Annotated in this window: 47 protein-coding genes and 1 pseudogene; 29 read left to right on the top strand and 19 right to left on the bottom strand. The window is 75.0% G+C overall.

The genetic code is table 11. The features are described from left to right. Nucleotides 1–371: 371 nt before the first annotated feature. From ACFVGO_RS10260 to ACFVGO_RS10250, 3 genes are all read left to right on the top strand, one after another. On the top strand, nucleotides 372–1,715 hold the full coding sequence (locus tag ACFVGO_RS10260) for a geranylgeranyl reductase family protein (RefSeq protein ID WP_359899342.1): 1,344 nt from the start codon (nucleotides 372–374) through the stop codon (nucleotides 1,713–1,715). A gap of 212 nt (nucleotides 1,716–1,927) precedes the next feature. Next, a complete protein-coding gene (locus ACFVGO_RS10255) occupies nucleotides 1,928–2,584 on the top strand; it encodes a TNT domain-containing protein (RefSeq protein WP_359899340.1) in 657 nt (218 codons plus the stop codon). Between the two features lie 61 nt (nucleotides 2,585–2,645). After that, on the top strand, nucleotides 2,646–3,245 hold the full coding sequence (locus ACFVGO_RS10250; RefSeq protein ID WP_380631336.1) for a GNAT family N-acetyltransferase: 600 nt from the start codon (nucleotides 2,646–2,648) through the stop codon (nucleotides 3,243–3,245). 36 nt (nucleotides 3,246–3,281) lie between these two features. Here ACFVGO_RS10250 and ACFVGO_RS10245 read toward each other — a convergent pair whose 3' ends face one another. Next, the gene (locus ACFVGO_RS10245; RefSeq protein ID WP_359899337.1) at nucleotides 3,282–3,986 is read right to left on the bottom strand and encodes a DUF4328 domain-containing protein; all 705 of its coding nucleotides are present in this window, start codon (nucleotides 3,984–3,986) and stop codon (nucleotides 3,282–3,284) included. Nucleotides 3,987–4,151: 165 nt separating this feature from the next. On the opposite strand from ACFVGO_RS10245, the gene ACFVGO_RS10240 reads away from it, so the two are divergent. From ACFVGO_RS10240 to ACFVGO_RS10225, 4 genes are all read left to right on the top strand, one after another. Then, nucleotides 4,152–4,628 (top strand): hypothetical protein, encoded by a 477-nt coding sequence (locus ACFVGO_RS10240; protein ID WP_359899335.1) that lies wholly within the window; start codon nucleotides 4,152–4,154, stop codon nucleotides 4,626–4,628. 65 nt (nucleotides 4,629–4,693) lie between these two features. Further along, nucleotides 4,694–5,107 carry a hypothetical protein gene (locus tag ACFVGO_RS10235; protein WP_359899334.1) on the top strand — a complete coding sequence of 138 codons (414 nt, stop codon included), beginning with the start codon at nucleotides 4,694–4,696 and terminating at the stop codon, nucleotides 5,105–5,107. 4 nt (nucleotides 5,108–5,111) lie between these two features. Beyond that, nucleotides 5,112–5,408: a PRC-barrel domain containing protein gene (locus ACFVGO_RS10230; RefSeq protein WP_359899332.1), complete on the top strand. Its 297-nt coding sequence runs from the start codon at nucleotides 5,112–5,114 to the stop codon at nucleotides 5,406–5,408. 11 nt (nucleotides 5,409–5,419) lie between these two features. Beyond that, a complete protein-coding gene (locus ACFVGO_RS10225) occupies nucleotides 5,420–6,004 on the top strand; it encodes a type 1 glutamine amidotransferase domain-containing protein (protein WP_359899330.1) in 585 nt (194 codons plus the stop codon). A gap of 13 nt (nucleotides 6,005–6,017) precedes the next feature. Here the strand turns inward: ACFVGO_RS10225 and ACFVGO_RS10220 are convergent, their stop codons facing one another. From ACFVGO_RS10220 to ACFVGO_RS10205, 4 genes and pseudogenes are all read right to left on the bottom strand, one after another. After that, nucleotides 6,018–6,872 carry a DNA ligase gene (locus ACFVGO_RS10220; protein WP_380631375.1) on the bottom strand — a complete coding sequence of 285 codons (855 nt, stop codon included), beginning with the start codon at nucleotides 6,870–6,872 and terminating at the stop codon, nucleotides 6,018–6,020. 66 nt (nucleotides 6,873–6,938) lie between these two features. Beyond that, nucleotides 6,939–7,808, bottom strand: a pseudogene (ligD, locus tag ACFVGO_RS10215) (non-homologous end-joining DNA ligase); the annotation flags it as partial. A gap of 163 nt (nucleotides 7,809–7,971) precedes the next feature. Beyond that, nucleotides 7,972–8,412, bottom strand: a complete 441-nt coding sequence (locus ACFVGO_RS10210) for a VOC family protein (protein WP_359899328.1) — start codon at nucleotides 8,410–8,412, stop codon at nucleotides 7,972–7,974. A gap of 7 nt (nucleotides 8,413–8,419) precedes the next feature. After that, nucleotides 8,420–9,340: a helix-turn-helix transcriptional regulator gene (locus ACFVGO_RS10205; RefSeq protein ID WP_380631335.1), complete on the bottom strand. Its 921-nt coding sequence runs from the start codon at nucleotides 9,338–9,340 to the stop codon at nucleotides 8,420–8,422. Nucleotides 9,341–9,541: 201 nt separating this feature from the next. Between ACFVGO_RS10205 and ACFVGO_RS10200 the strand changes: the two genes are divergently transcribed. Beyond that, the gene (locus ACFVGO_RS10200) at nucleotides 9,542–9,955 is read left to right on the top strand and encodes a CBS domain-containing protein (protein ID WP_359899446.1); all 414 of its coding nucleotides are present in this window, start codon (nucleotides 9,542–9,544) and stop codon (nucleotides 9,953–9,955) included. 172 nt (nucleotides 9,956–10,127) lie between these two features. Here ACFVGO_RS10200 and ACFVGO_RS10195 read toward each other — a convergent pair whose 3' ends face one another. Beyond that, nucleotides 10,128–11,093, bottom strand: a complete 966-nt coding sequence (locus ACFVGO_RS10195; RefSeq protein WP_380631333.1) for an AraC family transcriptional regulator — start codon at nucleotides 11,091–11,093, stop codon at nucleotides 10,128–10,130. Nucleotides 11,094–11,276: 183 nt separating this feature from the next. Between ACFVGO_RS10195 and ACFVGO_RS10190 the strand changes: the two genes are divergently transcribed. Next, nucleotides 11,277–11,861: a pyridoxamine 5'-phosphate oxidase family protein gene (locus ACFVGO_RS10190; protein WP_380549213.1), complete on the top strand. Its 585-nt coding sequence runs from the start codon at nucleotides 11,277–11,279 to the stop codon at nucleotides 11,859–11,861. A 116-nt stretch (nucleotides 11,862–11,977) separates the two neighbouring features. On the opposite strand, the gene ACFVGO_RS10185 is transcribed toward ACFVGO_RS10190, so the two are convergent. Continuing rightward, a complete protein-coding gene (locus ACFVGO_RS10185; RefSeq protein ID WP_380351380.1) occupies nucleotides 11,978–12,373 on the bottom strand; it encodes a transglycosylase family protein in 396 nt (131 codons plus the stop codon). A 482-nt stretch (nucleotides 12,374–12,855) separates the two neighbouring features. Between ACFVGO_RS10185 and ACFVGO_RS10180 the strand changes: the two genes are divergently transcribed. The 4 genes from ACFVGO_RS10180 to ACFVGO_RS10165 all read left to right on the top strand — a co-directional run bounded on the left by ACFVGO_RS10180 (nucleotide 12,856) and on the right by ACFVGO_RS10165 (nucleotide 17,624). Then, complete coding sequence (locus ACFVGO_RS10180) at nucleotides 12,856–13,425, top strand: universal stress protein (RefSeq protein WP_380631331.1); 570 nt, start codon at nucleotides 12,856–12,858, stop codon at nucleotides 13,423–13,425. Between the two features lie 74 nt (nucleotides 13,426–13,499). Further along, nucleotides 13,500–14,954 (top strand): PLP-dependent aminotransferase family protein, encoded by a 1,455-nt coding sequence (locus ACFVGO_RS10175; protein ID WP_359902701.1) that lies wholly within the window; start codon nucleotides 13,500–13,502, stop codon nucleotides 14,952–14,954. Between the two features lie 160 nt (nucleotides 14,955–15,114). Next, entirely contained in the window at nucleotides 15,115–15,630 is a 516-nt protein-coding gene (locus ACFVGO_RS10170) for a hypothetical protein (protein ID WP_359902698.1), read from the top strand. A gap of 587 nt (nucleotides 15,631–16,217) precedes the next feature. After that, on the top strand, nucleotides 16,218–17,624 hold the full coding sequence (locus ACFVGO_RS10165) for a family 2B encapsulin nanocompartment shell protein (RefSeq protein WP_359902695.1): 1,407 nt from the start codon (nucleotides 16,218–16,220) through the stop codon (nucleotides 17,622–17,624). Nucleotides 17,625–18,522: 898 nt separating this feature from the next. On the opposite strand, the gene ACFVGO_RS10160 is transcribed toward ACFVGO_RS10165, so the two are convergent. Next, complete coding sequence (locus tag ACFVGO_RS10160) at nucleotides 18,523–19,323, bottom strand: hypothetical protein (protein ID WP_380631329.1); 801 nt, start codon at nucleotides 19,321–19,323, stop codon at nucleotides 18,523–18,525. A 224-nt stretch (nucleotides 19,324–19,547) separates the two neighbouring features. Here ACFVGO_RS10160 and ACFVGO_RS10155 point away from each other — a divergent pair, with 224 nt between their 5' ends. Then, nucleotides 19,548–20,315 (top strand): hypothetical protein, encoded by a 768-nt coding sequence (locus tag ACFVGO_RS10155; RefSeq protein WP_359902690.1) that lies wholly within the window; start codon nucleotides 19,548–19,550, stop codon nucleotides 20,313–20,315. A 133-nt stretch (nucleotides 20,316–20,448) separates the two neighbouring features. Further along, nucleotides 20,449–21,006 (top strand): membrane protein insertion efficiency factor YidD, encoded by a 558-nt coding sequence (gene yidD, locus ACFVGO_RS10150; protein WP_380631328.1) that lies wholly within the window; start codon nucleotides 20,449–20,451, stop codon nucleotides 21,004–21,006. Between the two features lie 107 nt (nucleotides 21,007–21,113). Here yidD and ACFVGO_RS10145 read toward each other — a convergent pair whose 3' ends face one another. Beyond that, nucleotides 21,114–23,468: a glycosyl hydrolase family 18 protein gene (locus tag ACFVGO_RS10145; protein WP_380631326.1), complete on the bottom strand. Its 2,355-nt coding sequence runs from the start codon at nucleotides 23,466–23,468 to the stop codon at nucleotides 21,114–21,116. 316 nt (nucleotides 23,469–23,784) lie between these two features. Between ACFVGO_RS10145 and ACFVGO_RS10140 the strand changes: the two genes are divergently transcribed. After that, entirely contained in the window at nucleotides 23,785–24,432 is a 648-nt protein-coding gene (locus ACFVGO_RS10140) for a class I SAM-dependent methyltransferase (RefSeq protein ID WP_359902682.1), read from the top strand. Nucleotides 24,433–24,540: 108 nt separating this feature from the next. Then, complete coding sequence (locus ACFVGO_RS10135) at nucleotides 24,541–25,719, top strand: hypothetical protein (RefSeq protein WP_380631324.1); 1,179 nt, start codon at nucleotides 24,541–24,543, stop codon at nucleotides 25,717–25,719. On the opposite strand, the gene ACFVGO_RS10130 is transcribed toward ACFVGO_RS10135, so the two are convergent. Then, nucleotides 25,716–27,971: a hypothetical protein gene (locus ACFVGO_RS10130; protein WP_380631323.1), complete on the bottom strand. Its 2,256-nt coding sequence runs from the start codon at nucleotides 27,969–27,971 to the stop codon at nucleotides 25,716–25,718. The genes ACFVGO_RS10135 and ACFVGO_RS10130 overlap by 4 nt on opposite strands. Nucleotides 27,972–28,350: 379 nt before the next feature. On the opposite strand from ACFVGO_RS10130, the gene ACFVGO_RS10125 reads away from it, so the two are divergent. Continuing rightward, a complete protein-coding gene (locus ACFVGO_RS10125; RefSeq protein ID WP_359902675.1) occupies nucleotides 28,351–28,938 on the top strand; it encodes a TerD family protein in 588 nt (195 codons plus the stop codon). Between the two features lie 101 nt (nucleotides 28,939–29,039). On the opposite strand, the gene ACFVGO_RS10120 is transcribed toward ACFVGO_RS10125, so the two are convergent. Next, complete coding sequence (locus ACFVGO_RS10120) at nucleotides 29,040–30,698, bottom strand: ABC transporter permease (protein ID WP_359902672.1); 1,659 nt, start codon at nucleotides 30,696–30,698, stop codon at nucleotides 29,040–29,042. Next, complete coding sequence (locus ACFVGO_RS10115) at nucleotides 30,695–31,621, bottom strand: ABC transporter ATP-binding protein (RefSeq protein ID WP_380351368.1); 927 nt, start codon at nucleotides 31,619–31,621, stop codon at nucleotides 30,695–30,697. The genes ACFVGO_RS10120 and ACFVGO_RS10115 overlap by 4 nt, the downstream gene beginning before the upstream one ends. A 92-nt stretch (nucleotides 31,622–31,713) precedes the next feature. On the opposite strand from ACFVGO_RS10115, the gene ACFVGO_RS10110 reads away from it, so the two are divergent. Further along, on the top strand, nucleotides 31,714–32,223 hold the full coding sequence (locus tag ACFVGO_RS10110; RefSeq protein ID WP_380631321.1) for a GbsR/MarR family transcriptional regulator: 510 nt from the start codon (nucleotides 31,714–31,716) through the stop codon (nucleotides 32,221–32,223). A 261-nt stretch (nucleotides 32,224–32,484) separates the two neighbouring features. Here ACFVGO_RS10110 and ACFVGO_RS10105 read toward each other — a convergent pair whose 3' ends face one another. Next, the gene (locus ACFVGO_RS10105) at nucleotides 32,485–33,867 is read right to left on the bottom strand and encodes a lytic transglycosylase domain-containing protein (protein ID WP_380631319.1); all 1,383 of its coding nucleotides are present in this window, start codon (nucleotides 33,865–33,867) and stop codon (nucleotides 32,485–32,487) included. A 572-nt stretch (nucleotides 33,868–34,439) separates the two neighbouring features. On the opposite strand from ACFVGO_RS10105, the gene ACFVGO_RS10100 reads away from it, so the two are divergent. Beyond that, on the top strand, nucleotides 34,440–34,823 hold the full coding sequence (locus ACFVGO_RS10100) for a hypothetical protein (protein ID WP_359902661.1): 384 nt from the start codon (nucleotides 34,440–34,442) through the stop codon (nucleotides 34,821–34,823). A gap of 16 nt (nucleotides 34,824–34,839) precedes the next feature. Next, nucleotides 34,840–35,148, top strand: coding sequence for a hypothetical protein (locus ACFVGO_RS10095; RefSeq protein ID WP_380631317.1), 309 nt, complete (start codon nucleotides 34,840–34,842; stop codon nucleotides 35,146–35,148). Nucleotides 35,149–35,160: 12 nt separating this feature from the next. On the opposite strand, the gene ACFVGO_RS10090 is transcribed toward ACFVGO_RS10095, so the two are convergent. From ACFVGO_RS10090 to ACFVGO_RS10080, 3 genes are all read right to left on the bottom strand, one after another. Then, a complete protein-coding gene (locus ACFVGO_RS10090) occupies nucleotides 35,161–36,762 on the bottom strand; it encodes an alpha/beta hydrolase (protein ID WP_380631315.1) in 1,602 nt (533 codons plus the stop codon). A 110-nt stretch (nucleotides 36,763–36,872) separates the two neighbouring features. Further along, nucleotides 36,873–37,514, bottom strand: a complete 642-nt coding sequence (locus ACFVGO_RS10085) for an NAD(P)H-binding protein (RefSeq protein ID WP_359902652.1) — start codon at nucleotides 37,512–37,514, stop codon at nucleotides 36,873–36,875. A gap of 86 nt (nucleotides 37,515–37,600) precedes the next feature. Further along, nucleotides 37,601–38,524: an EamA family transporter gene (locus tag ACFVGO_RS10080; RefSeq protein WP_359902649.1), complete on the bottom strand. Its 924-nt coding sequence runs from the start codon at nucleotides 38,522–38,524 to the stop codon at nucleotides 37,601–37,603. Nucleotides 38,525–38,635: 111 nt separating this feature from the next. Between ACFVGO_RS10080 and ACFVGO_RS10075 the strand changes: the two genes are divergently transcribed. Continuing rightward, nucleotides 38,636–39,133 carry a MarR family winged helix-turn-helix transcriptional regulator gene (locus ACFVGO_RS10075; protein WP_380631313.1) on the top strand — a complete coding sequence of 166 codons (498 nt, stop codon included), beginning with the start codon at nucleotides 38,636–38,638 and terminating at the stop codon, nucleotides 39,131–39,133. Nucleotides 39,134–39,401: 268 nt separating this feature from the next. Here the strand turns inward: ACFVGO_RS10075 and ACFVGO_RS10070 are convergent, their stop codons facing one another. Beyond that, nucleotides 39,402–40,295, bottom strand: a complete 894-nt coding sequence (locus ACFVGO_RS10070) for a methyltransferase domain-containing protein (RefSeq protein ID WP_359902643.1) — start codon at nucleotides 40,293–40,295, stop codon at nucleotides 39,402–39,404. Nucleotides 40,296–40,342: 47 nt separating this feature from the next. On the opposite strand from ACFVGO_RS10070, the gene ACFVGO_RS10065 reads away from it, so the two are divergent. After that, nucleotides 40,343–41,854, top strand: coding sequence for a PLP-dependent aminotransferase family protein (locus tag ACFVGO_RS10065; protein ID WP_380631312.1), 1,512 nt, complete (start codon nucleotides 40,343–40,345; stop codon nucleotides 41,852–41,854). Between the two features lie 286 nt (nucleotides 41,855–42,140). Beyond that, the gene (locus tag ACFVGO_RS10060) at nucleotides 42,141–43,163 is read left to right on the top strand and encodes a glycoside hydrolase family 3 N-terminal domain-containing protein (protein WP_380631310.1); all 1,023 of its coding nucleotides are present in this window, start codon (nucleotides 42,141–42,143) and stop codon (nucleotides 43,161–43,163) included. 155 nt (nucleotides 43,164–43,318) lie between these two features. Here the strand turns inward: ACFVGO_RS10060 and ACFVGO_RS10055 are convergent, their stop codons facing one another. After that, nucleotides 43,319–44,047: a polysaccharide deacetylase family protein gene (locus ACFVGO_RS10055; RefSeq protein ID WP_380631309.1), complete on the bottom strand. Its 729-nt coding sequence runs from the start codon at nucleotides 44,045–44,047 to the stop codon at nucleotides 43,319–43,321. 221 nt (nucleotides 44,048–44,268) lie between these two features. On the opposite strand from ACFVGO_RS10055, the gene ACFVGO_RS10050 reads away from it, so the two are divergent. The 3 genes from ACFVGO_RS10050 to ACFVGO_RS10040 all read left to right on the top strand — a co-directional run bounded on the left by ACFVGO_RS10050 (nucleotide 44,269) and on the right by ACFVGO_RS10040 (nucleotide 45,531). Continuing rightward, a complete protein-coding gene (locus ACFVGO_RS10050; RefSeq protein ID WP_359902635.1) occupies nucleotides 44,269–44,730 on the top strand; it encodes a hypothetical protein in 462 nt (153 codons plus the stop codon). 284 nt (nucleotides 44,731–45,014) lie between these two features. Beyond that, a complete protein-coding gene (locus tag ACFVGO_RS10045; RefSeq protein WP_359902632.1) occupies nucleotides 45,015–45,356 on the top strand; it encodes a metalloregulator ArsR/SmtB family transcription factor in 342 nt (113 codons plus the stop codon). A gap of 43 nt (nucleotides 45,357–45,399) precedes the next feature. Beyond that, on the top strand, nucleotides 45,400–45,531 hold the full coding sequence (locus ACFVGO_RS10040; RefSeq protein WP_359902629.1) for a DUF6126 family protein: 132 nt from the start codon (nucleotides 45,400–45,402) through the stop codon (nucleotides 45,529–45,531). A gap of 19 nt (nucleotides 45,532–45,550) precedes the next feature. Here ACFVGO_RS10040 and ACFVGO_RS10035 read toward each other — a convergent pair whose 3' ends face one another. After that, a complete protein-coding gene (locus tag ACFVGO_RS10035; protein ID WP_380631308.1) occupies nucleotides 45,551–48,142 on the bottom strand; it encodes a cytochrome P450 in 2,592 nt (863 codons plus the stop codon). Between the two features lie 342 nt (nucleotides 48,143–48,484). On the opposite strand from ACFVGO_RS10035, the gene ACFVGO_RS10030 reads away from it, so the two are divergent. Together ACFVGO_RS10030 and ACFVGO_RS10025 are read left to right on the top strand one after the other, a co-directional pair. Continuing rightward, nucleotides 48,485–49,249: a sigma 54 modulation/S30EA ribosomal C-terminal domain-containing protein gene (locus tag ACFVGO_RS10030; protein ID WP_380548811.1), complete on the top strand. Its 765-nt coding sequence runs from the start codon at nucleotides 48,485–48,487 to the stop codon at nucleotides 49,247–49,249. Between the two features lie 52 nt (nucleotides 49,250–49,301). After that, nucleotides 49,302–49,811: a hypothetical protein gene (locus ACFVGO_RS10025; RefSeq protein WP_380351351.1), complete on the top strand. Its 510-nt coding sequence runs from the start codon at nucleotides 49,302–49,304 to the stop codon at nucleotides 49,809–49,811. Nucleotides 49,812–50,290: the final 479 nt, after the last annotated feature.

The following is a 50,290-nucleotide window of genomic DNA, read 5'->3' as shown; positions in this document are numbered from 1 at the left end:
CCGACTTTGGGGGTGGGATGAGGAGTGGAGAGGAGAGCTCGTCCCCTGCCCACTCATTTCCTTGGGGTCGGGCTGCACGCCCCCCACCCCTCCACCCCCCGCCCCCCCGCAGGTACTCGATCACCCGCTTGTCATGGTGCCGGGTGTCGCCGAGCGGCCCGAGTGGCCCGAGCGGCCCGAGCCGTCGACTCCGCTCCCCGGTCCGGTGGGTGAACCCGGACGGCCGTGGTGGCCGGTATTGACCGGTTCGCGGCGGCGGCCTGCGTGTCGGGGCGGCGGGCGGGTGCCGGGGTTCTCTATCGTCCGTCCGGAACCGCCCAGTCCGAGGAATCCGTCGCGAGTACAGCCGATCCGACCCGTGGGAGAGTGCGATGCCCGGCCCAGAGCAGACCGTCCGACCCGAGCGGACCGTCCGGCCCGAGGAGACCGACAGGGACGAGGAGGCCGTCCGGGCCGCGGAGAGCGCCGACGTCATCGTGGTCGGCGCCGGACCGGCGGGCTCCACCGCCGCCGCCCACCTCGCCCGGACCGGGCTGGACGTCCTGCTGCTGGAGAAGTCCGCCTTCCCGCGCGAGAAGGTCTGCGGCGACGGCCTCACCCCGCGCGCCGTCAAGCAGCTGACCGACCTCGGCATCGACGTCTCCGAGGGCGCCGGCTGGCTGCACAACCGGGGCCTGCGGCTGATCTCCGGGCGCCGCTCGCTGGAGTTCGACTGGCCCGAGCTCTCCGCCTACCCCGGGTACGGACTGGTCCGGCGCCGTGCCGACTTCGACGAACTGCTCGCCCGCAAGGCCGCCTCGGCCGGTGCCCGGCTGGTCGAACGCGTCACTGTGACGGGCCCGCTGCTGGACGAGCGGACCGGCCGGATCACCGGCGTCACCGCCAGGTCGGGGGAGGAGCGCCGGCCGGTCGCCTACCGGGCCCCGGTCGTGGTCGCCGCCGACGGCAACTCCACCCGGCTGTCGGTGGCGATGAAGCGCTACCGCCGTACCGACCGCGCGATGGGCGTCGCGTACCGGACGTACTTCACCACCCCGCGCCACGACGACCGCTACCTGGAGGCCTGGCTCGACCTGCGCGACCCCGACGACCCGGCCCGGGGCCTGCTGCCCGGCTACGCCTGGGTGTTCGGCATGGGCGACGGCACCGCCAACGTCGGCCTCGGGGTCCTCGACACCACCGGGACCGAGGTGGACTGGCGGGAACTGCTGCGCCGCTGGTGCGACGGCCTGCCCCCGGAGTACGGCTACACGCCCGACGGGGTCACCGAGCCGATCCGCGGCGCCGCCCTGCCGATGGGCCTCAACCGCCGGCCCCACTACGCCGACGGCCTGCTGCTGGTCGGCGACGCGGGCGGCACGGTCAGCCCGGGGACCGGCGAGGGCATCGCCTACGCGATGGAGTCCGGCCGGTTCGCCGCCGAGACCATCGTCCAGGCCCTCGCCCGCCGCACCGACCGCGGCCGCGAACTCGCCCTGCGCGCCTACCCGCAGGCGCTGCGCTCCGCGTACGCCGGCTACTTCGCGCTCGGTCGCCTGGCCGCGGACCTGCTGGGCCGCCCGAAGCTGCTCGGCGCGGCCGGGGCCGCCGGGCTGGGCCACCCGGCGCTGCTGAAGGTGGCGTTCCGGCTGATGGTCAACCTGACCGAGCCGAACTCCAAGGACGCTCTCGACCGGCTGCTCCACCTGCTCGGTCGGGTCGCCCCGGGCAGGTGACCCGGTGGCGCCGGACCGCCCATCCTCCTGGACGGGCGGCCCCGCTGTCCCGGGTTCGGTGGAATCCGCGCAGTCGAACGAGCAGTCGTACGGATTATATTGACGAATGATCAGAAGATCCGATTGCCTGGTGTCGAACCAGCCACGGAGGGTGAGCACAACGCCCCTCCGTGGCTCCCTTTTCGACCGCTGACCCGTTCGACGGAGACACCGTGCGCCTTCGCCTTCGCCTGCTCGTCGCGCCGCTCGCCGCGGCCGCCGCCCTCACCGCCGTGAGCACCCCCGCCGCCCTCGCGGCCCCGGCGGCCACCCCCTCCGACCAGTGCTCCGCCGCCTTCCACCACGACGACGCCCGCCTCGGCCCCGCCGACCTCCCGACCACCGGTCCGGTCGGCCGCCAGCTCGCCGGCTACCAGCGCACCGGCGGCGCGAGCGACCAGACCTTCCTGGCCCAGTACTACGACCCGGCCGGCAACGGCGGCAAGGGCGGCTGGATCTACCCGCCGGCCGACGGCTACGTCACCCTGCCCGACGGCAGCCCGATCGAGTTCGACCTCACGCTGTACCCGAACCAGAACATCGACCGCTACGGCAGCGAGTACGGCGCCTACCTCGCCCCCGAGGGCCTGCCCTACGCCAACCGCGCGCTCCCGCCGCAGAGCCTGGACAGCAACCCGCCGGCCGCCTGCAACTACCACGACTACAAGGTGGTCAAGGCCTTCACGGTGCACGCCGGCCCGATCGCGCCGTGGTTCAACCAGCCCGGCTGGGGCCTCCAGTACCAGCTCGACGGCGCCCTGCTGCCCGGCGGCCCGGCCAGGCCGAACGTGCTCTGGCTGGTCGAGAACGGCTACCTGGCCCGGATCTGACCCGCTCCGGGCCCGGGAAATTCGCTGGCGGGCCCGGGGGCGCCGGGGATAGGAAGACGGGATGACCATCAGCGATCCCGCCACCGACCGGCGGGTCTTCCGCCCCACCGTCCTCGACCTCGGCGACGCGCTGCTGCGCCCGTTCGGGCACGGCCTCGACGTGCCCGGCGGCATCGTGCCCGCCCTGGCCGCCGCCGCGGCCGACCCGGCCGTCGCCCGCTGGACCCCGCTCGGCGGCTCCGGCCCGGTCGACGTCGAGGCCTACCTCGACCGCTGCGAGGCCCGCTGGGCCGACGGCACCGCGGCCCCCTTCGCCGTCGTCGACGCCGCCGACGGCCGCCTGTGCGGCAACGCCTACCTGGTGTGGACCAACCGGGACGACGGCGTCATCATGGTCGGCTACTGGCTGCTCGCCGCCGCCCGCGGCCGGGGCCTGGCCACCCGGGCCGCCACCGCCGCCACCCGCTGGGCGGTGGAGCAGGTCGACGCCCGCCGGATCGAGCTCTACCACGCCGTCGGCAACGAGGACTCCTGCCGGGTCGCGGCGCGGGCCGGCTTCCCGTACGAGGGCACCCTGCGCGCCTCCTACACCTACGGCGGGGGCGTCTACACGGACGAGCACCTGCACGCCCGGCTGGCCTCCGACCCGTTCACGGACTGAGCGCCCCGCCCGCGGGCCCCGGCCGACCGACCGGGCTCAGCCCCGGACGGTGCCGCCGTGGAGCCCGAACGCGGGCGCGGCGGACTCGGTGAAGCGCTCCTCCTGCATGGCGGTCAGCCCGCGGACCACCAGGACGGCGAGCACGGCGGCCACCACCAGCAGTAGGTCGGAGGCGATCAGCCAGCCGACGGCCTGCTGGTAGCCGTCCGCGTACTGCGCCGAGGCCGAGTCGAGGTACTGGGAGCCGACCCGGCCGGTCGCGTTGGAGATCCAGAAGGTGGCCCACCAGAGGTTGAGCAGCGTCTGCGGGAGCTGCGGGCGCACGCCCGAGGCGTCCGGCCGGGCGCCGGCCTGCCAGATGTCGCCCGCGATCTGGCGGGGGAACCAGAGCGCGACCACGGGGGTGAACCAGGCGCCGATCGCCCAGCCGCGCTTGAACCGGTGCCCGCGCGGGTCGAAGACCTCGGCGTTCACCCGGACCCGGTGGAACCAGGTGACGAACGCGACCGCGGACGCGGCCAGGGCCACCACCTGGAGGTAGCCGACGTTGTCGTAGAGCTGCGCCGTGTCCATCAGCGCGGAGCCGTCGGACTCGGCGCCGGTGGCGAGATCGCCGGCCTCCCCGTACAGGCGCAGGCCCACGCCGAGCGGGGCGAGGGTCGTGGCGGCGCTCACGGCGAGCAGAACGGTGGCGGCGGTGGCGCTGGCTCTCGGCGAGCGGTACACGGCGGGCGAAGGCATAGGGGATCGGGCTCCTGGACTGGACCAATGTGACGGAGCGACACCCTAGGGCCAAACGATCACCCCTGACCAGCCACTTTTCCGGGCCGTCGAGAGGATTCCGGAGGCCCGGTCGCAGGCTGCGCGCGCGGCGGAGGAGCGACCTAACCTGGAAGGGAGCATTCGGTGCGTCGCCCGCGAACGGAAGCGGTGGTCATGACGGTGGTCTCGGCGGCTCTCTTCGGTACCGACTGGTGGCAGCCCGCGCTGCCCGGCGGTGCCGAGTTGCTGCGCGAGTGCGCCGCCCGGGGGTGGACGGTGGTGCTGACCGGCCCCGGGCCCGCCGGGGCTCCGGCGCTCACCGTGGCCGATCCCGGGGGCGATCCGGTGAGAGCCGCGCTGGACCTGGTGGACGGCAGGCCCTGGCACGCCGTGGCCGTCGCCGGGAGCGTGCGCGAGGTACGGGCCGTGCGGCGGGCCGGGGTGCCGTGCGTCGCCCTGACGGCCGGCCGGGACACCGGCCCGGAGCTGCGGGCGGCGGGCGCGGCCGAGGTCCACCGCGACGCCGCCGCCCTGTTGGGGGTCCTGGACGACAGCCTGCTCGCCCGCCCCCGGGCCTTCGGGCCCGTCGGCGCCGGAACAGGCGGTGCCCGCAACGGTTAGTGCCGGCCCGTACCGGGCAACCGCCGGGTGCGAGCACGTCACCGGAAGTGTCGGAGGTGACCGAGATGGACGGTCCCGCTTTGAGCGGATGGGAGCGGCGGCTCCTCGAGGAGATCGAGTCCGATCTGCGCCAGGACACACGGCTCGACCGGAAGCTGAGCACGATGGGCGCCAAAGCGCCGAGCCGGGTCCGGCGCGTGCTCCGCGGGGTCGGGCGCAGGGTCACGGCGGGGGTGACGCTGACCGCCCTGGTGATGACGGCGATCTGTTTCGGCGTGGGCGCCCGGACACCGGCCACCGCCGTACTGGTCGCGCTCGGGGTGGTCTGGGCGGCGACGGTGGGGGCCGCGGTCGCCGCCTCCGAACTGCTGCGCCGCCGGCGCGAGGCCCGCAGCGGTGTCGCACCGGCGGACCCGACGGAGTTCCGGGAACGCCGGGAGCGCCGCGATCGGCGCCCCTGGGACCGGCCGGAGGCGTGACGCCATGACCACCGACCTGTGGGAGTACCGCCCGGGCTCCCATCCCGCCGCCGACCTCGCGCTGGTCGGGTACGAGGTGCACGCCACCGACGGCCCGGTCGGCCGGGTCGAACAGGACGCCGGGGACCACCTGCTGGTCGACGCCGAGCCCTGGGTGCCGGGCGCCCGGGTGCTCGTCCCGGCCGGACTGGTCGCCCGGCTCGACCACCTCGACCGCGCCGTCCACCTCGACTGCCCGCGCGCCCGGCTCAGCACCGCTCCGCCCGTGGCCGTCGACCTGACCGCCCCGCACCCGGGCTGAGCGACCGCGCCATGGGCTGGCCGTCCACCACGCTCACCGGCCGGACGATCGCGTTCCTGGTCGCGCCGTACGGGGCCGAGCAGGTCGAACTGACCGACCCGTGGCAGGCGGTCGCCGAGTCCGGCGGCACCCCGCGGCTGCTGTCCACCGCCGAGGGGCGGGTCCGGACCGTCCGGCACCACGCCGAGGGCGACACCTTCGCCGTCGACGCGCTGGTCGCCGAGGCCGACCCGGCCGACTACGACGGGCTGGTCCTCCCCGGCGGCGTCGCCAACCCCGACCGGCTGCGCCTGGACCGGTCGGCGGTCGGCTTCGTGCACGCCTTCGGCGCCGCCGGCCGGCCGGTCGCGGCGATCTGCCACGCGGCCTGGACACTCATCGAGGCCGACGCCGTACGCGGCCGCACCCTCACCTCCTGGCCCAGTCTGCGCACCGACCTGGTCAACGCCGGTGCGCACTGGGTGGACGAGCCGGTGCATGTCTGCCACGACGGCCCCGGCCCGCTCGTCACCAGCCGCAGGCCCGCCGACCTGCCGCTGTTCGACGACGCCTTCGTCACGGAGTTCGCCCACGCGTCGGCGAAGCGCGGGAAGTGAGCGCGGACCGACGTCAGTCGCCCCGGAGGCGGACGAAGGTCGCGGTGGGCGGGCGGCCGGTGAGGGTGAACTCGGCGCGCAGGGGCGAGGTCAGCGGGTGGACCGGGCCGTGCTCGGGGTCGGTGCCGGGCGGGCCGAGCAGCGGGCGGACGACCTCGGCGACCTCGCCGGACTGGACCGGGGTGAGCCGCGGGGAGGTCAGGAACACCCGGCCGTCGTCGAGCCGCAGGACCAGCGCGTGCGGGTGGTCGGCCGGGCCGGTGACGGCGCCGACGGTGGCGTCCAGGGTGTCGCCGCGGCGGAACTTGACCCAGACCCGGCCCGCGCCGCGCGGCCGGTACGCGGCGGCGGCGGCCTTGCAGACCAGGCCCTCCACCCCGGTGTCGGCGAGCCGCTCCATCCACTCCAGCGCCTCCGCCCGGTCCGTGGTGGCCATGACCGGCCGGATCGGCGGCGGGACGTCGGCGAGGGCGGCGAGCAGCAGCCGACGGCGGTCGGTGAGCGGCAGCCCGCGGACGTCGCGGCCGGGCAGCGCCAGCAGGTCGAAGGCGATCAGGCCGAGCGCCACCTCGGGGGCGGCGGCGCGGGCCCGGCGGGTGCGCAGCAGCTCGCCGAAGGCGAACCGGCCGCCGCGCCAGGCGACCAGCTCGGCGTCCAGCACCAGCCCCTCCGGCAGCCGGGCCACGGCGGCGGCGACCGGCGGGAACTCGAGGGCGAGGTCGCGGCCGCCGCGGGACTGGAGGTACGCGGGCCGCCCGCCCCGGGCGAAGGCGACGCAGCGGAAGCCGTCCAGCTTCAGCTCGTACTGCACGCCCCCGCCGCCCAGGCCGTCGGCGGGCGGGACGGCGGTCACGGCGGCCGGGCGCATCACCTCGACGGGCGGGTGCAGCACCTGGCGCGCCGGCGGCCGCGCTCCGGACGCCGAGGGCGCACCGGGCAGCGGCCGGGCCCGCTCCGGGTCCAGCAGCGGGGCGAGCAGGTCGCCGTGCGCGGCCAGCCGGTCGGGCACCTCGGCGAGCGTGAAGACCAGGTCCCGCTCCTCGGTGGCCCGTTCCAGTTCCGCCCAGGCCAGCGGGGTGGAGACGGTCGGCAGCGGCCGGGCCCGCAGGGTGTACGGCGCGGCGGTGGTCTTCTTGGCGTTGTTCTGCGACCAGTCGACCAGCACCCGGCCCCGGCGCCGGGCCTTGGCCATGGTGTGCACCACCAGCTCCGGGCGCTCGGCCTCCAGGGCGGCGGCCAGCGCCTTCGCGTAACCGGAGACCCGGGTGCTCGGCGTGGGCTCGATCGGGACCAGCAGGTGCAGGCCCTTGGAGCCGGAGGTCTTCACCCAGGCCGCCAGACCGTCCGCCGCGAGCCGCTCCCGCAGCAGCAGGGCGACCGTGCGGCAGGTGAGCACGTCGGCGCCCTCGCCGGGGTCGAGGTCCAGCACCAGCCGGTCGGCGAGGGCGGGCGCGGCCGCGTGCCACTGCGGGACGTGCAGCTCCAGGCAGCCCAGGTTGGCGACCGCCAGCAGCGCCGCGCCGTCCTCCAGCACCACCTGCCGCAGCTCGCCGGTGTTGCTCGGCACGTCGACCGTGCGCACCCAGGCCGGGGTGCCGGGCGGCGGGTTCTTGGCGACGAACACCTCCGCCTCGACGCCGTCCGGGCAGCGCAGGAAGGAGACCGGGCGGTCGCGCAGGTGCGGGAGCAGGGCGGTGTGCACGGCGGCGTAGTAGCGCAGCACCTCGCCCTTGGGCGTGCCGGTGCGGGGGTAGTACACCTTGTCGAGGTGGGAGAGGGCGAGGGTGCGCCCGTCCACCGTCATCTGCGGCACGCTCCGCCTCCGATGCCTCCGATGCCTCCGCTGTCGCCGCTGTCTCCGATGCCTCAGGTGCCTCCGCTGTCTCCGGCGCCTCCGGTGGGGTGCCCCCGCAGCCAGTCTGCCCCGGTTCGGCGGCGGCCGCCCCGAGGGCTCCCGGGGTCCGTACTCAGATGCCCGTCGTCCGCCCGGCGGGCGGCCGGGGCGCGCCCGGGTAGGTGCCGAAGTACCAGCGGTTGCCCTCCGGGTCGGCGGCGGCGAAGTCCCGCGAGCCGTAGTCGGTTTCGTACAGCCCGGTGGTGATCCGGGCCCCGGCGGCCACCGCGCGGGCGTGCACGGCGTCCGGGTCGGCGGTGACCACGTACGCGGTGAAGCCGCCCGGCCGGCCCGGCCAGGGCTCGGCGCCCTCGGGCGTCCCGCGCTCGGAGCCGAGCATCACGCCGCCGCCCTCGGGCCAGGCGAGTTCGGCGTGCGCGACGACGTCGCCCTCGCCGTAGGTGACGACCTCCTGGAAGCCGAAGGCCTCGACCAGGAAGCGGATCAGGGCCCGGGCGTCGGTGGCGCGCAGGCTGGGCCAGACCTGCGGGGCGGGGGTCTCGGTGGCGTCCATGGCTCACTCACTCCTCGGGAAGCGTGGGTCGTCGTGCGGGTCGTTCCGCCTCCCACTCTGCGGCCGCACCCGGCGCCCCGCCTTGGACGTTTCGGAACTTCGCCTGCTCCGGGCCCTCCGCCGCCAGCCAGGCGCTCGGCGCGGCCCCGGCCAGCGCCCGGAACTCGCGGGCCAGGTGCGCCTGGTCGAAGTACCCGCAGCGCACGGCCAGTTCCGCGAGCCGGGGAGGCGGCTCGGTGGCGGCGAGCAGGCGCCGGGCGCGGTCGAAGCGCATCACCCGGGCGGCCGCTTTCGGGGTCAGCCCGGTCTCCCGGCGGAACCGCTCCTGGAGGTGCCGGGCGCTCCAGCCGGTCTCCCGGGCCAGCTCCGCCACCGGCAGCGCGCCGTGGCTGCGCCACAGTGCCTGCCAGGCCCGGCCGACCTCGGGCGGCACCCGGCCGGAGGGACGGGCGGCCCGCAGCAGCGCCCCGTCCAGCACGGCGAACCGTTCCGTCCAGTCGGGGGCGGCCAGCAGCTGCTCCCGGAGCCGCGGGGCGAACCGGCCGAGCACCTCCTCGGCGGGTACGTCGATCCCGGCCAACTCCCCGGCGGGCAGCCCGAACAGCGCCCGGGCGGCGAGCGGGTGCACGGCGATCTGCACGCCGGACTGCGCGCCCTCGTGGGTGATCAGCGCGGGGGTGGTGTGCAGTCCGCCGAGCAAGGTCGGGTAGCTGCCGGGCGGCTGTGCGGGATCGGGGTGCCCGGCGATCACCAGCGGCTCGTCGAGGGTGAGGATGAAGGTCAGGTACGGGGACGGCAGGCCGCGGTGCGCGGAGGGGGCGAGGCCGCGCTGCCGGTAGCCGGAGTACCGGGCCAGGTAGCGGCGCAGCGCCGTGGTGGGCCGGGCCCGGACGGCCTCGTCGACCGTCCGCTCGGCGTCCGTGGTCATGCTCCCAGTATCGGCGGTCGGGGCCGCCGGGCGCCGGGCCGGGGTCGCGGGCGGGGGCGGGGTTGCTTATGGTGAGGGCGCGGTCACACCCCTTCCGCCCCGACGGCGGGAGCCCGGGAGCGCCGCCGGGGGGATGCGGGGGGACCAGCGGGGGGAACCACCGACGAAGGAGTCCCCGTGACCACCACTGCCCGAGACATCATGCACACCGGCGCCCAGTGCGTCGGCGCCCACCAGACGCTGGCCGAGGCCGCGCGGATGATGCGCGACAAGAACGTGGGCGCGCTGCCGATCTGCGGCGACGACCAGAAGCTGAAGGGCATCATCACCGACCGCGACATCGTGCTGCGATGTATCGCGGAGGGCAAGGACCCGGCCACCATGACGGCCATGGAGCTCTCCGGCCACCTGCACTGCGTGCGCGCCGAGGACAGCATGGAGGCGGTGCTGCGCAAGATGGAGCAGCACCAGATCCGGCGCATCCCGGTGATCGACGGGGACCGGCTGGTCGGCATGATCAGCGAGGCCGACCTGGCGATGGGGCACCGCGACGGCCAGCGGCTGACCGATCAGCAGATCATCGAGTTCATGGACAGCGTCTACATGAAGCATTGACCGGCTGACGCCCCGCGTGCCCCGTGCCTGCCCGCCCCCGTGACCGGCCGGTCCCCCGTACCGGCCGGGCCCTTCGAGCGTGCCGGGCGGGGCACCGGTTCGTCTTGTACAAATGCGCACCGCCGGCGGCCGCGCACTTTCGGGGGCCGCATGTCGTGCGCGGGCGTGCGCCTCAGCCTCCGGCGTCCAGGAGGGTGCTGGTCACCCGCCCGGTGACCCGGTCGGTGACCTGGCCGGCGGGCTCGGGCAGGGCGGCGGCGGTGCGCCGGGACGCCAGGAACGCGCTCGGCGAGCGGCCGACCATGGCGCGGAAGGTCCGGTCGAGGTGCGACTGGTCGTAGTAGCCGCAGCGCGTGGCCAGGTCGGCGCCGGTGGTTCGCGCCCCGGCGGTTCGCGCCCCGGCGGGGCGGTGCCCGAAGGGGTGGTCCCCGGCGGTCCGCTCCTCGTGGGCGGTCAGGACGTGGAGGGTGCGCTGGAGCCGGAGGATGCCGGCCGCCTGCTTGGGGGCCAGCCCGAGGTGCTCGCGGAAGCGCAGCTCCAGCCTGCGGCGGCTCCAGCCGGTGCCCTCGACCAGGGCGCCGATCGGCACCAGCCCGTGGGTGTGCCGCAATTGCCGCCAGACCCAGTGCACGGACGGGTCCCAGTCCGGCCCGTACGCGAACAGCGCACCGAAGTAGCCGTCCAGCATGGCGAACCGGGCCGGCCAGCTCGGGGCGTGGGCGAGCCGGTCGGTCAGCGCCCGCAGCCGCGGGCCCAGCACGTCCCCGGCCTCGGCCCAGTGCCCGCCGAGCTCGCCGGCCAGCGGACCGAACGCCCGGAAGGCGCCCTGCGGAGTGAGCGAGACGGCCAAACCGTGCAGCACGCCCGCGTGTTCGGCGATCGTCGCGGTGCGGCGCAGCCCGGCCGCGACCGAGCCGAAGGCGGTGGCGGGCGCGGGGGAGACGGCGTCGGTGAGGCTCATCGTGCCTTCGAAGGCGAGGGCCACGGTGACCACGTCCGTCGGCACCTCCAGCCGTCGGAGCGGCCGGTGCAGGGCCAGCCGGTAGCCGCGGTAGCCGAGGACGTACGGGCGCAGCGGCGCGGTGGGGGTGCCGAGGACCGTCCCGGGCGCGGTGGTGGGGAGGGTGCTCCGGGTCATCGCAACTCCCGTGCTCGGCCTGGCGGGTGGCAGGTACCCGAACCATCGTAGGCGCCGCCGGGCGGCCTTTGGAGGGCGCGGACGGCGGTCGGTCGGCTTCGGGCGGCCCGGGCCGCCCGAGCGGCCGTCTCAGGGGCCGGAACCTCCTTTCCCACCAGTCGGGATGCGGGCACACTTGCGCCCATGGGAAAGCAGTACGAACGCATCGACGGCCGGCTGCGCGGTTTCATCGAGCGCCAGCCGGTCTACTTCGTCGCCACCGCCCCGCTGGCCGCCGACGGGCACGTCAACCTCTCGCCCAAGGGCCGCGCCGGGACGCTCGTGGTGATCGACGAACTCACCCTCGCCTATCTGGACTTCGGCGGCTCACAGGCCGAGACCGTCGCCCACCTGCGGGAGAACGGCCGGATCACCCTGATGTGGTGCGCCTTCGAGGGCCCGCCGACCGTGGTGCGGGTGCACGGGCGCGGCGAGCCGGTTTTCCGGGACGACCCGCGGTTCGCCGGACTGCTGCGCCACTTCGACCCGGCCGCGGACGGCTCCGGTCTGCGGGCGATCGTGCTGGTCGAGGCCGAGCGGGTCAGCGACTCCTGCGGTTACGCGGTGCCGTTCATGGACTACCGCGCCGACCGGGACCTGCACGCCCAGTACTTCGACCGCAAGGACGAGGAGGAGTTCGGCGCCTACTGCGAGCGCAAGCCGCTGGTCGGCACCAGCATCGACGGCCTGCCGGCCGTCCCGCTGCCGCTCCCGCCCCGGCCGTCCTGACCGCCCCGGCCGTCCTGACCGGCGCGTTCGTCCCGGCCGCCCCGATCCCGCGGGCCCCGGGCACGACGAGGCCGCCGCACCCCGGGTGGGGTGCGGCGGCCTCGTGGCGTGCGGTCCTACTTGGTCAGACCGGCCTTGGCGGAGCAGACCGGCCAGGCGCCCGGACCCTGGGCGGCGAGCACCTTCTCGCCGACGGAGATCTGCTGCGCCTTGGTGGCCTGGTGGGCCTGCGGGGCGTAGGCGGTGCCACCGAAGGCGGCCCAGGTGCTGGAGGTGAACTGCAGGCCGCCGTAGAAGCCGTTGCCGGAGTTGACGGCCCAGTTGCCGGTCGCCTCGCAGGCGGCGACCTTGTCCCAGACCGTGGCCGGCGCGGCGGAGGCGCTGGTGGCCGCGACGAGGCCGGCCGCGGGCAGGGCGGTGAGCGCCCCGGCCATCAGAGCCATCCGGACGCGGTTGCGGCGCTTCGGGGTGGCGGTGGTGGCGGCAGCGGCGGTCTCGTTGCGGAAGGTCATGGAGTTCCTTTCGGAGGGTTCGCGAGCGCGCGGAACCAGACCCTCGGAAGGCCGTCGGTTTCGGGGACACGTCACTCGCGTGGTTCTGCACCGTCCTGCCCGGGGGCGGTTGGCCCGGCCGGAGCGGATCGCTCGGTGCAACGGGTTCGAAGTTACGGGGGTGGTCGTGGCGGTTTCAAGGATTCGAAGGTTTAGCCATGTCAGAGGGCTGTTACCGGGCGTAAGGATCAAGGAATTGTGGCGATTTCGCCCGATTTACCACTATTTCCAAGATCAAATAGCCCCGGGAAGTGGCCCGCGCCACTCCGAACCCCCCGCAGAACCGCTGTGAGGCCGCCCACACGGTCGACAGCGTGTGACGGTCGGCCAGCCGCCGGTGCCGGATTCGGCGTCCGGGCCACCGCCCCGGGTGGCCCGGGCCACAGCCCTCACCCGGAGAGCCCGCCGCCGTCACTCCCGGTGGCGGGCATAGCCTCATTTCCATGAGCAACGAGAGCGATGCAGCGGACACGGCGGACGCGGGAGAGGCGGCCGCCGGCGCGCGAGGGGCCGCCGCGGCCGGGGCGCCGACCGGCCCCCCGGGGCACGAGGCCGCGGCCGCACCCGCCGGCTTCGAGCTGGGCACCGACGGCCCCGGCGTGATCCTGGCCGGCCTGGACGGCTCCGACTCCTCCTGGCGCGCCACCGCCTACGCCGCCGGACTGGCCCGCCGGCAGGGCGCCGTCCTCGCGGTGGCGTACATCCAGCCGATCCTCGGCGCCGCGACCGCCCTGGCCGGGGCCGCGGTGGAGGAGACCACCCAGGAGATCGCCGAGGAACTGCTGGCCGCGCTGCGCGAGGCCGAGCACCGGGTGCGCGAGGTGTGGAAGGTGGAGTGGCGCTTCCTGACCATGCGCGGCGACCCGTACGGCGGCCTCGCCAAGCTCGCGGACGAACTGCGCGCCGACGCCGTGGTGGTCGGCGTCTCCGAGCAGGCGGGGCACAAGGTGATCGGCTCGGTGGCCGTCCGGCTGGTCAAGGCCGGCCGCTGGCCGGTCACCGTCGTGCCGTAGGAGGGACAGTCCCGGCCCGCGGCCGGGCAACCGCCCGAGGAGGGCCGGGGCGGCGGCCGGTAGGGTGCGTGACCATGACGGACACGCGGGGCACGCACCCCTCCGAGCCCGCCCACTCGACCGGCAACGACCTGCACCTCGACCTCCCCGCCACCGGGGGTCGGCGCGCCGCGCTGATGGCGGCGCTGCGTGAGGCGATCCGCAGCGGCAGACTGGCCCCCGGCACCCGGCTGCCGCCCTACCGCGCCCTCGCCACCGACCTCGGCCTGGCCCGCAACACCGCCGCCGAGGCCTACGCCGAACTCGTGGCCGAGGGCTGGCTGACCGCCCGCCAGGGCTCCGGGACCACCGTGGCCGAACGCGCCGAACCCGTCCCGCGCACCCGGGCCCGCCGGCCCGTCCGCCGCCCCGGCCCCACCCACGACCTGCGGCAGGGGCAGCCCGACGCCGCCTCCTTTCCGCGCACCGCCTGGCTCGCCGCCGCCCGCCGGGCCCTCACCGGCGCCCCCAACGAGGCCTTCGGGCCCGGCGATCCCCAGGGCCGGCGCGAGCTGCGCACCGTCCTCGCCGACTACCTCGCCCGCGCGCGGGGGGTGCGCACCGACCCCGACCGGATCGTGGTCTGCTCCGGCTTCGCCCACGCGCTGCGGCTGCTCTTCGACGGCGCCGCACCCGTCCTGCCGCCCGCCGAGCACGGCCCGCTGGCCGTCGAGGCGTACGGGCTGGGCTTCCACCGCGGGCTGCTGGCCGCCGCGGGCGTTGCCACCGTTCCGCTGTCGATCGACGAACTGGGCGCCCGGACCGGTGAGTTGGCCCGGTATCCGGAGGTCCGGACGGCCCTGCTCACCCCCGCCCACCAGTTCCCGACCGGCGGCCCGCTGCACCCGGGCCGCCGCGCGGCCGTGGTCGACTGGGCGCGCGGGCGCGGCGGGCTGCTCCTGGAGGACGACTACGACGGGGAGTTCCGGTACGACCGCCAGCCGGTCGGCGCCCTCCAGGGGCTCGACCCCGAACGGGTGGTCTACCTCGGCAGCGCCAGCAAGAGCCTGACCCCCGCGCTGCGGCTCGGCTGGATGGTGCTGCCCGACCACCTGGTGGACCGGGTGCTCGCCGCCAAGGGCGAACGCGAGGGCTGGGCCAGCGCCCTGGACCAGCTCACCCTCGCCGATTTCATCGACTCCGGCGGCTACGACCGGCACGTGCGCCGGATGCGCCGCCGCTACCGGGACCGCCGCGACCAGCTGGTGGCCGCACTGGCCGCCCGCGCTCCGCACATCGAGGTCTCCGGCATCGCGGCCGGCCTGCACGCGGTGCTCCGGCTGGAGCCGGGCACCGAGCGCTCGGTGCTCAAGGCCGCCGCCTACCGGGGCCTGGCCGTCGAGGGGCTCGCCGACTACCGCCACCCGGCGATCGGCGAGGAGGCGATGCCCGCCGTCGACGGACTGGTGGTCGGCTACGCCACGCCGCCGGACCACGCCTACCCGGCGGCGCTCGGCGCGCTCTGCGACATCCTGCCGCCCTGCGGGTGACGGGGCGGGGGAGGAGCGGCGAAGCATAGGGCCCCGGGCACGCCCGTGGGGGCGGAACGCGGGCGGCGGGTGCGCGGTGTCCGTTCGCCGCTCCTGCGTCGGTACGGACCGGGGCCGAGGAACGCAACCCGGGCGGAGGCGAGGCCTACGCTCCTTGGTCATGCGCAGAACACATCCGAGTCGCGCCGCGCTCGCCGCGTGTCCGGCCCTCGTCGTCGGTCTGCTCCTCGCCGCCGCCCCCGCCGCCCGGGCCGACACCCAGCTGCCCCTCACGGCCGTCTCCGACAAGCAGACGACCGTCCGGGGCGGCGAGTTCACGCTCTCCCTGACGCTCACCAACCCGTACGACACCCCGATCCAGTTCGTCTACCAGAGTGTCCAGGAGACCTACGCCACCAGTCTGGAGAACGGGCTCAAGTTCACCGCGACCGCCTGCGGCACCCAGACCAACGGGTGCAGTGACAACGTCCACGGCGGCATCGCCCGCTACAGCGTTCCACTCGCCCCGGGCGCCAGCAGCGCCTTCACGGTGACGTACGCCGTCGCCCCGGATTCGGCCTGCGGTCCGGACACCCGGATCGACTTCTACTCCTACCTGTACTACGAGTACAACGGCGGTGAGACCAACAACTCGGGGATCATCGGCATCCCGGGTACCCAGGTCGCCTGCGCCTGACCCGACGGGACCGTCGGCGCCGTCGGCGTCATCGGCAGCCCGTCGCGGGCGCCGGGCCTCCCCGGTGCGGACCCCGACCTGCGCGCCCCCCGTTCACCCGTCAGGTGCCGGCTTCCCCCGTGCCGGCACCTGACGGGCCCTTCGCGTTCCCGGAGACCTCCGCGCCCCCGGGACCGTCGCGTCGCCGGGGTGGTTCGCGCGCTCCTCGCCGACGCCGGGACGGTGCGCCGGGTTGACGTCCGGCGATGGCCTCCGGGCCGTTCGGCAGGGCCCGGGCCGGGACTGGAAAGCCTTTGGCAGCACGGGGATCGCAGGGGCGAACGGATGTTCCCGGAGTTTATGTGACTGTGGGGGCGGACCGGGCGAGATTCACCCTATCGGGGGGTAGTGGGCCTCCGTGCGGGCCCGGTCGGGTCCTGGTGATCTAGGGTTCCGGATGGGCCGCCCGGAGACGGCGGCCGCCTTTCGCGTGAAACACCAACGCCCCTACCAGTAAGCGGATCTGATGATCCGTCATGGCATGCGCCAGGACGGGCCGGTATGCCCCTGGACGCGTGACCCGATCACAGGAATGGAGATCCCTGCCGATGACCGTGGACACGAGCCCGGAGGCAGTGCAGGCCAAGCAGCAGAGCCTCGCGACAGCCGCTGCCCGGAACCTTGCCACCACGACCAAGTCCGCACCGCAGATGCAGGAGATCACCTCCCGCTGGCTGCTCAAGGTGCTTCCCTGGGTCCAGGCGGCCGGTGGCGCCTACCGCGTCAACCGCCGGCTCACCTACGCCGTCGGCAACGGGGTGGTGGAGTTCATCAAGACCGGCTCCCAGGTCCGGGTGATCCCGGCGGAGCTGGGCGAGCTGGCGCTGCTGCGCGGCTACGAGGAGGAGGACGTCCTCACCGCCCTGGCCGACCGCTGCCAGCAGCGGGACTTCGGCCCCGGCGAGGTGCTCGCCACCCAGGGGGACGCCGCCGACAAGATCTTCCTGATCGCGCACGGCAAGGTCAACAAGATCGGCACCGGCAAGTACGGCGACGACACCGTGGTCGGCGTGGCCGGCGACGGCGACCGCTTCGGCGAGGACGCGCTGCTGAACCCGGACGCCACCTGGGAGTTCACCGCCAAGACCGCCACCGCCGGTGTCGCCCTGACGCTGACCCGGGCGGACTTCGCCGCCATCCGGGACAACGCGCCCAGCCTCCAGGAGCACCTCCAGTCCTTCCTGGCCCTGCCGCTCCAGGCGCAGAACGAGCGCGGCGAGGCCGAGATCGCCATGTCGGCCGGCCACCGCGGCGAGTTCGAGCTGCCCGGCGCCTTCGTGGACTACGAGCTCAAGCCCCGCGAGTACGAGCTGAGCGTCGCGCAGACCGTCCTGAAGGTCCACACCCGCGTCGCGGACCTGTACAACCAGCCGATGAACCAGACCGAGCACCAGCTGCGGCTGACGATCGAGGCCCTGCGCGAGCGCCAGGAGCACGAGATCGTCAACAACCCGGAGTTCGGCCTGCTCAACAACGCCGACTTCGACCAGCGCATCCAGACCCACTCCGGCCCGCCCACCCCGGACGACCTGGACGAGCTGCTCAACCGTCGCCGTGACCCCGACTACCTGCTCGCCCACCCGCGGACCATCGCCGCGATCGGCCGGGAGTTCAACGCCCGCGGGCTGTACCCCACCCACGTCGACCTCGGCGGGCAGCAGGTGCCGGCCTGGCGCGGGGTGCCGATCCTGCCGTGCAACAAGATCCCGGTCACCAAGGAGAACACCAGCTCGATCCTGGTGATCCGTACCGGTGAGGACAACCAGGGCGTCATCGGCCTGCACCAGACCGGCATCCCGGACGAGTACCAGCCGTCGCTGTCGGTCCGCTTCATGGGCATCGACGAGAAGGCGATCATCTCGTACCTGGTCAGCGCCTACTATTCGACCGCCATCCTGGTGCCGGACGCGGTCGGCGTGCTGGAGAACGTGGAGATCGCGCACCGACGCAGCTGAGCGCACGGAACAGCGGGCGCGGGCCGTAACCGGCCGGCTCGAAGATCGTTTGACCTGATGACGGACGGCCCGCCCCCCGAAGGCGGGCCGTCCGCCTGACCATGTCTGATCACTTCTGGTCGTACCCGATGGAATGTCCGTCAGGAATGCGACCGTATCTGATCTTTCTGCCCGTCCTGACCGTTCCGCCCATTCCCCTGAGGCCGGTCGGCCCGAGCCGTTCCGTCCTCCCCGGACGACCCGAGAGGTGTGTGGAGCCCATGCCCCAGCGTCGGCAGATCCGCCGGATACCGCCCGGCGGCGGTGGGGGCGCGGCGCCCGGGCGACGGGTGCGGCTGATCGGCGCGGCGGCCTGCGTGGTCGCGGTCTGCGCACTGGTCGGCGGAGCGACCGCCTCCGGCGCGGGGCAGTCCGGCCGGCCCCCGCGCGGTCCGGCGGTGGACGTCTGCGTGTGCGACGAGACCGACGTGTCGCTGTCGGTACGGCCGGGCGGGCAGGTGACCGTCGGTGTGGACGTGGACGTCCAGGTCGGAGTCGGCGTCACGCCGGGCGCCGGCGGTCCGGGGCACCACGGGCCCAAGCCGCCGCACTGGCACCACCCCTGCCACCCGCCCAAACCCGGCCCGAAGCCGACTTCGAAGCCCACCGCGCCGCCCTTCTCCCTGCCGCCCACGACCGTGCTTCCCACCCCCTCGATGCCCTTCCCGTCGACGCCCTTCTCCTCGCGCCCGCGCCCGACGGGGTTGCGCGGCGAGCCCGGGCGGCCGGTCGAGGGGCAGGCCGGGCCCGGGCAGGCAGGGCCGGGGCACGGCGGTGACGACCACGACGACGACTGGTGGGGGGACGACTGGTCCGACGACGACTGGTGGGGGGACCACGGCTGGCACCACCACCACCATCACCACCCGCATCCCTGCCCCAGCCCGACGCCCACCCCCACGCCGACGCGTACGCCGACCCCGACAGCCACGCCGACGCGTACGCCGACGCCGACCCCCACCGTCACGCCGACGCCGACCCCCACCGTCACGCCGACGCCGACCCCCACCGTCACGCCCACCCCAACCCCCACGCCGACTGGTACGCCGACCCCGACTCCCACGCCGACGCCGACACCCACGCCGACGCCGACACCCACGCCGACGCCGACACCCACCCCGACGCCGTCGCCCACTCCCACGCCGTCGCCGAGCCCGAGCCCGACTCCCAGCCCGAGTGCGACTCCGAGCCCGAGTCCATCGCCGAGCCCGAGCCCGAGCCCGAGCGCGACTCCGAGCCCGAGTTCGACGCCCAGCCCGAGTCCGGCCCCCACGCCGTCACCGACCGTGCCCACGCCGACCCCGTCGTCGCCCGGTCCGACTCCGGCCCCCACCCCGGCGCCCGCGTCACCCGCGCCCCCGGCGTCGCCGGCCCCCGCACCGCCGTCGGTCCCCGCGCCGCCGCCCGCCCCTGCGCCCGCCCCGCCCGCCCCCGCGCCCGCTGTGCCCGTTCCGGCCCCCGTGGCGCCCGCGGCCTCCGTGCCGGCGGCCCCGAGCCCGGCCGCGCCCAGCCCCGCGGCCTCGCCGAGCGCGGTGCGTCCGAGCCCGCTGTGGCCGACCCCGTCGGCGCGACCGGTGTTCCGCGCCCCGGCGACGAAGCCCGCGCCCATGGCCCGGCACCACCAGGGCATCTCGATGACCACCACGATGCTGATGATCATGGTTCCCGCCGTGATCGCGGCGGCTGCCCTGCGGCCGGGTCGCGGTGGCCGCGGACGCGGTGGCCGCTCGGGTCCGTCCTGACCGTCTCCCGGCGGTCCGCCGCCCGGCTCCCGGCCGGTGGCGGCCCCGCCCGTGCTGCCCCGCCCCGGGCCCGGTCGGCCCGGGGCCGCCCCCCTGAACCTTTTCCTTTCCGTCACAAGCCAAGTCAGAGAAGGGAGTTCCCATGTCCGAGTGGGTGGCGTTGATCATCGCCATGGCGTCGGCCTGCGCCGTCGTCGTGGCGGTGGTGGTGCTCAGGCAGCGCCGACCGATCGAGGAGAGCACCGACGAGACCCCGGACGTCATCGAGTACATCACGATGATGATCGGGGTGGTCTACGCGATCGTCCTCGGTCTCGCCATCGCGGGTGTCTGGGAGGCGCGCGGCGCCGCACAGGACGACCTGTTCCGCGAGGCGCAGTCGCTGCGCGAGGTGAGCGACCGCGCGGTGATCTACCCGGTGGAGTTCCGGGACCAGGTCCGGGCCGACGTGGACGCCTACGTCTCGTACGTCGTGAACACCGAGTGGGACTACATGAAGGAGAACGGGGCGATCACCGAGAAGGGCGACCAGCTGCTCCAGAAGCTCCAGAACGACGTCGCCACCCGGGCGCCCGCCTCCGACCTGGAGTCGCAGTCCTACCAGCCGATCATGGACCGGGTCAGCGAGGCCTCGGAGGCCCGCAATTCGCGCGGGCAGAACGCCGGGCCGACGATGCCCGGGGTGGTCTGGCTCGGTCTGATCGGTGGTGCGGTGGTGACCGTCGGCATGCTGTTCGCGCTGCAGATCCGGCGCACGCCGCGGGAGTTGACCCTGGCGCTCTGTTTCAGCGTGCTGATCGCCTTCCTGCTGTTCATGATCTGGGACTTCGACAATCCGTTCTCCCGGAGCGTGTCGGTGACCACCCAGCCGTTCGAGGACCTCTTCCCCTCGCTCAACCTCGGCGGCTGAGCGGGCGGAATCCGCTCGGTGCCGGCTCGGTGTCGGCTCGGCCTCCGCCGGGATCCGGCCAGGTGATCTTCGGATAATCTGGCCCGGATCGTCGGGGTCGGCCCCGGCGGAAGGAACAAGGGGATTCTCAGCAGTGTCCGACCCGACGCCGGATCTCGGTGCCCACTACCCGCCGGCCCGCCCGGAGCGCGCCTGGTTGTGGCTGCCCACCTCGGAAAGGCTCCGGCGGAAGAAGCAGCGCCGGATGTGGGAGGAGTACCGGAAGCGCTACCGCCCGGAGGACGAGGCCAAGGCCCGGCGGCGCAAGCACCTCCGGGACGAGGGTACCGACTGCTGCCTCGACGGCTGCTGCGAGATCGCCGACCCCTGCCTGATCGCCCTGATCCCGGTGATGATGGTCTCCGGCGTCCGGTTCGCCCTCACCGGCGCGCGCGGACGCCGGACGGCCGACCCGTCGGCCCCCGCCCCGCGCGGGTTCGCGGCCGGAGTGCTGTACGGCGCGGTGCGCCACTACCGCACCGAGGTCAGCCCCCGGCGTCCGGCCTGCTGCCCGTACACGCCGTCCTGCTCGACCTACGCGGTGCAGGCACTGCACCGGCACGGCGCGCTGCGCGGGGCCCGGCTGACGGCCGGACGGCTGCTGCGCTGCCGCCCGGGCGCGGGCGGGACGGACCCGGTTCCGCCGCGCTGAGCCGCCCCGGCTCTCGGGCGGTCGAGGCACCGAGGCGCGGACGGGCCGCGCGGAGTTTCCCCGCGGGACGCCGCTCCTGCACTCCCTCGCTCCTGGCCGAAAGAACCTCAGCGCAGGCTGCTGTCCATCGAGTTGAGCATCGTGCCGGAGGCGTCGTCGTTCTCCAGGGAGAAGGCGAACAGCCCGCCCAGGCCCTTGCTCTTGGCGTAGGCCCCGCGCGCCTGGACGGCCTGCGGAGTGTCGCCGGTCCAGAAGTTGGTGCCGTCGTAGACCCAGCTGCTCTGGGTGACCGGGTCCCAGTGGGTCTGCGCCGCCGTCGGGTTGAGCTCCTTCCAGGCGGCCAGGCCGGCCTCCTGGCTCAGCGGCTTCTTCGCCGTCGGGCCGGTCGCACTCTGGTACAGGCCGTAGTTGGAGCCGGCCGGGACACCGGTCCAGCCGCGCCAGTAGAACGGGATGCCCAGCACGATCTTGTTCGCCGGGAAGCCGCCGGGGATGCCGTACTCGGGCAGGCCGGTGGTGTACGCGGCGATCGTGGTGTCCACGTTGTACTTGCGGGTGCCCGGGGTGATCGGCGTGGTCGGGTCGGCCGGGCTGTCGTGCAGCGGGTCCTGGTGGTTGGTCGGGCCCGTGGCGTCCCACGCGCCGTGCATGTCGTAGGACATCACGTCGGCGTAGTCCAGGTAGGCGCCGATCTTGTCGGTCTCCAGCTGGGCGACCTTGTCCTGGCCGCTGGGCAGCGCGGCGGTCAGCAGGTACCGCTTGCCCTGGGCGGCGCCGAGGGCGTCCAGCTGGGTGCGGAACTCCTTGAGCAGCAGGGTGTAGTTCTGCTTGTCGGCCGCGGAGTAGTGGTTGCCGGTGTGGCCGCCGGCCGAGCCCGGGTACTCCCAGTCGAGGTCGACGCCGTCGAAGAGGCCCGCCGCCGAGGCCGGGCCGCCGGAGGCGTCACCGGCCACGCCGGTCGGCAGGTTCCCCTTGAGGAACATGTCGACGCAGGAGGAGACGAAGGCCTTGCGGGAGGAGTCGGTGGCCGCCGCGTCGGAGAAGTACTTGGAGTACGTCCAGCCGCCGATCGAGATGGTGAAGCGCAGGTTCGGGTACTTGGCCTTCAGCTGCCGGAGCTGGTTGAAGTTGCCCTTGAGCGGTTGCTCCCAGGTGTCGCTGCTGCCGTCCACGCTGGTGCCGGCGCCGTAGTCGGCCTGGTAGTCGGCGTAGGCGTCGCCCGCGCCGTCACCGGCGTTCGGGTTGGACTCGTTGGCCGAGTCGGAGGCCTTCACCGCCTGGAAGCAGGTGAACTTCGTCGGGTCGATGTTGGCGAACGCGTAGTGGACGACGTCCAGCTTGGCCGCCGCGCCGCTGGTGTCGACGTTCTTCGCGTTGTACGCGTTCTCGTAGACGCCCCACTGGTCGAAGTAGGCCGAGCGGACCGGCTGCTGGGCCGGGGCGGCCGCGGTCGTGGTGCTCACCGGGGCGGACTGGGCGGAGGCGTGGCCGCCGGAGTAGCCCTGGACGCTGAAGGTGTAGCTCTTGCCCGGCAGCAGCGAGCTGACCGCGACGGAGGTGCCCATCGAGGTGGCGACGAGCTGGCCGTTGGACCACACCTTGTAGGCGACGGCGCCGTCACCGCTGGTGAGGGTGGAGGGCTGCCAGGTGAGCACCACCGCGTTGGACGTCGTCCTGGTGACCGCGAAGCCGGTCGGGGTGGTGACCTTGCCGTCCCCGGCCGGGCCGCTCGCGGTGGCCGTCGGGGTCGGGGTGGTGGTCGTGGGGGTGCCGGTCGGGCTGTTGGTCGCCGTCGGGCTGCCGGTGGCGGTCGGGCTGCCGGTCGCGGTGGGGCTCGCGGTCGGGCTGGCCGTGGCGGTCGGACTGGCGGTGGCCGTGGGGCTGGCGGTCGCGGTGGGCCCGGCCGGGCCGGTCAGGGTGAGGTCGTCCGCGTAGTACGTGCCGGTGCCGTACCAGCCGTGGGTGAAGACCGTGACGGAGGTCGTGGTGGCACCGGTGGTGAAGGTGGTGATCAGCTGGTTCCAGCCGGTCCCGCCCGGCGTCCAGGCCGAGGAGTTGACGCCGGTACCGGTGGCGCCCAGGTAGACGTAGCTGCCCTGGACCCAGCCGGCCAGGGTGTACGCGGTGTTCGGCTGGACGGCGACGGTCTGCTGGCACTGCGCGGTGTCGGCGGCCGAGGCGGCGCCGCCGAGCGCGCGGCTCCCGCCGTGCACCGGGGTGGTGACGACGGACCCGTTGGAGCAGGTCCAGCCGGCCAGGGTGCCGGTCTCGAAGTCGCCGTTGGCCAGCAGGTTGACCGGGGCGGCCGAGGCGGAGCCGAAGGTCAGGGCGATGGCGGCGCCGCTGGTGGTCAGGGTGGCGGCCAGGGCCAGTGCGGTGGCCCGTCTGCGCTGGGCGGCCCGGCGGCCGGCACGCTCCCCGGCGGGGTTGGCGGGCCGTGCGGGCATGACGCGATCGTGCATGCGGTGGGTCCTCCGGATGTGTGGGGGTTCCGGCGGTGCGGTGGCCCGGACGGGCCGAGGGGAGCCGGCCCGGGCGCGGTGGGGGCGCGCGGGCTGGTGACACGTGCTGACGAGCGGTGCGCGGACACGACGGGCTGCCGGCCCGTGCACGTCACGACTGAACAGATTGGACTGGACCAATATTCGCCGTCAAGGGTGTCCGCCCGCTGGACCGCCTCCGGCCCCGGCAGCGGCGGCCCCGGACAGCGGCGGCCGGGGTGGCGCGGGCCCGGTAGGTTGGCCGGTACGAGCAGGCCCGTCGAACGCAGGAGGCGCGATGGACAGCCAGGACTGGGACGACCGCTACGCCGCGAGCGAGCTGGTGTGGGGCGCGGCGCCCAACCAGTGGGTGGTCCGTGAACTGACCGGCCGCACCCCCGGCCACGCCCTCGACCTCGCCGCCGGAGAGGGCCGCAACGCCATCTGGCTGGCCGCCCAGGGCTGGGAGGTCACCGGACTGGACTTCTCCGCCGTCGCCCTGGAGCGCGCCGAACGGCTCACCGCCGACCTGCCCGACGAGGTCGCCGACCGGCTCACCTGGCGCCACGGCGACGCCCGTGCCTTCGAGGCCCCCGCCGCCGGCTACGACCTCGTCCTGGTCGCCTACCTCCAGATCCCGGCCTCGGGCCGCCGGGCCGCGCTGCGCCGCGCCGCCGACGCGCTCGCCCCCGGCGGCACCCTGCTCGTCATCGGGCACGACCTGAGCAACCTCACCGAGGGCGTCGGCGGCCCGCAGGACCCGGCCGTGCTCTTCACCCCCGAGGACGTCCTGGCCGACCTCGCCGACCGCGGGCTGCGCCCCGTCCGGGCCGAGCGGGTGCACCGTACGGTCGGCGGCGAGCCCGGGCACAAGGGCGGTGGGGCCGGCGCGGGCGGACGGGTCGCGGTGGACGCGCTGGTGCGGCTGGAGCGCGGCGCCGGGTGACTCCCGGCCGCCGGTCCTCGGGGAGGCCGGCGGCACCTGCCGTCCGGCGGAGCCCGGTCCGCCCGGCGGCGTACGACGGTTGACGAAGCGTCAACTAGCGTGTGAGCCATGAGGATTCGCGTTCTTCCGGCGGCCGTGGTCGTCGCCGCCGCGCTGCTGCTGGCCGGTTGCGGTGGTGCGGGTCCGGGCTCCGGCTCCGCCGACGAGGAGCGGCCGGGGCCCGGGCCGGTCGGCGCGTCGCCGACCGGCCCGCCCTCGGCCGCCGTGCCCCCGGCCGCCGTGCCCTCGGCCGCCGTGCCCTCGGCCGCCGTGCCCCCGGCCGCCGTGCCCTCGGCCGCCGTGCCCCCGGCCGCCGCGCCCCCGGCCGGTGCCGAGCGTCGCGCCGACGGCGCCCAGCTGCTCTACCGCGCCGGGGGCGGCCGCAGCGCGCAGAACCCGGCCTTCTCCCCGGACGGCCGCTCCGTCCTGCTGACCGAGTTCAGCGGGGGCTACAACAAGGGTGCCGCCGCCCTCGGCGTCCTGCCGCTGGACGGCGGCGCCCCGCGCACCGTGGTGGCGGACCCCGACCGGGCGGCCGTCAACCTCCCGGGCGCCAGCTGGAACGCGGCCGCCGACGCCTTCGCCTTCGCCACCGACCGGGAGTCCGGGCACGACGAGATCTGGCTGATGCGGCCGGGCGGCGCCCCCGAGCGGGTGACCGGGCACGCCGACGCCAGCGGCTACAGCGAGCCGAGTTTCTCCCCGGACGGCGAGTGGATCGTCTTCCAGCAGAGCCGGGAGCCGGAGCACGCCGCCGTGCCGGGCGACGCGGCCGAACAACAGGACTCGCTCTGGAAGGTCCGCCGCGGCGGCGGCGCTCCCGTCCTGCTGGTGGACGGCCGGGGCACCGGCACCGACAACCGGCAGCCGAACTGGTCCCCGACGGGCGACCGGATCGTCTTCCAGCGGCGGAGCGCGGGCCGCGAGGACTGGTCGCTGTGGACGGTGGACCCGGACGGCGGCGGACTGCGGCAGGTCACCGGGTCGCCGGGCGAGCACACCGACCCGAGCTGGTCCCCGGACGGCCGCTTCCTGGTCTTCTCCTCCACCCTGGGCGACCTGCCGAACGCCCAGGTCTTCGTGCTGGAGGCGGCCGGCGGCACTCCCGTCCGGGTGACCCTCGACGACGGCGCCTACGACGGCGCGCCGAGCTGGTCCCCGGACGGGCGGTGGATCGCCTTCGAGTCCGCCCCGGGCGGCGAGGCCGGCCCCGCCGCCCTCTGGCGCATCCCGGCGCCGGTTCGCTAGACGGCCTGGCCGACGGTGATCGTCACCACCGAGTACTGCGCGACGGTCAGCGGCACGCTGACCGTCCCGCCGGTGACGGTGTACGGGACGGCCTTGGGCGCCGGGTCGGTGCCGTCCGGGCTCGCGACGGTGACGGCGGAGACGCTCGCCCCGGCCGGGAGGGCCCAGGAGAGCGTGCAGTTGGCGGGCGTGCTGCGGAACGCCGCCGGGGTGTCGCCGAAGTTGGTGAAGTTCACCAGGTGGACGACGGTGTCGGCGCCGAGCCGCCGGGCGTCCAGGAAGATCCGGCGGTCCCCGGCGAGGGTGACCTCCGGCGGGGCGGACTGGCGGACGGCGGTGAGCAGTTGGTCGGCCGAGGCCTGGTCGGTCCTGGTGAGGTAGCTCAGCCCGGGCAGCGCCTTGACGTACCAGCAGCTGCCGCTGCCGTAGGAGTTCTGCCTGGTGGCGGGCAATGGGTCGGCCCTGCGCAGGCCGAGCACGTCGGAGAGCGCGAACTCGGTGCGCTGGCCGCCCAGTTCGTCGAGCGCGGTGGGTGCCGGGCCGGTGATCACGATCGTCCCGCCGGCCGCGACGAACCCGCGCAGCAGCGCCGCCTCGGCGTCCGACACCGCCTGGAGGTTGGGCAGCAGCAGGACCTTGAACCGGGCCAGGTCGTCGGCGGTCAGGCCGGGGCTGGGCACCGTGTCGAACGGGACGTGGGCGTAGACCAGCGCCTTGACGGTGCCCCGGAACTCGCCGAGCCAGGGCAGCGAGGCGCAGCTCATCTCCGGGTCGTCGCCGCCCCACCAGTCGGTGATCCCGGCCGGGGCCGTGGCGTTGACGTACATCCCGTTGCCCTCGCCGGGGGACACGTAGTCCCGGGACGGCGCGGAGTGGTAGACGCCGACCCGCGCGATCGACACCGGGTCGTAGAGCCTGGTCTGGTTGGTGCGCACGAAGCGGTACATCCGGGTGCGCATCGCGGCGTCCACGGTGTCGTTCTTGAACGGGGTCTTCACCTCGTACGGGTTGCAGCCGGCCGCGATCAGCTGGGACATCACCAGCGAGGCGTCGTCGGCCTGCCAGCCGTAGGAGAACGCCCAGGCCGGCTTGGTGCCGCTGGCGGCGCGGGCGTACTTGTACATGGAGATCAGGCAGACCCAGTCGGCGGCGGTGGCGTGCCGCATGCCGTCGTAGTTGCCGAGGATGTCCACCTCCCAGACCTGGCCGACGGCGCCGGGGGCCTGGCGCAGGTAGCCGCCGTCCAGGCCGATCGAGGTGGCGTAGCGGTAGTCCATCGACACGGTCTCGACGAAGGTGACCAGGTCGGGGTTGACCGAGCGGCCGGCGTCGGCGATGTCCAGCTGGAACCGGAGCAGGTTGCGGTGGCGCCACTCGACGTAGCGGCGGAAGACCGGGTCGGCGAAGTTCGCGGCCTTGGGCAGGGCGAGGCCGGTGTCGGCCTTGAACGCGGCCGCGCCCCAGGTGGAGGCGTCGCACCAGGAGAGCACGCCGTCGAAGTAGATCGGGACGTCCGGCCAGATGCCGTCCACGCCGGTCGCGGCCACGCCCTTGATCCGGTTGAGGTAGTAGTCCCGCCAGGGCGAGTTGGGACTGAGCCAGACGCTCTCGTCGCCCGGGTCGACCCAGACCACCACGCTGCCGTAGAACACGTTGGGCTTGCCGGCGAGGTCGCGCTGGACCCAGTTCTTGCCCTGGTCGTTCTTGTAGAAGGAGCGGCCCTTCTCCCCGCCGGGGGAGATCAGCTCCAGCGACGGGTAGTACATGACGACCTTGAGGCCGGCCGCGTGGGCCAGGCCGGTGAACTGCTTCACCTCGGCCATGTGGGCGGCGAACTGGGCGTCGGTGAGCCAGTCGGAGAGCAGGGTGTCCAGCTCGATGACGCTGACCTCCTGCGCCTTGAGGGCGTCCACGGCGCTCTGCATGTCTGCGGGCTCGTTGAAGGTGCCGTCGGCGATGCGGGCGTAGCGGGCCCAGTCCGGCCAGGTCTGTGCGGCGGCTCCGGCGCGCAGCCCGGCGTGGGAGGACGGCCAGAGGCCGTCGTACTGCGCCGTGCCGAATTCGTGGTCCCGTGCCGCGGCGGCCCAGGCCGTGCCGCCGGGCAGCAGCCGGACGGTGGCCAGCGCGCCGCCGGCGCCGAGGCCGGCCCGGAGCAGCCGGCGCCGGCCGAGGCGGGATCCCTCCGGTCGCTGCGGTGCTGCGTGCTGTTCGGTTCCGTCGTGCCGTTCGGTTCCTTCGTGCTGCTCGGGCATGGTGGTCCCCCCAGCGAGAGCGGGCGGCGCGCGTCGGCACGGCCCGGGAACGGTCGTGAGCACTGCGAGTCGTGGGTACTTCTCCGTCGTGGGCACGGTGAGGCGTGGGCACCGCGATCGGCGCGTGGACGGCGCGTCGGTGCTGCCGGGCGCCGTCCCGGGGCCGACCCTAGACCGTGTGCCGCCCCGGCCGTCCGGTCGCGGTCCACGGCTACGCCAGACGTCGGACCGCCGGTTCCCTCAGTGTGCGGACCGTTGTCGGGGTGAGGTCCGGGGGAGTACGGGGTACAGGTGCTCGCAGGGCACCGTCGATGATCATAAATTCTCTACAGTGCTGTAGATTCGCGGCACGGACGGTGGCAGAACGGAGGAGGACGCGATGAGCGTTTCGCTGGCCAAGGGGCAGAAGATCAGCCTGGAGAAGCCGGGGGGTGGGCAGCTGAGCCTGGTCCGGATGGGCCTCGGCTGGAAGGCGGCGGAGCGCAAGGGCTTCCTCGCCAAGCTGCTCGCCGCCGGCCGGGAGATCGACCTGGACGCCTCGGCGGTGCTGTTCGCCCAGGGGCGACCGGTGGACGTGGTGTTCTTCCAACACCTCAACAGCAACGACGGTTCGGTCCGGCACAGCGGGGACAACCTGGTCGGCGGCGCGGGCGACGCGACCGACGACGAGTCGATCACGGTCAACCTGACCACCGTCTCCGCCGAGGTCGACCAGATCGTCTTCACCGTCAACTCCTTCACCGGGCAGACCTTCCAGGAGGTCGAGGCGGCGTTCTGCCGGCTCGTGGACGAGACCACCGGCGTCGAGCTGGCGCGCTACACGCTCACCGGCGGCGGCCCGTACACCGCGCAGATCATGGCCAAGGTGCAGCGCACGGAGACCGGCTGGCAGATGGCCGCGATCGGCCAGCCGGCCAGTGGGCGGACCTTCCAGGACCTGATGCCGGAGCTGGTCAAGCACCTCTGATCGCCCGTGGCGGGTTCCGGCTCCCCGGCTCCCCGGCGTTCCGGCCTTCCGACGTCCTGACGCCCTGTCGGGCCGGAGCCGCGAGCCCCCGAGCCCCGGCGTCAGTCGATGTCGCGGCGCCGGAACCCGGCCAGGGCCAGGGCGATCAGGGCGGCCGCGACCAGGGTGAGCACGGCGAGCGGCGCCCAGTCCATCGCGGCCGCCGGGAGCCGGGGCACCCGGCCGTACGGGGAGAGCCGCTCCAGGCCCGCGGGGAGGTCGAGCAGCGGGCCCAGGTAGCCGATCACGAAGGCGTACCCGGGCACCAGCCAGGCCAGCGGCGCGGCCCGAGGCAGCCAGCCGTACACCGCGGCGGCGAAACCCACCGTCACCCACTGGGCGGGCGCGAAGGCCAGTGCCGCGCCGGTCAGCCGCAGGAACGCGCCCCCGTCGCCGCTGGACAGCGCCCCGGCCAGGCCGAAGCCCACGCCCGCCGCCAGCAGGACGGCGGTGGAGCCCAGCAGGGCCGCCGCCAGGTGCCCGCCCAGCCAGGCCGACCGTGACACGCCGGTGGCCAGCACCGGCACCGCCCGTCCGGCGCTCTCCTCGGCACGCGGGCGCAGCGTGGCGAGCACCGCGTGGACGCCGCCGAGCACGGCGACCACCAGCATGGTCAGCGCGGCGTAGGAGTCGGCGAGGGTGTGTCCGCCGAGCCGCTCCAGCGCCTCCCGGATCCGGTCGACGTCCCCCAGCATCGAGTCGGCGTCGCCGAGCAGCGAGCCGTACATCGCGCCGACCAGCAGCAGGGCGGCCGCGAAGCCGCCGAACAGACCGCGGTGCAGGCGCAGCGCCAGGCCGAACGGGGTGCCCAGGGCCGGGCCGCCGGTGGCCGGGCCGGGACGGGCGGCGCGCAGGCCGGCGCCGTGGTCGCGGCGGCTGCTGAGCGCGAACCCGGCGGCGGCGGTCGCGGCGGCCAGGGCGAGCGCGGGCAGCAGCGGCCACCAGCGGTCGTCCACGAAGGGGTAGCTGCGCTGCAGCCAGCCGATCGGGGAGGCCCAGGAGAGCGCGCCCGAGCCGGCGTCCCCGGCCGCGCGCAGCGCGTACGCGCCGCCGAGCACGGCGAGGGCGAGCCCGGAGGCGGTCCGGGCGTGCGCACCGAGCTGGACGGTGACGGCGGCCACCGCGGCGAACAGCAGCCCGGCGAGGGCGGTCGCGGCGCCGTACAGCGCCGATCCGCCGGCGGTGAGGCCGGGGACGCCCAGCGCGGGCAGGCCGGCCGCGAGCAGCAGGCCGAGCGCGAGGTCGGCGACGGCGGCGGTGGCCAGGGCGGCGGCGAGCGGGGCGTGCCGGCCGACGGCGGCCGAGCGGAGCAGTTCGGCGCGGCCGCTCTCCTCCTCGGCCCGGGTGTGCCGGGTGACGGTGAGGACGCTCAGCAGCCCGGCCAGGACGGCCAGCAGACCGAGCATCCGGTGGCCGAGCATGGCGCCCCAGGTGTAGTCGGCCAGGTAGTGGGCCGGTCCGCTCATCGCGAGCATCGCCGGGTTGTCCGAGCCGTGGGCGATGGAGGCGCGCTCGGCGGCGGTCGGGTAGAGGGTGTGGACGCTGTTGGCGGTGGACAGGGTGACCAGCCAGAGGCCGAGCACCCAGGCGGACAGCCGCAGCCGGTCGCGGCGCAGGGCGAAGCGGAGCAGCGCGGTGGTGCCGGCCAGGGTGGTGCGGGTCGCCGTGCGGCGAGGAGCGGCGGCGCGGCCGGTGGCCGGTTCGGCGGCGGTGGCGGTCATCGCAGGGCCTCGCCGTCGGCGCGGTGCCCGTCGGCGGCCGGCTCGTCGCCGTAGTGGCGCAGCATGAGCTCCTCCAGCGTGGGCGGGTGGCTGAGCAGGCCGCGCAGTCCGGCCGCGCTCAGGAGCCGTACGGCGGCGTCGAGTTGGGCGCCGTCCACGGCGAACCGGACCCGGTCGCCCTCGGTGTGCAGGCCGTGCACGCCGGTCAGCGCCTCCAGTCCGGGGACCGGGCGCAGGGTCCGGGCCTCGACGGTGGTGCGGGTGAGGTGGCGCAGCTCGTCGAGGGAGCCGCTCTGCACGACCCGGCCGTGCCGGACGATGCTCACCCGGTCGCCCAGTTTCTCCACCTCGTCCAGGATGTGGCTGGAGAGCAGGACGGTGCGGCCGTCCTCCTTGGCCCGGCGCACGACGTCCTGGAAGACCACCTCCATCAGCGGGTCGAGGCCGGAGGTCGGCTCGTCGAGCAGCAGCAGCTCGGCGTCGGAGGCGAGCGCGGCGACGATGGCGACCTTCTGCCGGTTGCCCTTGGAGTAGCTGCGGCCCTTCTTGGTCGGGTCGAGGGCGAAGCGCTCGATCAGCTCGTCGCGGCGGCGGCGGTCGAGCCGGCCGCGCAGCCGGGAGAGCAGGTCGATGGCCTCGCCGCCGGTGAGATTGGGCCAGAGCTCGACGTCGCCGGGCACGTAGGCGAGGCGGCGGTGCAGCTCGACGGCGTCGTGCCACGGGTCCTTGCCGAGCATGCGGGCGCTTCCGCCGTCGGCGCGCAGCAGGCCGAGCAGGACGCGGATGGTCGTGGACTTCCCGGATCCGTTGGGCCCGAGGAAGCCGTGGACCTCGCCGGTCTCGACGGTGAGGTCGAGGCCGTCCAGCGCGGTGGTCCGGCCGAAGGTCTTGCGGAGGCCGGACAGGGTGATGGCCTTGGTCATGGTTGTGAAGCTATCGTAGTTTCAGAAAAACGTGAATATTGGGAAGCGTTAAAGTTCGACAGGGACGAGTGATCACCGGAAAGGGGCTCAGGGTGGTGCAGGGAACGAAGGGGCCGGGGGAGCCCGAGGAGGAGCGCGAGGGCAAGGCGCTGTCGGACTTCGTCGAGCGCTTCGCCGCGGAGCTGGTGGTCGCGGGCATGGGCCGGATGCCGTCCCGGATCTTCTCCTGCCTGATGGCGGAGGAGAGCGGAGTGCTCACCTCCGCCGAACTCTCCGAACGGCTGCGGATCAGCCCGGCGGCCGTGTCCGGCGCGATGCGCTACCTGATCCAGGTCGGCCTGGTCGCCAAGGAGCGCGAGCCCGGCTCCCGGCGGGACCGCTACCGGGTGCTCAACGACGTCTGGTTCGAGTCGCTGACCCGGCGCGACGAGATCATGCTGCGCTGGATCCGGGTGCTGCGCGACGGCGAGGCCACCGTCGGCGCCGGCACCGTGGCGGGGGAGCGGCTGGCGGAGAGCGCCGCCTTCTTCGAGTTCATGATCGACGAGCTGCACGGGATGCTCGGCCGCTGGCGCGAGCACCGCGCGGCCGGGACGCGGTAGCGGGTCGGCCCGGACGCGGAGCGTCGGCACGGGGGGCGTTCGGCGGCGGGAAGAGCGCGCTCACCGGCCCGGTGGAGATCCACCCCCGCGCCGGGGAGCCGCTGCCGACGGTCGGTCGGCGCTGCTCGGTGTTCGACTCCGTGGGCCGGGACGAGGCAGGGAGGTCGTGACAAGCCCGGGCGGGGCCGCCCGTGACGAGCCGTGGGGCGCCCGTGACGAGCCGTGGGGCGCGGTTCCCGGGAAGGAACCGCGCCCCTCGGGTCACTTCGTCGGGGCCGCCGACGGCGAGAACGCGGAGCCGGGGGTGGTGCCGGCGGCCGCCCCCGGGGTCTGGGTCGCGGTCGGGCCGGGGGTGGGGCAGCCCGGGAGGGGCGTTGCCGTCGGGGTGCCGGTGGGCGTGGCGGTCGGCGACGGGGAGCCCGTCGGGGTGGGCGTGCCGGTCGGCGTGGCCGACGGGTCCGGGCAGGTGGTCGGCGTACCGGTCGGGGTGCCCGTGGGCGTGCCGGTCGGGGTCGCCGTGGGGGAGGTGCCGCCGCTCGGGGTGGTCGTCGGCGTCGCGGAGGGCGAGGCCGAACCGCCGGGCGTGGGCGTGGCGGTGGCGCTCGGGGTCGTCGTCGGCCGGGCGCTCGGCGACTGCTCCGGGGCGGGCGTGACCGGTACGGTCGGCTGCGGGTCCGTACTGGGCGCGGTCGTGCTCGGGCCACCGCCCCCGGGGAGGCTCGGGAGCCCCGGCGGGTTCGGCGTGGGCAGCGAGGTGGGCGGGACCGGGGACCCGGGGCGGTTCGGGACGGTTGTCACCGTGCCGCTGCCGTAGTGCGCCATCCAGTTGCGCACCGTCCGCAGGTACTCGCCCGAGTTGTTGTAGCTGAGCACCGCCCGGTCGAGCTGCGCCGGGTCGGCGAGGTCGCGGCCGCCCGCGCACAGGTAGCGGCCGGCCGCCTCGGCGGCGTCGAAGACGTTGTTCGGGTCGGCCTTGCCGTCGCCGTTGGCGTCCACGCCCCAGGAGGCCCAGGTGGACGGGATGAACTGCATCGGCCCGACGGCGCGGTCCCAGCGGGAGTCGCCGTCGTAGCGGCCGCCGTCGGTGTCGGATATCGCGGCGAAGCCGTTGCCGTCCAGCGCCGGGCCGAGGATCGGCGTCAGGGTCGTGCCGGCGGCGTCCACCCGGCCGCCGTTGGCCTGGCCGGACTCGACCTGGCCGATCGCGGCGAGCAGTTGCCAGGGCAGGTGGCAGCCCGGCGAACGCTGCGCCAGCGAGGCCTCGGTCTGGCGGTAGGCGGCGAGGACGGTGGCGGGCAGTGCGGGGCCGGTGGCCGCGAACGGGCCGGCCGAGGTCGTGCCGGGCAGCGTGCCGGGCGGCTGCGGGAGCTGGACGGTGCCGCCGCCGTCGGCCGGGACGCCGGTGCCGAAGGTGCCGGGGACGTCCGTCGAGGGGCTGCCGTCGGGCAGGGAACGGCCGACGCCCTGGCCGTCGGCGCCGTTCGCCGGACCGGCGTCGGCGACCGCGACCGGGGCGAGCCCGATGCCCGTCACCTGAGAACCGGTCAGCGCGGCCAGCGCGACGAAGGCCGCCGCCGTGCCCGTGAGCCGCTTGCCGATCCGGAGCTTCCGTCCGCCCTCGGCCTTGCCGATCCGCACCGTCATCCGCTACCCCTCCCCGTCGCCGCCCGGACCATCCCGGAACGGTTGAGCTGTCGTCATCGTGCCCGTCCGGCCGAGGGCCGGGCCCGCCGCCGGGACGATTAGTATCACGACGATCTGACAGGGACAGGGTGACCGGGAGGCGGACCGGGGCCCTCCGAGGGGTTAACTCGGCACTTCAGCGGGGGTGCCGCCGGGTGCCGCGCCGTTCCGGGGCCCCGCCGCCGGCCGCCCCCTTCCGCCGTCCAGTGCCAACTCACCTTTCGCTGCGGAAAGTTGACCGAAGGGTCACCGCGGCGGGACGGGCGCTCCCGGGCGCCGGAACGGCGGTTCGGAGCACAGGGGTGGTGCGTGCGCGGCGTTTCGGGCTCCCCGGCGGCGCCCACCGTCCGCCCTCCTGACCTGCCGGAACGTCGGGCGCCCGGCCCGGCGCCCCCTACCAGGGCGGGCGCCGGGGCGCCAGGGCGCCGCCCCGACTCGGCCCTGGACGGGTGACGTTCTGGTGAAAGTGGGCATGCCAGGAATCACCGCCCGGCATGCTGTGCCGCGTGATGATGCGGATGGAGGTCCAGACCGTGAGCGCGAACCTGCCGGAGACCCTCGCCGAGGGAGCGGTCGTCCTGCCGGCGCCCCCTCGGGTGGTGGACGACCTGGCCCGTGACCTGACCCAGGCCGCCGCGGCCGTCCGGGCGGTGTCGCGCGCCCGTCGCACCGGTGGGGACGTCGCGGTCGCCGCGTACACCGCCGTGGTGTGCACCGGGCGGTCGGCCGCCACCGTCCTGGAGGAGGCCGCCGCCTGGTGCCGGCAGGCCCCCGAGGCCGAGGTGCACTCGCTGGCCTGGGCGCGGGTGCCGGGCCACCGGGAGGACGTCCACGAGTACCGCGTCACCCTCGCCGTCAGCTTCCCCGACGGCGAGACCGGCGAGCACCTCGGCGACACCCACCACGCCTGCCGCTGACGCGTATCATCGCCGCATGACTGTGGGGGACACGAACGAGATGGTGGACAGCCCGGCCGGCGAGGCGGACGACACGGCCGCGGGGGAGCGCGCCGACGGCCCGCGGGAGCTCTCCCGGCCGGCGGCCGTCGCGGTCACCGTGCTCGCGGCGGTGTGCGGTGCGGCAGTACTGCTGGCGGTGTTCCACTGGCTGGGCTGGTCCGTGCCGTGGATCGGCTGGATCGTCGCCAAGGCCGGGATCAAGCTCGCCGTCGGGGGCTTCGCCGGGCTGGCGGTCGGGCTCTCCTGGCTCCGGGCCAGGCTGCGCTCCCGGCCCGGGAGTTGAGCACCCGGTTGGTCAACCGGCCTGCGGCGAGGGGCAGGTGAGGTCGCGAGCGGGCGCCTCGCCGTCCAGCAGGTACCGCTCGACCACCCCGCTGACGCAGGTGTTGGACGTGGGGTACTGGCCGTGGTCGCCGCTCCCGGTGACGGTGACCAGCCTGGAGCCGCGCAGCGCGCGATGGGCGCCGAGCGCCGCCTCGTAGTACGTCGCCGGATCGTGCACCGAGTTGAGCATCAGCGTGGTCGGCAGACGGGAGCCCGTCACCTTGACCTCCGGCGCCGGGGCGACCGGCCACGCGGCGCAGACCGCGCTGAAGGCGAGCGTCCGGGCACCGGCCAGCGGCCAGCGGGCGGTGTTCTCGGCGCCGCGCTCGATCCAGGTGTCCAGGTCCCTGGTCCACGGGGTGTCGTTGCAGGTCACGGCGAAGTACTCGGCGAGGAACTCCGGGGAGAGGTAGCTGCCGAAGATCTTCGCGGCCGCCGCCCTGGCCGCCGGGTCGAGGCCCTGCCAGTTGTCGACGGCGGCCAGCATCCGGGCCAGCTCCGGGAAGTCGGACGCCCGGTAGATCGCCGACATGGCGAGGCTGTCCAGCTGGTTCGGGCCGATCGTCACCGAGCCCTCGACGATGGGGGAATCGTGCAGCGCGGCGCGCCGCTGCTCCCAGTGCGCCCGCACCTGCTCCGGCGTCGAGCCCCAGTGGTAGGTGGTGTCCCGCGCCGCGAGCCAGGGCACGAAGTCCTCGTCGAAGCGGCGCTGGAAGCTCATCGGCTGGCCCAGCTCGTACTTCTCCCAGGTGCCGTCGAAGCCGATGTTGCTGTCCAGCACCATCCGTTCGACCCGGTGCGGGAAGAGCGTCGCGTAGTAGGCGCCGATCATCGAGGCGTAGGAAGGACCGTAGTAGCCGATCTTGCGCTCGCCGAGCAGGCCGCGGAAGAGGTCGATGTCGCGGGCGGTCTGCTCGGTGGTCAGGTAGGGGATCAGGTCGCCGCTGCGCTCCTGGCAACTGGCGGCCAGTTTCCTGGAGTTGGCGATGACGCGGTCGATCGCGGCGGGGGACTGGTCGCGGTAGTCGCCGGCCAGGAACTCCTGCATCTCCGCCTCGGTCTGGCAGACCGCCTTGGTGCTCTCGCCGACCCCGCGCTGGTCGAAGCCGACGATGTCGTACGCGGCGGCGACCGCCGGGGCGCCGGCGGCCAGATTGGCCGGGCGCAGCAGGCCGGTGCCGCCGGGGCCGCCGGCCGCCATCAGCAGGGTGCCCTTGCGCTCGGCCGGGCCGGTCGCGCGGTGCCGGGAGACGGCGATGGTCAGATCGGCGTCGACACCGGGGTGGTGCCAGTCGCGCGGGGCGGCCATGGTGGCGCAGTCCAGGGCGGGCTGCCGGGCGCAGGGCTGCCAGTTCAGCGTCTGGTGGGTGTAGCGGGCGGGCACCGGAGCGGCGTCGCCCGGGTCCCGGCCGGTGGCGGCGCCCGCGGTGGTGGGCACGGCCAGGCCGGCCAGGACGGCGGCCGCCACGGCCAGGGCGGCGCGACGGGCGTGCCGGACGCGGGTCGGGGCGGCGTCGGTGCGCTGGGCTGCGATCTTGCTCTTGGTCTTGCTCTTGGTCTCAGGCTCGGTCACGGGAACGATCCTGTCCGGCCCCGGCCTGATGATCGATCATCCCCACTACCGTCTTCGGGGTGGTGCTGGGTGCACCCCCGCCGGGGCGGGGGCTCCAGGCGGTCGAGGGCTCAGTAGGCGGCGGTGAACCGGGCCCGGCGGTGGACGGGCTGTTCGGCCTCGTCGAGGAGTGCGACGGCGAGGTCCTCCATGGAGATCGCCGAGTTGCCCTCGGCGTCGACCAGCAGGTCGTCGTGGCCGGTCCGGAACCGGCCGGTGCGCACGCCGGGTTCCAGGAGCGCGGCCGGGCTCAGGTAGGTCCAGTCGACGTCCGGGCCGGCGGCACGGTAGAGGCCGAGCTGCTCGTCGCAGGCCAGGGCGATCGGCCGGATCTCGTCGGGGAAACCGGGGCTGTCGACCAGGGTGGTCCCGCCGCCGCCCGGGACGAGCAGGCTGCCCGCGCCGCCGACGGCCAGCAGCCGTACGCCGGTGCCGGCGATCCCGGCCAGCAGGCCCTTGGTGGCGACGGCCAGTTCGTGCTCGCTGCCGGGCAGCGGACGGGTGGCGGTGATCACCACGTCCTGTCCGGCCGCGATCCGGGCGACGTCCTCGGGGTCGCGGGCGTCGCCGACGGCCAGGGCGGCGGCGGACGGCAGGCCGTGCGGCTTCGCCGGGTCCCGTACGACGGCGGTGACCTGGTGGCCGCGGGCCAGGGCCTCGGCCACGACCCGGCTGCCGACGTTGCCGGTGGCGCCGAACACGGTGATGCGCATGGGGTACTCCCTGTAGGTGGTGGGGATCGGTGGTGCTGGGGAACGGTGGGATCGGTGGGTGCGGGAACGGTGTCGGTGGGACGGGGTCAGGCGTTCTCGCGGACGGGCCGCGGGGTGTCCGCCGGCCCGGTTCCGGGTGCCGGCTCGGGCGCGGTGCGGGTCCGTCGGGTCTGGGCGGCGATCAGTGAGCCGAGCACGACCAGCGCGCCGAACGCCTGGAGCGGGCTGAGGTCCTGGCCGAGCGCCAGCCAGCCGAGCAGGGTGGCGACCACCGGGCTGAGCAGCGAGAGGAAGGAGACCGAGGTCGGCGGCAGCGCGCGCAGCCCGCGGAACCAGAGCGCGTAGGTGACGGCCGCGCCGATCAGGCACAGGTAGGTGTAGCCGAGCACGTTGGCGAGGGTGTAGTGGGACGGCGGCGCGCCCTCGGAGAGCAGCGTGACCGGTACCAGCAGCAGTCCGCCGGCCGTGAGCTGCCAGCCGGTGGTGGCGAGCATCGGCGCGGGGGAGACCCAGCGCTTGGAGAGGACGATGCCGGCGGCCATCACCACGGCGCCGCCGAGCGCGGCGAGCACCCCGATCGCGTCCAGCCGGGCGTTGGCCCGCAGCACCAGCAGGCTGACGCCCGCGACGCCCGCGATGCCGGACAGCACGGTGCGCAGGGTGAGCCGGTCGCCGAGGACCAGGGCCGAGAGTCCGGCGGTGACCAGCGGCTGGACGGCGCCGACGGTGGCCGCGATGCCGCCGGGCAGACGGTAGGCGGCGATGAAGAGCAGGGCCTGGAACACCCCGATGTTGAGGGCGCCGAGGACCAGCGAACGCCACCACCAACTGCCCTGCGGCAGACGGCGGGTGAGGGCGACGAGGAGCAGCCCCGCGGGCAGGCAGCGGATGACGGCGGCGAGCAGCGGGCGGCCGGGCGGCAGGAGTTCGGTGGTGACCAGATAGGTCGTGCCCCAGACCGCCGGAGCGAGGGCCGTCAGCAGGACGAGGGCGAGGCGATTTCTTAGCACTAAGGCAATGTATCTCAGCGCTAAGGCATTCTTCACCGCATCGGGTGAGTGATGTGGCTCACAGTTACCTCACCGCTAAGGAATCCAGTGGGGATCGCCTACCCTGAACCCGTGGCAGATCATGTGGACCGCGTCGTCGCGCAATGGGGTGCCGAGCGCCCCGACCTGGACGTCTCCCCGATGGAGGTGTTCGGCCGGCTCAAACGCCTCTACCGGCTGGTGGACGCGGCACTCAACCGCACCTTCGCCGAGCACGGACTGGACGCCGCCTCCTTCGACGTGCTCGCCACCCTCAAGCGCAGCGGCCCGCCCTACCGCCTCACCCCCTCCGGACTGATGCAGTCCGCGATGGTCACCTCCGGTGCCATCACCCAGCGGCTCGACCGGCTGGAGGCCCGCGGCCTGGTCACCCGCACCCGCAGCGACCAGGACGGCCGCAGCCGCGAGGTCGCCCTCACCCCCGAGGGGCACGTCCTGATCGACCGCGCGCTGCCCGACCACCTCGCCACCGAGCACCGGATGCTGGCGGGCCTCGACGAGGCGCAGCGGACGGCGTTCGTCGAGGTGATGCGCACCCTGCTGGCGGACTTCGGGGACAGCCCGGAGTAGCCCCGTCCGGTGCCGGTGCCGGTGCCGGTGCCCGTGCCCGTGCCCGTGCGCGTGCCCGTGCGCGTGCCCGTGCCGTCCCGGCCCGCCTCCGTACCGGGTGGGGCGGCGGGTCGTCAGGTCGTCGGGTCGTCGGGGCGGTGGCTCCCGCGGGCGCGGTCGAGACCCCCGTCCACGACCCCGCCCGCGGGCTCCGCTCCGGCCCGAGCCCGAGCCCGAGCCCGAGCCCGAGCCCGAGCCCGAGCCCGTCCCGGCCCGTCCCGCGTGGCGGCTACGGGTTGACCGCCACCGCCTTGAAGAAGGCGTAGTGGAACGTCCCGCCCGGCCCGGCCGCGCGGCGCAGCTCCGCGATGCCCCGGTCGAAGTCCTCCGGGGTGGTCAGTCCGGCGGCCACCGCGTCCGCGCGGACGGACTCGACCATCGCGACGAAGGTCCGCCGGGTGAACCCCTCCACCAGGGCCGGGTCGGCCCCGTCGGCGTAGACCGTGCGCGGGCGGACCGACACCCGGGCGAAGCCGGCCGCGGTCAGCAGCGGGTGGAGGCGGCGGCCGAGCAGGCCGTCGCCGCCCGCCCGGGCCTGCAGCCGGACCAGGTGGTCGACGGTGCGCCGGGCCGCCGGGCTCTCCGGGTGGAAGAAGGCCGAGCCGTGGTCCCCCTCGATCACCGTGATCGTCCCGCCCGGCCGCAGCACCCGGCGCAGCGCCGCCAGCCCGGCCGTCGGGTCGGGCAGGTGCTCCAGTACGAAGCACAGGAAGACGTGGTCGAACGAGGCGTCCGGGAACGGCAGCCGGTGCAGGTCGCCGTGGTGCCAGCTGACGTCCGCGGCGGGTGCCTGCTCGGCGACCCGGGCGCGGGCCCGGGCCAGCGACTCCGCGGAGAGGTCTGCCGCCGTCAGCCGGATCCCCGGGTTGGCGGCCAGCAGGTGCACGGTCTGCGCCCCCACCCCGCAGCCCGCCTCCAGCACCCGGCTGCCGGCCGGGTACGCGGTGCCCGCGTGCAGCAGGTCGGCGAGGGTGTCGGCCTGGTCGCCGAGGCGCCGCGCCTCGGTCCGCGAGTAGCCGTGGACGTAGTCGGGGCGGTCGTCGGGGCGGTCGTCAGGGCGCTCCGATGCCGCTGTCCCCGTGGTCGTGGGCGATCCCGTGGTCGTGGGCGTTTCCGTGAGCATGGGCGCTTCCGTGGTCATGGCCCCACCCTCGCCGCCACTATGGTCCGGTGAACAGGTCCAAAGCCGAGGCATCCGACCGGTCCAAAGAGGCCGGCGCCGACTTCCTGCAGCTCGACCCGGCCGACGCCCCGCCCGGCGGGCTCACCGACTGGCTGACCCGCCGGCTGCGCGAGGCCGTCGCCGACGGGCGGCTCCCGGTCGGCAGCAGGCTGCCCGCCGGCCGGGTGCTGGCGGCCGAACTCGGCGTCTCCCGCGGTGTGGTGACCGACGCCTACCAGCGCCTCGCCGAGGAGGGGCAGGTCGTCGGCCGCGGGCGGGGCGGCACGGTCGTGGTCGCGGCCCCCGCGGCCCCCGCGGCCCCCGCGGCGCCGCACCGGGCGCCCGCGGCGGAGCCACCCCGCCCGGCGCCCGCGCTGTTCCGGGCCGATCCCGGCCCCGAGGTCTTCGACCTGCTGCGCGGCACCCCCGCCCGGATCGACCTCACCCCGGGCGTGCCCGACCTCGCGGCCTTCCCCCGCGCCGCCTGGCTGCGCGCCGAACGCGCCGTCCTCGACGACCTCGCCGCCTCCGACCTCGGCTACGGCGACCTGCGCGGCACCCCGGCCCTGCGCCGGGCCGTCGCCCACTGGCTGGCCCGAAACCGGGGCATCCGCGCGGACCCGGACGAGGTGCTGATCGTCGCCGGCACGGCCCAGGCGCTCGCGCTGCTCGGCCGGGCCCTGGGCCGGGCCGGCATCGGCGAGGTCGCGGTCGAGGACCCGGGCTCCCTCGGTGCCCGGCACCACCTCGCCCACTGGCTCGCCGCCACCCCGCCGGTCCCGGTCGACGCCGAGGGCATCCGGGTCGACGCGCTGCGCGCCACCGGCGCCCCGGCCGTCCTGCTCACCCCCGCCCACCAGTACCCGACCGGCGTCGTACTGGGCGGCGACCGGCGGCGCGAACTGCTGCGCTGGGCGGGGGAGGGCGGCCTGGTCATCGAGGACGACTACGACGCCGAGCACCGCTACGACCGGCCGCCCGTCCCGGCCCTGCGCGCCGCCCTGCCGGACCGGGTCTGCTACGCGGGCAGCATCTCCAAGCTGCTCGCCCCGGCGCTGCGCACCGGTTGGCTGCTGGTCCCGGCCCGGTTGCGGGACGCCGTCCTGAACGCCAAGCGCTTCGCCGACCTCGGCAACCCGGCGCTGCCCCAGCTGGTGCTCGCCCGGCTGATGGAGTCCGGCGACCTCGACCGCCATCTGCGGCTGCTGCGCCGCCGCCACCGCCGCCGCCGGGACGCGATGATCGCCGCCATCCGCACCCACCTGCCGGGAGCCACCGTGCACGGCGCGGCGGCGGGCCTCCACCTGATGCTGACGCTTCCGGAGGCACCCGGCCGCACCGACACCGAGCTGGCCGCCGCCGCCCTGGCCGAGGGGGTCAAGGTGCAGCCGCTGTCCTGGCACGCCCGGCTGCCGTACCCGCCGGGCCTGGTGCTCGGGTACGCGGCGGGTTCGACGGCGGAGATCGCCGAGGGGCTCGCCGTCCTGGGGCGGCTGGTCCGGCGTTCGTCGTCGATGTGAGGACGATGAGGATATTAAGGCGGATTATCGGATGAATCTGGTGCAGGGGGGAGTGCCCCGCGGTACCCCTGGGTACGTTGACATGCCGAAGTCAAATGTCGGCCCGGGAGGCGTGATGGCCCTGTTCCGAAGTGTCGCCCAGTTCGGGGTGGTGCTGGCCGTGATGGGGATCGCGCTCGGTCCGGTGCCGCTCGGCGCGCCCGCCCGGCCGCACGGTGCCCCGGGCACTCCGGGCGTTGCGGGCGTTGCGGGTGCTCCGGGTGCTCCGAATGAGAGGGGTGCGGCGATGGCCGGCCAGGAGCGGGAGGACGCGCGGGTGCTCGCCGGGCGACGGATCGTGCTGTCGTACCCCGGTCCGACGCCGCCGGCCGGGGTGCTCCAGGCGATCCGGGAGGGCCGGGCCGCCGGGGTGATCCTGTTCGGTGAGAACGTCACGAGTCCGGAGCAGCTCGCGGAGTCGGTCGCGGAACTGAAACAGGCCGCGGCCGAGGCGCCGCACCCGCGCACCCTGCTGCTGATGACCGACCAGGAGGGCGGCAAGGTCCGCCGGCTGCCCGGTGCGCCCGAACTCTCCGCCCGCCGCGTCGGGTTGGCGCCGGACCCGCTCGCCGCGGCCGCGGAATCCGGGGCCGGCGCCGCCCGGACCCTCGCCGACGCCGGACTGAACCTCAACCTCGCCCCGGTGCTCGACGTCTACGACAAGCCGGACAACTTCATCGACCACCCCGAGCGCTCCTACGGCCAGGACCCGGCCAAGGTGGCGGAGTTGGGCAGCGCCTTCCTCACCGCCCAGCAGGGCCTCGGCGTGGCCGCGACCGCCAAGCACTTCCCCGGCCTCGGCGCCGCACCCCGGGGGGAGAACACCGACGAGCGCCCCGTCACCCTGAACGTCCCGCTGTCGCAGCTCCGCTCCCGGGGCGAGGCCCCGTACCGGGCGGCCGTCGCGGCGGGCGTGCGGCTGGTGATGGCCTCGTGGGCGGTCTACCCGGCGCTGGACCCGGACCACCCGGCAGGGTTCTCGTCCACGATCATCCAGGGCGAGCTGCGCGGCCGTCTCGGCTTCGACGGCGTGACCGTCACCGACGCCATGGAGGCGGAGGCGCTCGCCCCGTACGGCGGAACCGGCGCCCGGGCGCTGGCCGCCGCCGAGGCCGGGATGGACCTGCTGCTCTGCTCCGCCCGGGACCCCCGGCAGGGCGAGGAGGCCACCGAGGCGCTGGCCGCCGCGCTGGACGACGGCCGCCTGGACCGGCACGCCTTCGCCGAGGCGGTGGCCCGGGTCGACGCCCTGCGCGGCTCGCTGGAGTGAGCCGACGGGGCCGGTCGGTGCCGTCCGGCACGGCGCCGCGGGGCGGCACCGGCTGGCCGCGGGGCGCGGTGGCGTCGGCGGGCGGGGCGGCGGTGGTCCGCTCCCCGGACTCCCGTCCGGGCGGGTGACGCCGGGGCGCGGAAGGCCCCGGCCGGTCACCGGTCGAGCAGGGTGCGCAGGTCGATGACGCGGTAGCCGCGGGCGCGGGCGCCGTCGAGGATGCGGGGCAGCGCCTCGGCGTCGAGGCAGGTGTCGGGTCCGTCCTCCTCCGAGGCGCCGACGTGCAGTTGGAGGACGGCGCCCGGGGTGAGCGCGGCGAGGGCGCGCTCGACCGCGCGGTCCGCCGTCATGCCGTGGGCGGGGCCCAGGTAGCCGTTGGTGTCGGCGGTGAATTCGAGGTCGGCGTAGCCGAGCCGGTTGACGGTGGCGATGCCCTCCGGTGTGGTCGCGCTGTACGGGAAGCGGAAGAACGGCAGCGGTTCGGTCCCGGCGGCGCGGCGGATCGCGGTGTCGGCGCGGTGCACCTCGGCGCGGGCCCGGTCGGCGTCGAGGGTGGAGAAGTCGGGGTGGCTGTAGGAGTGGTTGCCGAGGCCGTGCCCGGCGGCGGCGATCGCGCGGACGGCGCGGGGATGGCGGTCGGCGAATTCGCCGGTCGGGAAGAAGGTGGCGGGGGCGTCGCGGTCGCGCAGGACGGCGAGGACGGTGTCCAGCCCGGTCTCGTTCCAGGCGGCGTTGAAGGTGAGGGCGAGGACGCGTTCCGCGGTGGGCAGGCGGCGGATCTCGGTGCCCATGAGCGTGGCCGGCGGCGACGCGGCGGCCAGCAGCGCGAGGAGGACGAGGACGGCCGCGGCGGCGGTCCCGGTGGCGGTTCGGATGCGGTTCATCCGGGCTCAACGTGGGCGTTGCCTGGGAGGGTACGGAAGTTCGGCCGTTCGAGGGTGATTGCGCCATCGAAGGTCTGCTTTCGGACGAGGCCTCGTATCCAAGGGTAAATCGGCGTCACCGCATAGGAATCGCATGGCAAAGTTCCTGTCGTGGGCCTATGAAATGTCATATGTGCCACACCACCTGTCCCAGTCCGTCCGTCCCCTCCAAGGAGGAACCCATGAACCGGATCGCCCGGATCGCCGCCGGCGCCGTCGGTGCCGCCGCCCTGCTCTCGGCCCCCGTCCCCGCGTTCGCCGCGGCCCCGGCCGTCGCCACCACCACCGTCACCACCTGCGGCTCCTACAGCCTCCAGGCGGGCCTGGCCACGTACGCCTGCGCCGACGTGACCGGTGACGGCGTCGCGATCTACGGGAAGATCGGCCTGGCCGGTCCGCCGTCCCCGGGCACCCCGTGGCCGCCGGCTCCGAAGGAGCTGGTGACCCACCTGTCGGCCAACGTGACCGGCGGTGCCTCGCTCGGCACGGTGAACGGCCGCACGGTGTTCCAGGTGTCCACGGTGCGGGTCGACGGCATCTCGACCACCGTGCCGTGCGGGTCCACCGTGCACGTGTCCTTTGACGTCGAGGGGTTCTGGAGCGGCCAGGTGCCGGCCACGGTGGATGTGCCTGTAGTCTGCTGACGGCGCGTCACCGTGACTGCCGAGCCCGGGAGTTGGCAGCATCCCGGGCTCGGCTTCTGCATGTCGCGGTCCGGTCGGCGGGCGGTCGGGGGGAGCGCCGGGCGGCGGCCCGCCGAGGGCGGACCGGAGGTCTGTCGAGGGCCCGCCGGGGGTCTTGCCGGCGCTCGACGCGCTGTGACGACTTGAAGAAATCTTCATCTGTCGCGATGATGCCTACCGGCCGCGGCATCGATCCCCGCCCGGCCGGACGACCACCGAGCCGGAACCGAGGGAGAGCGCGGACGATGCCGGTGCCGCTGTACCAGGCCAAGGCGGAGTTCTTCCGCACCCTCGGCCACCCCGTGCGGATCCGGGTCCTGGAGCTGCTCCAGGACGGCCCCCGGCCGGTGCGCGAGCTGCTGGCGGAGATCGAGGTCGAGCCGTCCAACCTCTCCCAGCAGCTCGCGGTGCTGCGCCGCACCCAGCTGGTCACGGCGACCCGTGAGGGCAACACCGTGGTGTACGCGCTCAGCACCCCGGACGTCGCCGAGCTGTTGCGCGCGGCCCGCCGGATCCTGACCGAGCTGATCACCGACCAGGGCGCGCTGCTCACCGAGCTGCGCGCCTCCGGTGGCCGGCTCCGCTGAGCCGCGCCCGGCCCGTCCGCCCGATCCGAGGAGAAGCACCACCATGAGCGACAGCACGAGCGACGAGAAGAGGCGCCGCAAGGCGATGCTGATCCGCGCGGGCATCTACATCTTCGCCACGCACCTGTTCGCCGGTTTCGTGCTGCTGCTGTTCGCGCTCGGCGGCCGGAAGTAGCGCACCGGGAACCGGTGGCTCACCGGCGCCGCCCGTGGTCCGGCACCAGGTACCGGTCGCTGGTGCTGGTCCAGGCCAGAACGCCGGCGACCAGCTCCCGGGTGCCGTCCAGGTACCAGCGCCCGGCCGGGTGGCGGCGCAGCAGGTCGCGGCGCAGTTCCTCGCTCTCCTGCTGCAGCCGTGCCACCCGGGCGCGCACCGCGTGGACCGCCCGGCCGCGGGTCCAGCCGTGGGCCCGCTGGAGGGTGAGCACCGTGTTGAACGCGGGCCCGGCCTGCCGCTCCTCGCGCCGCAGTGAGTAGAGGTCGTTGATCAGTGTGGCGGCGTCGGCGGTGTTGGCGCGCAGCCGGTGCAGCGCGGGCTCCGCGTGCAGTGCGGCCGGGGCGTCGGCGCCGTGGACCCGTTCCAGTATGTTCATGAACGGGTAGAGGCAACTGCCGTGCCGGCGCAGCTTCATGGTGTCGGTGAGGTCGAGGCCGAGGGCGGGCACGGTGCCGCGGGCGCGGTGGTCGGCCTCGGCGGGGAAGGTGGCCAGGCAGGCCCGCCACTCCCGGGCCGCCCGGGCCCGCCACTCGGGGGAGGTCGAAGCGGTCTGCCGCTTCCACAACTCCCGCCAGGAGACCAGCATGTGGCTCTCGGACGGGCTCTGGGACGGGCTCCCGCCGCGGGTGCCGCCGAGGACCGCGATCAGCGGGTCGACCACGGCGTGGGCCGCGGCGGGGTGGCGGCCGGGCGGGCCGTCGAAACGGTCGTCCAGGATGGTGAACCAGCCCAGCATGTCCACCAGGAGGTCGAGTTCGGCGCCCCGGACGCGGGGGAAGGCGTGGCCGATCAGCTTCTGCAGCCCGTAGGCCCGGTAGCGGGGCAGTTCCGCCGGGGTGAGCAGGCCGCGGCGGACCACCCAGTCGGCGTGCCGGTCGGCGGCGAGGCGCAGCTCGTCGGACGGCCGGGGGTCCGCCGAAGCGGCCGGACCCGCGGGGGAGGCTGGACCGGCCGGGGTGGCCGGACCCGCGGGGGCGGCCGTGGGAGCGGTCGTGGTGGTCGTGGAGGTGGTCGTGGGGCCGGTCGTGGAGGCGGTGCCGGTGAAGGGACACCGGACCGGCGGCGGCTCACCGTGCGAGGAGGGCACTGCGGCCCCCGGTGAGGACGCGGCATCGCCCTCTCGGGAGGCCGCCGCGGTGCGCCCGCGTGGGGAGCGCGCGCCGCGCGGCGCGAGCCGCACCCGAAGGCCGTGCGCCTGGACCGTCGTCCACACCACCTCGCGGGCCCGTGCCCCCGGCACCGCCGTGGGCCGCCAGCGGCGCAGGATCGTCGCGGCCGCGACGGTCAGTTCCGCCCAGGCGAAGGCCTCGCCGATGCACTTGTGCTTGCCCGCCCCGAACGGCAGGAAGGACGGCCGCCCGGAGCCGCCGCCGTCCTGCCAGCGCTCGGGCCGGAAGTTCATCGGCTCCGGGTAGCGCACCGGGTCGCGGTGCAGCGCGGTGAGGCTGTACAGCAGCTCGGTGCCGGCCGGGACGCGGTACGGGCCGAGCTCGACCGGCACCCGGGCGGTGCGCATCAGGAAGGCGTTCGGCGCGTGCAGCCGCACCACCTCCTGGGTGACGCTGCGGGTGTAGGTGAGCCGGGCCAGTGCCTCCGGGGTGGGGACGGCGCCCGCGGGCAGGTGCTCGTCGAGCTCGGCGAGGATCCGGGCCTCCATCTCGGGGTGGCGCAGCAGCTCGTCCAGCAGCCAGGTGAGCGTGGTGGAGACCGTCTCGGTGCCCGCGCCGAACATGGTGATCGCCTCGGACCGCACGTCGGCCTCGGTGAGCGGGCGCCCGGTGGCCGGGTCGGTCGCGGCGCGCAGCAGGGCGGGCAGGGTGCGCCGGCCCGCTCCGGGGCCCGTGGTCGCGGCGCGGCGGTTGACGGCCTGGTCGACCACCCGGTTGAGCACCCGCACGGCGTCGTCGAAGCGCCGGTTGACGGGCAGCGGCAGCCGGGCGAGCGCCGGGTTCGGGTAGAGGGACTGGACGATCTGGCCCTTCACCAGGTCCGGCAGCGCCCGGTGGAACGCGACGGTGGCGTCCTCGCTGAGCCGGGCGTCGAACAGCGTGCGGGTGACGATCTCCAGCGCCAGGTGGTTCATCTCCTTGGCCACGTCGAGGACCTGCCCGGGGCGCCAGCGTCCGGCCCGCTCCTCGGTGACCTGCTGCATCACGGCCAGGTACTCGCCCATCCGGTCCGGACCGAAGGCCGGCTGGATGATCCGGCGGCGGTCGCGGTGGGCCTGGCCCTCGGACATCAGCAGGCCGTCGCCGAAGGCCGTCCTGAGGGTGTCCTGGACGGCCCCGCGCGGGCAGTCGTGGGCCAGTGCCACCAGCAGGGTGTGGACCAGCCGGGCGTCGGTGACCACGCAGACGGTGCGTGGTCCGAGCCGGATGCGGACCACCCCGCCCTGGCGGGCGAGCGAACCGAGGAAGCCGAGCGGGTCGCGCAGCAGGGCGCCGGCGTGCCCGAGGCCGGGCAGGGCACCGGGGGCCAGCGGCGGGACGGCGGCGCGGGCCAGCGGGGACGGGCCGGGAACGGTTCTCGGGGGGACGATCAGCTTCCGCGTTTCGGTCAGCAGGGACATGACACTACCTCTCAACCAGAGTGGCCGGTGCGGGCGATGCCGGGCGGCAACGGCGGGCCGGCCGGGAGCCGGGGGACCGCCCAGCGCGGGCCCCGCGCGCGCCCCCGGCGGGAGGGCGCACGTTGAGCAAACGCGCCGGTTTCCCGAGCGTTGCGCCGAATGTGCGGGGATCACTCCAACGGCCGAGTGGATCGACCCTTTCGTGCGTGCTCGAAACTCCGTGTTGACCTGCGCGGATGCGTCCGTACGGGTGGTCCGCGGCTTGCCTGCGAGGCAGGGTCTTTGGACCCTCGCCGCACGGGCGTGCGAGGGACAGCATGGATGCGGAGAAGGAGGAACCTGATGACCCGTCTGCGCCACCGGCCGGCCCTCGACGTCCGGGTGGAGATCCGCGGCGAGCTGCCCCGCGAGGACGCCGAGTACGCCCGGGCCCGGGCGCTGGCCACCGCCACGGCGCTCGGCCCCGACACCCGCGCGCTGCGACTGCGGCTGACCCGCTCGCGCAACCGGTCGGTGACCCGGCCCGCGCTGGCCCAGGCGGACGTCGAACTGGCGGGCGTCGGACCGGTCCGGGTGCAGCTGGCCACCGGCACCGCACGGGAGTCCGTCGACCTGGTGCTCGGCACGCTGGCCGGCCGGGCCGTCCGACTGCGCGAGCAGGGCGACATCGGCTTCGCCGCCGCGTACGAGAGCGCCTACCGCCCGCAGTTCGCCGACCGCCCGCTCGCCCAGCGGCGGATCGCCCGGCACAAGGCGGTCGTGCCCGCCCGCCGCAGCCCCGAGCAGGCCGTGCTCGAACTGCTCGCCCTCGACCGGCGGTTCCACCTCTTCGCGGACGCCGCCACCGGCCGGGACGGCCTGGTCCACCGCTGCTCGCCGGGCGGCACGCTGGAGTTGTGCGCCGCGGGCACCAGCGCGATGCCCCCGCTCGACCTCGCCGAGGCGGCCCGCCGGCTCTGGCTCACCGGTCGCCCGTTCGTCGGCTGGACCGACCCCGGCGACCACCGGGCGCGGGTGCTCTACCGCCGCTTCGACGGCCACTACGGCCTGATAGCGCCGGTATCGGACGGCCGGATCGGGGCAGGAACCCTGTTGGCACAGGACTGACACCACGACGCAACGACCACACCACGAACTCTCCACGACAGGGGCCGGGACCATGGACTGCGACGAGGTCATGCTGACCGTCCGGATCACCGCCGCCGAGCGGGCACTGCTGCGCGACCTCGCACGCGGGCACGGCGGCGACGTCTCCGAGGTGGCGGTGGACGGGCTGCTGGAGGTCATCCCCGCACTGCACGACGACGCCTGCGGCCTGCCGCTGCTGCGCGTTCTGGCCAGGCCGGCACCCTTCGCGCTCACCCTGTGGCTGCCCGCGCCGGTCGCGGACCTGCTGCCGCTGCTCGGTGAGCGGCTCGTACGGACCGGCGGCCCCGCGGCCGGGCCGGCCAGCGCCGCGCTCTCCGCGGCCCTGCGGCTCTGGCTCGCCGGGGACCGGGTCGTCCTGGCGGCCGGGCTGGCCCGGTTGCACGGGGGCTGCGGCGCCGGCGCGGTGGAGGCGGTGCGACCGGGGGTGGGTGCGGCGGTGCGCTCCGGGGTGGGCGGGGCGGTGCGTTCCGGAGTGGGCGGGGCGGCCTTCGGGGTGGAGCCGGTGAAGGCCGCGGCCTGACCTCCCGGCCTGCCTGACGATCCGTCATATGTGCTGGGTGTAGGCGAGTTCGGCTGCCTGAGCCGCGCCCCGGCCGCCGTCCGGGGCGGGTCCGGTGCGCCCGAACCGCGGTCCGGCCGAACCTGGCGAACCGGGCGTCGAACCTGGCCGTCGAACCGTCCGGGGAATTCTGCAAGAGGTTTCTGTTATTCCCGGTCGCCCCTCCCGCTCTCCGAAGTGTCGGAAGACCCGGGCCCCCTCCACCGCGGGGACGCGCGGGTCGTCGTCGCACGAGGAGGGAACGCGATGGGGCACCCGGGCGGCGGGCTCCGCCGGAGCAGGAGCGCAGGCTCACCCCATGAGGTGTCCATCAGCCAGATCGCGCCGAATTCCGCCGACCTGATTCGACGGGCCGCGCCCGCCCGGCACTCCCGGCCCGGCGCCCCGGCCGGCAGCCGCGCGCCGACGCGGCCGCCCGGACGCGACCACCCGCCGAAGCC

The organism is Kitasatospora sp. NPDC057738 (assembly GCF_042798815.1).
Lineage (GTDB): Bacteria > Actinomycetota > Actinomycetes > Streptomycetales > Streptomycetaceae > Kitasatospora > Kitasatospora lactacystinica.
The sequence above is the reverse complement of the archived record's forward strand: the minus strand, read 5'-3'. Positions and strand labels throughout refer to the sequence as shown.

What these genes read in the sequence shown, in the direction of transcription:
- ACFVGO_RS10205 (WP_380631335.1), bottom strand. Translation starts at nt 9,340, where the DNA reads ATGACCACGGACGCCGAGCGGACGGTCGACGAGGCCGTCCGGGCCCGG.
- ACFVGO_RS10120 (WP_359902672.1), bottom strand. Translation starts at nt 30,698, where the DNA reads ATGACCGCCACCGCCGCCGAACCGGCCACCGGCCGCGCCGCCGCTCCT.
- ACFVGO_RS10035 (WP_380631308.1), bottom strand. Translation starts at nt 48,142, where the DNA reads ATGTCCCTGCTGACCGAAACGCGGAAGCTGATCGTCCCCCCGAGAACC.
- ACFVGO_RS10025 (WP_380351351.1), top strand. Translation starts at nt 49,302, where the DNA reads ATGGACTGCGACGAGGTCATGCTGACCGTCCGGATCACCGCCGCCGAG.
- ACFVGO_RS10190 (WP_380549213.1), top strand. Translation starts at nt 11,277, where the DNA reads ATGGGAAAGCAGTACGAACGCATCGACGGCCGGCTGCGCGGTTTCATC.
- ACFVGO_RS10145 (WP_380631326.1), bottom strand. Translation starts at nt 23,468, where the DNA reads ATGCACGATCGCGTCATGCCCGCACGGCCCGCCAACCCCGCCGGGGAG.
- ACFVGO_RS10125 (WP_359902675.1), top strand. Translation starts at nt 28,351, where the DNA reads ATGAGCGTTTCGCTGGCCAAGGGGCAGAAGATCAGCCTGGAGAAGCCG.
- ACFVGO_RS10055 (WP_380631309.1), bottom strand. Translation starts at nt 44,047, where the DNA reads ATGAACCGCATCCGAACCGCCACCGGGACCGCCGCCGCGGCCGTCCTC.
- ACFVGO_RS10225 (WP_359899330.1), top strand. Translation starts at nt 5,420, where the DNA reads ATGGGCTGGCCGTCCACCACGCTCACCGGCCGGACGATCGCGTTCCTG.
- ACFVGO_RS10210 (WP_359899328.1), bottom strand. Translation starts at nt 8,412, where the DNA reads ATGGACGCCACCGAGACCCCCGCCCCGCAGGTCTGGCCCAGCCTGCGC.
- ACFVGO_RS10085 (WP_359902652.1), bottom strand. Translation starts at nt 37,514, where the DNA reads ATGCGCATCACCGTGTTCGGCGCCACCGGCAACGTCGGCAGCCGGGTC.
- ACFVGO_RS10165 (WP_359902695.1), top strand. Translation starts at nt 16,218, where the DNA reads ATGACCGTGGACACGAGCCCGGAGGCAGTGCAGGCCAAGCAGCAGAGC.
- ACFVGO_RS10260 (WP_359899342.1), top strand. Translation starts at nt 372, where the DNA reads ATGCCCGGCCCAGAGCAGACCGTCCGACCCGAGCGGACCGTCCGGCCC.
- ACFVGO_RS10250 (WP_380631336.1), top strand. Translation starts at nt 2,646, where the DNA reads ATGACCATCAGCGATCCCGCCACCGACCGGCGGGTCTTCCGCCCCACC.
- ACFVGO_RS10135 (WP_380631324.1), top strand. Translation starts at nt 24,541, where the DNA reads ATGAGGATTCGCGTTCTTCCGGCGGCCGTGGTCGTCGCCGCCGCGCTG.
- ACFVGO_RS10175 (WP_359902701.1), top strand. Translation starts at nt 13,500, where the DNA reads ATGACGGACACGCGGGGCACGCACCCCTCCGAGCCCGCCCACTCGACC.
- ACFVGO_RS10155 (WP_359902690.1), top strand. Translation starts at nt 19,548, where the DNA reads ATGTCCGAGTGGGTGGCGTTGATCATCGCCATGGCGTCGGCCTGCGCC.
- ACFVGO_RS10195 (WP_380631333.1), bottom strand. Translation starts at nt 11,093, where the DNA reads ATGACCCGGAGCACCCTCCCCACCACCGCGCCCGGGACGGTCCTCGGC.
- ACFVGO_RS10115 (WP_380351368.1), bottom strand. Translation starts at nt 31,621, where the DNA reads ATGACCAAGGCCATCACCCTGTCCGGCCTCCGCAAGACCTTCGGCCGG.
- ACFVGO_RS10140 (WP_359902682.1), top strand. Translation starts at nt 23,785, where the DNA reads ATGGACAGCCAGGACTGGGACGACCGCTACGCCGCGAGCGAGCTGGTG.
- ACFVGO_RS10045 (WP_359902632.1), top strand. Translation starts at nt 45,015, where the DNA reads ATGCCGGTGCCGCTGTACCAGGCCAAGGCGGAGTTCTTCCGCACCCTC.
- ACFVGO_RS10070 (WP_359902643.1), bottom strand. Translation starts at nt 40,295, where the DNA reads ATGCTCACGGAAACGCCCACGACCACGGGATCGCCCACGACCACGGGG.
- ACFVGO_RS10040 (WP_359902629.1), top strand. Translation starts at nt 45,400, where the DNA reads ATGAGCGACAGCACGAGCGACGAGAAGAGGCGCCGCAAGGCGATGCTG.
- ACFVGO_RS10180 (WP_380631331.1), top strand. Translation starts at nt 12,856, where the DNA reads ATGAGCAACGAGAGCGATGCAGCGGACACGGCGGACGCGGGAGAGGCG.
- ACFVGO_RS10030 (WP_380548811.1), top strand. Translation starts at nt 48,485, where the DNA reads ATGACCCGTCTGCGCCACCGGCCGGCCCTCGACGTCCGGGTGGAGATC.
- ACFVGO_RS10170 (WP_359902698.1), top strand. Translation starts at nt 15,115, where the DNA reads ATGCGCAGAACACATCCGAGTCGCGCCGCGCTCGCCGCGTGTCCGGCC.
- ACFVGO_RS10220 (WP_380631375.1), bottom strand. Translation starts at nt 6,872, where the DNA reads ATGCGCCCGGCCGCCGTGACCGCCGTCCCGCCCGCCGACGGCCTGGGC.
- ACFVGO_RS10185 (WP_380351380.1), bottom strand. Translation starts at nt 12,373, where the DNA reads ATGACCTTCCGCAACGAGACCGCCGCTGCCGCCACCACCGCCACCCCG.
- ACFVGO_RS10160 (WP_380631329.1), bottom strand. Translation starts at nt 19,323, where the DNA reads ATGATCATCAGCATCGTGGTGGTCATCGAGATGCCCTGGTGGTGCCGG.
- ACFVGO_RS10245 (WP_359899337.1), bottom strand. Translation starts at nt 3,986, where the DNA reads ATGCCTTCGCCCGCCGTGTACCGCTCGCCGAGAGCCAGCGCCACCGCC.
- ACFVGO_RS10130 (WP_380631323.1), bottom strand. Translation starts at nt 27,971, where the DNA reads ATGCCCGAGCAGCACGAAGGAACCGAACGGCACGACGGAACCGAACAG.
- ACFVGO_RS10060 (WP_380631310.1), top strand. Translation starts at nt 42,141, where the DNA reads ATGGCCGGCCAGGAGCGGGAGGACGCGCGGGTGCTCGCCGGGCGACGG.
- ACFVGO_RS10050 (WP_359902635.1), top strand. Translation starts at nt 44,269, where the DNA reads ATGAACCGGATCGCCCGGATCGCCGCCGGCGCCGTCGGTGCCGCCGCC.
- ACFVGO_RS10230 (WP_359899332.1), top strand. Translation starts at nt 5,112, where the DNA reads ATGACCACCGACCTGTGGGAGTACCGCCCGGGCTCCCATCCCGCCGCC.
- ACFVGO_RS10200 (WP_359899446.1), top strand. Translation starts at nt 9,542, where the DNA reads ATGCACACCGGCGCCCAGTGCGTCGGCGCCCACCAGACGCTGGCCGAG.
- ACFVGO_RS10235 (WP_359899334.1), top strand. Translation starts at nt 4,694, where the DNA reads ATGGACGGTCCCGCTTTGAGCGGATGGGAGCGGCGGCTCCTCGAGGAG.
- ACFVGO_RS10095 (WP_380631317.1), top strand. Translation starts at nt 34,840, where the DNA reads ATGACTGTGGGGGACACGAACGAGATGGTGGACAGCCCGGCCGGCGAG.
- ACFVGO_RS10105 (WP_380631319.1), bottom strand. Translation starts at nt 33,867, where the DNA reads ATGACGGTGCGGATCGGCAAGGCCGAGGGCGGACGGAAGCTCCGGATC.